This window comes from Aeromonas piscicola (assembly GCF_000820005.1).
Classification (GTDB): domain Bacteria; phylum Pseudomonadota; class Gammaproteobacteria; order Enterobacterales; family Aeromonadaceae; genus Aeromonas; species Aeromonas piscicola.
Genome location: NZ_CDBL01000069.1, coordinates 352 through 55757, shown reverse-complemented (window position 1 = coordinate 55757; position 55406 = coordinate 352). Strand labels below are relative to the sequence as shown.

36 protein-coding genes, 14 tRNA genes, 1 pseudogene and 1 riboswitch are annotated in these 55406 nt (G+C 61.1%); of the genes and pseudogenes, 30 read left to right on the top strand and 21 right to left on the bottom strand.

The window, feature by feature from the left end:
- A partial coding sequence (locus tag BN1128_RS17165) for a type I secretion C-terminal target domain-containing protein (RefSeq protein ID WP_042870961.1) occupies positions 1-4863 on the top strand: 4863 nt, incomplete at its 5' end.
- Between the two features lie 318 nt (positions 4864-5181).
- Entirely contained in the window at positions 5182-6126 is a 945-nt protein-coding gene (locus tag BN1128_RS17160) for a chemotaxis protein CheV (RefSeq protein WP_042870959.1), read from the top strand.
- A gap of 83 nt (positions 6127-6209) precedes the next feature.
- Here BN1128_RS17160 and BN1128_RS17155 read toward each other — a convergent pair whose 3' ends face one another.
- Positions 6210-6809, bottom strand: a complete 600-nt coding sequence (locus BN1128_RS17155; protein WP_042870957.1) for an arylesterase — start codon at positions 6807-6809, stop codon at positions 6210-6212.
- Between the two features lie 163 nt (positions 6810-6972).
- Between BN1128_RS17155 and BN1128_RS17150 the strand changes: the two genes are divergently transcribed.
- Together BN1128_RS17150 and BN1128_RS17145 are read left to right on the top strand one after the other, a co-directional pair.
- A complete protein-coding gene (locus BN1128_RS17150; protein ID WP_042870955.1) occupies positions 6973-7698 on the top strand; it encodes an ABC transporter ATP-binding protein in 726 nt (241 codons plus the stop codon).
- Positions 7695-10142, top strand: coding sequence for an ABC transporter permease (locus BN1128_RS17145; protein ID WP_042870953.1), 2448 nt, complete (start codon positions 7695-7697; stop codon positions 10140-10142). The genes BN1128_RS17150 and BN1128_RS17145 overlap by 4 nt, the downstream gene beginning before the upstream one ends.
- An 85-nt stretch (positions 10143-10227) precedes the next feature.
- Here BN1128_RS17145 and BN1128_RS17140 read toward each other — a convergent pair whose 3' ends face one another.
- A complete protein-coding gene (locus BN1128_RS17140) occupies positions 10228-11133 on the bottom strand; it encodes a TIGR01777 family oxidoreductase (RefSeq protein WP_042870951.1) in 906 nt (301 codons plus the stop codon).
- A 312-nt stretch (positions 11134-11445) separates the two neighbouring features.
- On the opposite strand from BN1128_RS17140, the pseudogene BN1128_RS26525 reads away from it, so the two are divergent.
- Positions 11446-12975, top strand: a pseudogene (locus BN1128_RS26525) (EAL domain-containing protein).
- Positions 12976-13052: 77 nt separating this feature from the next.
- Here BN1128_RS26525 and BN1128_RS17130 read toward each other — a convergent pair.
- Together BN1128_RS17130 and BN1128_RS17125 are read right to left on the bottom strand one after the other, a co-directional pair.
- Entirely contained in the window at positions 13053-14234 is a 1182-nt protein-coding gene (locus BN1128_RS17130) for an aminotransferase-like domain-containing protein (protein WP_042870950.1), read from the bottom strand.
- A gap of 217 nt (positions 14235-14451) precedes the next feature.
- Complete coding sequence (locus BN1128_RS17125; protein ID WP_042870948.1) at positions 14452-15519, bottom strand: M28 family metallopeptidase; 1068 nt, start codon at positions 15517-15519, stop codon at positions 14452-14454.
- 350 nt (positions 15520-15869) lie between these two features.
- Between BN1128_RS17125 and trmB the strand changes: the two genes are divergently transcribed.
- From trmB to BN1128_RS17100, 5 genes are all read left to right on the top strand, one after another.
- The gene (trmB, locus tag BN1128_RS17120; protein WP_042870947.1) at positions 15870-16583 is read left to right on the top strand and encodes a tRNA (guanosine(46)-N7)-methyltransferase TrmB; all 714 of its coding nucleotides are present in this window, start codon (positions 15870-15872) and stop codon (positions 16581-16583) included.
- Positions 16584-16614: 31 nt separating this feature from the next.
- Positions 16615-16947 (top strand): YggL family protein, encoded by a 333-nt coding sequence (locus BN1128_RS17115; RefSeq protein ID WP_042870945.1) that lies wholly within the window; start codon positions 16615-16617, stop codon positions 16945-16947.
- Positions 16948-17064: 117 nt separating this feature from the next.
- The gene (glsB, locus tag BN1128_RS17110; RefSeq protein WP_042870942.1) at positions 17065-17985 is read left to right on the top strand and encodes a glutaminase B; all 921 of its coding nucleotides are present in this window, start codon (positions 17065-17067) and stop codon (positions 17983-17985) included.
- A 29-nt stretch (positions 17986-18014) separates the two neighbouring features.
- Entirely contained in the window at positions 18015-19307 is a 1293-nt protein-coding gene (locus tag BN1128_RS17105) for a sulfurtransferase (protein WP_042870940.1), read from the top strand.
- A 292-nt stretch (positions 19308-19599) separates the two neighbouring features.
- Positions 19600-19809 (top strand): YgdI/YgdR family lipoprotein, encoded by a 210-nt coding sequence (locus tag BN1128_RS17100; RefSeq protein ID WP_042870938.1) that lies wholly within the window; start codon positions 19600-19602, stop codon positions 19807-19809.
- A gap of 53 nt (positions 19810-19862) precedes the next feature.
- Here the strand turns inward: BN1128_RS17100 and BN1128_RS17095 are convergent, their stop codons facing one another.
- Together BN1128_RS17095 and BN1128_RS17090 are read right to left on the bottom strand one after the other, a co-directional pair.
- Positions 19863-23423: an ATP-binding cassette domain-containing protein gene (locus tag BN1128_RS17095; protein ID WP_042870936.1), complete on the bottom strand. Its 3561-nt coding sequence runs from the start codon at positions 23421-23423 to the stop codon at positions 19863-19865.
- Positions 23424-23524: 101 nt separating this feature from the next.
- Positions 23525-24802, bottom strand: a complete 1278-nt coding sequence (locus BN1128_RS17090; RefSeq protein ID WP_042870934.1) for an alpha/beta hydrolase — start codon at positions 24800-24802, stop codon at positions 23525-23527.
- Positions 24803-25590: 788 nt separating this feature from the next.
- Here BN1128_RS17090 and betB point away from each other — a divergent pair.
- From betB to BN1128_RS17070, 3 genes are all read left to right on the top strand, one after another.
- The gene (gene betB, locus BN1128_RS17080) at positions 25591-27054 is read left to right on the top strand and encodes a betaine-aldehyde dehydrogenase (protein ID WP_042870931.1); all 1464 of its coding nucleotides are present in this window, start codon (positions 25591-25593) and stop codon (positions 27052-27054) included.
- Positions 27055-27063: 9 nt separating this feature from the next.
- Positions 27064-28743 (top strand): choline dehydrogenase, encoded by a 1680-nt coding sequence (gene betA, locus BN1128_RS17075; protein ID WP_042870929.1) that lies wholly within the window; start codon positions 27064-27066, stop codon positions 28741-28743.
- 243 nt (positions 28744-28986) lie between these two features.
- On the top strand, positions 28987-30204 hold the full coding sequence (locus BN1128_RS17070; protein ID WP_042870927.1) for a BCCT family transporter: 1218 nt from the start codon (positions 28987-28989) through the stop codon (positions 30202-30204).
- 454 nt (positions 30205-30658) lie between these two features.
- On the opposite strand, the gene BN1128_RS17065 is transcribed toward BN1128_RS17070, so the two are convergent.
- From BN1128_RS17065 to BN1128_RS17055, 3 genes are all read right to left on the bottom strand, one after another.
- Positions 30659-30734, bottom strand: a tRNA-Asn gene (locus BN1128_RS17065).
- 5 nt (positions 30735-30739) lie between these two features.
- Positions 30740-30815: transfer RNA gene (locus BN1128_RS17060), tRNA-Phe, on the bottom strand.
- Positions 30816-31011: 196 nt separating this feature from the next.
- Positions 31012-33288 (bottom strand): immune inhibitor A domain-containing protein, encoded by a 2277-nt coding sequence (locus BN1128_RS17055; RefSeq protein ID WP_042870925.1) that lies wholly within the window; start codon positions 33286-33288, stop codon positions 31012-31014.
- A gap of 422 nt (positions 33289-33710) precedes the next feature.
- Between BN1128_RS17055 and rraB the strand changes: the two genes are divergently transcribed.
- Positions 33711-34058: a ribonuclease E inhibitor RraB gene (rraB, locus tag BN1128_RS17045; protein WP_080741122.1), complete on the top strand. Its 348-nt coding sequence runs from the start codon at positions 33711-33713 to the stop codon at positions 34056-34058.
- A 78-nt stretch (positions 34059-34136) separates the two neighbouring features.
- On the opposite strand, the gene BN1128_RS17040 is transcribed toward rraB, so the two are convergent.
- Positions 34137-36110 carry a sensor domain-containing protein gene (locus BN1128_RS17040; RefSeq protein WP_042870919.1) on the bottom strand — a complete coding sequence of 658 codons (1974 nt, stop codon included), beginning with the start codon at positions 36108-36110 and terminating at the stop codon, positions 34137-34139.
- Positions 36111-36281: 171 nt separating this feature from the next.
- Between BN1128_RS17040 and BN1128_RS17035 the strand changes: the two genes are divergently transcribed.
- The gene (locus tag BN1128_RS17035; protein WP_042870917.1) at positions 36282-36776 is read left to right on the top strand and encodes a hypothetical protein; all 495 of its coding nucleotides are present in this window, start codon (positions 36282-36284) and stop codon (positions 36774-36776) included.
- A 218-nt stretch (positions 36777-36994) separates the two neighbouring features.
- Here the strand turns inward: BN1128_RS17035 and BN1128_RS17030 are convergent, their stop codons facing one another.
- Genes BN1128_RS17030 through rsgA form a run of 5 tightly spaced genes read right to left on the bottom strand, consistent with a single transcriptional unit; the run spans position 36995 to position 39852 of the window.
- Positions 36995-37393 (bottom strand): hypothetical protein, encoded by a 399-nt coding sequence (locus BN1128_RS17030; protein ID WP_042870915.1) that lies wholly within the window; start codon positions 37391-37393, stop codon positions 36995-36997.
- Positions 37394-37395: 2 nt separating this feature from the next.
- A complete protein-coding gene (locus tag BN1128_RS17025; RefSeq protein WP_005317932.1) occupies positions 37396-37659 on the bottom strand; it encodes a DUF2960 domain-containing protein in 264 nt (87 codons plus the stop codon).
- On the bottom strand, positions 37649-37918 hold the full coding sequence (locus BN1128_RS17020; protein ID WP_042870913.1) for a VF530 family protein: 270 nt from the start codon (positions 37916-37918) through the stop codon (positions 37649-37651). Before BN1128_RS17020 ends, BN1128_RS17025 begins: the two co-directional genes overlap by 11 nt.
- Positions 37915-38787, bottom strand: coding sequence for an archaetidylserine decarboxylase (gene asd / locus BN1128_RS17015; RefSeq protein WP_042870966.1), 873 nt, complete (start codon positions 38785-38787; stop codon positions 37915-37917). The genes BN1128_RS17020 and asd overlap by 4 nt, the downstream gene beginning before the upstream one ends.
- Before the next feature lie 30 nt (positions 38788-38817).
- Positions 38818-39852 carry a small ribosomal subunit biogenesis GTPase RsgA gene (rsgA, locus tag BN1128_RS17010; protein ID WP_042870911.1) on the bottom strand — a complete coding sequence of 345 codons (1035 nt, stop codon included), beginning with the start codon at positions 39850-39852 and terminating at the stop codon, positions 38818-38820.
- A 91-nt stretch (positions 39853-39943) separates the two neighbouring features.
- Here rsgA and orn point away from each other — a divergent pair, with 91 nt between their 5' ends.
- The 8 genes from orn (at position 39944) to BN1128_RS16970 (ending at position 41402) form a co-directional block, all read left to right on the top strand.
- On the top strand, positions 39944-40489 hold the full coding sequence (orn, locus tag BN1128_RS17005) for an oligoribonuclease (RefSeq protein WP_042870909.1): 546 nt from the start codon (positions 39944-39946) through the stop codon (positions 40487-40489).
- Positions 40490-40678: 189 nt separating this feature from the next.
- Positions 40679-40754 (top strand) — tRNA-Gly (locus BN1128_RS17000).
- Between the two features lie 36 nt (positions 40755-40790).
- Positions 40791-40866, top strand: a tRNA-Gly gene (locus BN1128_RS16995).
- A 35-nt stretch (positions 40867-40901) separates the two neighbouring features.
- Positions 40902-40977: transfer RNA gene (locus tag BN1128_RS16990), tRNA-Gly, on the top strand.
- A 36-nt stretch (positions 40978-41013) separates the two neighbouring features.
- Positions 41014-41089: transfer RNA gene (locus BN1128_RS16985), tRNA-Gly, on the top strand.
- Between the two features lie 35 nt (positions 41090-41124).
- Positions 41125-41200 (top strand) — tRNA-Gly (locus BN1128_RS16980).
- Between the two features lie 25 nt (positions 41201-41225).
- Positions 41226-41301 (top strand) — tRNA-Gly (locus tag BN1128_RS16975).
- A gap of 25 nt (positions 41302-41326) precedes the next feature.
- Positions 41327-41402: transfer RNA gene (locus tag BN1128_RS16970), tRNA-Gly, on the top strand.
- A gap of 479 nt (positions 41403-41881) precedes the next feature.
- Here BN1128_RS16970 and BN1128_RS16965 read toward each other — a convergent pair.
- The 3 genes from BN1128_RS16965 to BN1128_RS16955 form a co-directional block, all read right to left on the bottom strand.
- Positions 41882-42091 (bottom strand): cold-shock protein, encoded by a 210-nt coding sequence (locus BN1128_RS16965; RefSeq protein ID WP_005317918.1) that lies wholly within the window; start codon positions 42089-42091, stop codon positions 41882-41884.
- A 271-nt stretch (positions 42092-42362) separates the two neighbouring features.
- Entirely contained in the window at positions 42363-43019 is a 657-nt protein-coding gene (locus tag BN1128_RS16960; protein WP_042870907.1) for a LysM-like peptidoglycan-binding domain-containing protein, read from the bottom strand.
- 99 nt (positions 43020-43118) lie between these two features.
- Positions 43119-45221 (bottom strand): methyl-accepting chemotaxis protein, encoded by a 2103-nt coding sequence (locus BN1128_RS16955; RefSeq protein WP_042870906.1) that lies wholly within the window; start codon positions 45219-45221, stop codon positions 43119-43121.
- A gap of 274 nt (positions 45222-45495) precedes the next feature.
- Between BN1128_RS16955 and gltX the strand changes: the two genes are divergently transcribed.
- The 6 genes from gltX to BN1128_RS16925 all read left to right on the top strand — a co-directional run bounded on the left by gltX (position 45496) and on the right by BN1128_RS16925 (position 47716).
- Positions 45496-46911: a glutamate--tRNA ligase gene (gene gltX, locus BN1128_RS16950; RefSeq protein ID WP_042870904.1), complete on the top strand. Its 1416-nt coding sequence runs from the start codon at positions 45496-45498 to the stop codon at positions 46909-46911.
- Between the two features lie 237 nt (positions 46912-47148).
- Positions 47149-47224 (top strand) — tRNA-Ala (locus BN1128_RS16945).
- A 28-nt stretch (positions 47225-47252) separates the two neighbouring features.
- Positions 47253-47328 (top strand) — tRNA-Ala (locus BN1128_RS16940).
- A 64-nt stretch (positions 47329-47392) separates the two neighbouring features.
- Positions 47393-47468 (top strand) — tRNA-Ala (locus BN1128_RS16935).
- Between the two features lie 48 nt (positions 47469-47516).
- A tRNA-Ala gene (locus tag BN1128_RS16930) sits at positions 47517-47592 on the top strand.
- 48 nt (positions 47593-47640) lie between these two features.
- Positions 47641-47716 (top strand) — tRNA-Ala (locus BN1128_RS16925).
- Positions 47717-47854: 138 nt separating this feature from the next.
- Here the strand turns inward: BN1128_RS16925 and BN1128_RS16920 are convergent.
- Positions 47855-49999, bottom strand: a complete 2145-nt coding sequence (locus BN1128_RS16920) for an ExeM/NucH family extracellular endonuclease (RefSeq protein ID WP_042870903.1) — start codon at positions 49997-49999, stop codon at positions 47855-47857.
- 296 nt (positions 50000-50295) lie between these two features.
- Positions 50296-50381, top strand: a riboswitch (cyclic di-GMP riboswitch).
- A gap of 115 nt (positions 50382-50496) precedes the next feature.
- Here BN1128_RS16920 and BN1128_RS16915 point away from each other — a divergent pair.
- Positions 50497-53532 (top strand): glycosyl hydrolase family 18 protein, encoded by a 3036-nt coding sequence (locus BN1128_RS16915; RefSeq protein ID WP_052445532.1) that lies wholly within the window; start codon positions 50497-50499, stop codon positions 53530-53532.
- Between the two features lie 324 nt (positions 53533-53856).
- Here BN1128_RS16915 and BN1128_RS16910 read toward each other — a convergent pair whose 3' ends face one another.
- Together BN1128_RS16910 and BN1128_RS16905 are read right to left on the bottom strand one after the other, a co-directional pair.
- Entirely contained in the window at positions 53857-55092 is a 1236-nt protein-coding gene (locus BN1128_RS16910; protein ID WP_042870901.1) for a tetratricopeptide repeat protein, read from the bottom strand.
- An 11-nt stretch (positions 55093-55103) separates the two neighbouring features.
- Positions 55104-55406 (bottom strand): energy transducer TonB (locus BN1128_RS16905; protein ID WP_042870899.1); only part of this gene is annotated, 303 nt, incomplete at its 5' end.

Genomic DNA, 55406 nt, shown 5'->3' with positions numbered 1-55406 from the left:
GAGAACTTCACCGTGCAGTCAGTGGATGGCACCACGCACACAGTGACAGTGGTGATCAACGGCACCAATGACTTGCCAACCTTGTCTATCTCCAATGGTGCAACTGTTTCCGAAGAGGGCTTGCCCAACGGCATAGTCGATAACAGTGGCAACCCGGATACCACGGATGCCAAGAGCATGTCTGGCACTATCTCCGTCGGTGATGTGGACAGCAGCAGCGTGGCTGTTTCACTGGGTGGACCGGCAGGGCTGACCTCCGGTGGCGCCGAGGTGAAGTGGAGCTGGGATGCCGGCAGCAAGACGCTGGTTGGTTATACCGGCACTCTGGGAAGCGACGGCTACAAGGCGGTGGTCGAGGTCAAACTGACCGCACCGAACGCCAGCGGCAAGGGCGATTGGGCCTATGATCTGACCCTCAAGGCGCCGCTTGACCACCCGGTCAAGGGCCAGGAGGATTCCCTGTCGTTCCAGCTGGACGTCAAGGTCTCCGATAGCAATGGCACGACCACAGGCAAGCTGAATGTCACAGTCGAGGATGATGCGCCTATCGCTGGCGATGCCGCGGCCGTATCCGTCATCAAGACCAATATTCCTGACACCCTGACCGGCCTGTTTGATCTGACCAAGTACAGTGGCAGCAATCAGACGACCCTGAACGTGTCAGGCTTCAGCATCACGGCGCTGGGCTTTGCCTCGTCAACCAGCTCGGCGCTGGTCACGGCCAATGTCAATGGCTCCAGCTCCGGGCTGGGGGTCTCCAGCGTGGGCTCGCCCAATCACAACCTCCCCAACGAAGTTGATTTCCGCCACTTTGCAAATGGCACCTCGGCTTCCGAGCAGCTCACCATCAAGCTGGATGCGGGCAAGGTTGCCTATGGCGCCAATATCAAGTTCAGCCAGATGTTTGGTGGCGAGCTGGAGAGCGGCGTGGTCGAGTTTTATCGCGGTGGCGTGTTGATCGGCACCCAGACCTTCAGCTCCAATGCTGCGGGTGGCGACTATGCGGGCAATTTCCAGGTGCAGCAGGGTGGCTTCGATACCATGGTCATCAAGGCCACCAACAATGGTAACGGTCTGTACGCCGACAACAGCGACTTCACCGTGAAGAGCATCGAGTTCCTCGGTGCCACCACGGCGCCAGCCATCGCTTACGGTTCCGGCTCCGTCACTCCGCAGTGGGGGGCAGATGGCAAGGGCTATATGCAGCTGCTTGGCTCCAACGAGACCGGGCTGACCACTGCCACCGGCAAGCTGATCACCACCACCATGGAGTCGGCCAATACCCTGATAGGTAAGGCCAGCGATGGCACCCTGGTGTTCCGTCTGGAATTTACTCCGGCCACCGGCAAGTGGGAGTTCTTCCAGTACCAGAATATGTCCAGGCCGCTGGGAGACGGCGACATCGACTTCCAGATCAAGGTGGTGGATGCGGATGGCGATTCCAGCCTGGGCTCTTTCGCGACCAAGCCACTATTCACTCCGATAGTGCAGTCGGTGTCCAGTGAGAACACAGTGGAAGGCGGCAATCTGCTGCATACGGTGGCCCTGTCTGACGCGACCCAGGAGGCTACCCAGTATGACTTCGCCATTGGGGGCAGCGGTAGCAACCCGGCTTCCAGCCTTGATTGGGGCACAGCCCAGTTCAGCAATGGGGTGACCTACAACAGCGCCACCGGCAAGATCACTGTGCCGGCCGGGGTATCCGGCTTTACCGTGACCATACCGACTGTGAACGATCGCCTGGTCGAGGCGAACGAGACCCTGACGGTGACCGTGGGTGGCCAGAACGGCACGGGTACCATCATCGACAACGACCGTGCTCCTGTGACCACGGGTGGTCACAGTGCCGGGACGGAAGACACGCCGCTGGTACTGAAGTGGTCCCAGTTTGGTGCCAGCGATGATCAGGCCGCGTCTGATCTGAGCGTGCAGATCAATACCCTGCCGCAAAATGGCAAGCTGGAGTATCTCAATGCGGCCGGTCAGTGGATTGCCGTGAAGGCGGGGGATCTCATCTCCTACGCTGATATCGACAGTGGCCATCTGCGCTTTGTACCCGGTCTCAATGAATCCAGCACCAGTGCCGTCAATGGCAACGGTGCGACCACGGGCAACCAGCAAGGGGACTACGCCAGCCTGGGTTACCAGATCAGCGACGGTGCCAACCTGAGCAACTCAGGCAAGCTGGTGATCGACATCGCTGCCGTGGCTGACAAACCTGTGGTGGATATCAGCCTGACCGGCAATGGCATACCGCTCTATACCCAATACCCGTCGTCCGGTATCTCGACCGGTGCGTTCCAGAGCGGCAACTTCAACAAGGGCAGCTTCGACATCACCAATAGCCTGACCGACAGTACCTCCAGCCCGGATCAGGTGGTGGGCGGCAACGGTAACGACTATATCGTCAGCGTGAAGGGTGGTGGTGATCACTTCATCGGTGGCCTGGGCAATGACGTGCTGGTCGGTGGCAACTCTGTCTCGGGCGATACGCTTGATGGCGGCGTGGGCAACGACATTCTGGTGGCCGGGCTGGGTGGTGACACCCTGTTTGGCGGCGCAGGTACAGACCTGGCCGTACTGATGGGCTCGCGCGCCAACTATGTCATCGAGCGCAGAAGTGATGGCGGCTTCAACTTCCTGGTGAAGGAGAATGGCACCACCATCAGCAAGTCGCTCTACGATATCGAGCTGGTTCAGTTTGATGACGGTATCTACCAGTTTAACCAGACCGATGGCACTTTGACGGCAGTACAGCCCAGCGTGGTGGATTATCCCCTCGAGATCAGTGCCTCCCTTGCCGATCGAGATGGCAGTGAGCAGCTCGACAGCCTGGTGCTGAGCGGAATGCCGAGTGGTGCGACCCTGTATCAGGGCGGCACTGCGCTGGGAACCGTCGGTGCGGATGGCAAGTTGACGCTTACTGGCCTTTGGAACCAGAGTGCGCTGGACGTCAAGCTGACCGGTCTGACCCTGCGGGTGCCGGGCAGCAATGCGGGTCAGTTTGACCTCAAGGTGGAGGCCATCGCCAAGGAGGTGGTGACCGACCAGACCAGCAGCGCATCGGATCAGGATTCGATCCGCATGAGCTACTTCCTCCCCACCGAAGGGGAGCCGGGCGATCAAAACCGCGTCTACGGCAGTGAGCACAATATCGTGGTCGGCGACCTGGACGGCAGCGTTGTGCTGCCAGGCCAGAACTACAACATCGCCTTTATGGTCGACAGCTCGGGCAGTATCGGCACCAGTGCCATGAATACCATCAAGAGCCAGCTGGCTCAGGTATTTGCAACACTCAAGACCAGTGCTGGAACTGAGGGCGCGGGCAAGGTCAACATCTTCCTGGTGGACTTCGACAGTCAGGCCAACAAGTCCATCAGCGTGGATCTGAAGGATCCGAATGTCTTGACCAAGCTGCAGACAGTGATCGACAGCATGGATGGAAGTTATTGGAATGGTGGGGCGACCAACTACGAGGATGCACTCAAGACTACCTCCAACTGGTTCAACAGCGACACAGCCAAGAACAACACCAATTCGAAGAACTTGGCATACTTCATTACCGATGGAGCCCCCAACACCTATTACGACTATGAAGACACCAATCCTATCGTGAATACGAAGACCAACGAGCGTCTCGATTCGTTCGTCAACGTCAACAACTATGTGCCGGGTGAAGTCTTCTACGCCAACATAGGTGGCAGCAACAGGGTTCTGATCGATGCCAATGGTAGGGTTCAGCAGTGGTCGCAGGGCAATAACAACAAGTGGGGCTCGATGCCCATCGGTACTCTGAAGGCGCAAGGGGACGGTACCTTCGAGATTTCGACTTCCTACGACAACAATTATTGGGCGTTGCAAAATGCACTTGCCGTGTTGCCACTCCTGCTCGCCAATGGTGTGACGCTGGAGGCCATCGGGATTGGCAGTAACGTCTCCATCGATACCCTGAAGCTGTTTGACAGTGACCAGATCGTGCAGTCCAACGTGTCTGCCAACGATCTGGCCAACGCTATCTTGGGTACTTCGGTGAACAACTTGCCGGGCAGTGACCGGATCGATGGCGGTGCCGGTGACGATATCCTGTTCGGTGATGCGGTTCACTTCGCCGGTATCAACGGAGAAGGCTACGCGGCCATCAAGCAGTACGTGGCTGGCAAGCTGAGTGCCGGTTCTGTGACCGATGCCCAGGTTCATGACTACATCACGGGCCATGCAGCCGACTTCGATCAGTCCTCCACCAATGACAAGGCGGATGTGCTGATCGGCGGGGATGGTAATGACATTCTGTTCGGTCAGGGTGGCAACGACATTCTGGATGGTGGTGCCGGCAACGACATACTGTTCGGCGGTGCCGGTGACGACATGCTGCTCGGCGGTCTGGGCGATGACCAGCTCTATGGTGGTAGCGGCAACGATACCCTGTATGGTGGCGCTGGCAACGACACCCTGAGCGGCGGTCTGGGCAACGACATTCTGGTCGGTGGTCTGGGCAACGACATCCTCAAGGGGGATGCGGGGGCCGATATATTCACCTGGCAGCAGGGGGATACCACGGCAGGCGCCATCGCCAAGGATTACGTGGTCGACTTCTCCAAGGCTGAGGGTGACAAGCTGGATCTGAGCGATCTGCTGGATCACGATGGTTCCCACAACCAGACTGATCTGAAGAGCCTGCTCTCTGTGTTCCAGGACAGCGAGGGGGTGCACTTGCAGGTCAAGGAGACCAGCACGGCCCCGGTGACTCAGGAGATAGTGCTGATGAACCACACGTTCGACAGCCTCACCGGCAGCGCGGCGTCCACCTCTTCCCAGGTGATCGACTACATGCTGAGCAACAATCTGCTGGATATCGACAAGTAATCCCGTCAGGGCAGCGCAACAAGCGGCAGAGCAATCTGCCGCTTTTTTTATGGCTGGTTATCGGGGGTATGGATGCTGATGGCGGTGCTTTTGCCTCGGATATCAAGGAAGTGCCCCACACAGGCAGCCCTGGGTGCGGTCGAGCGGCCAGTTTGCTATTGATAAGTGTGAAGAGAGTCCGGCCTTGAGCCGAATCTCGCTTTTTTTCATCAAGTTCAGTCATCATCTTGCCGACATAGGATAAGAATACGGGTCGTGTTGGGATTCTGACCCTTCTATACTATGGCGAGACTCGGGAAACGGACGTAAGGGCTTTATATGGCGAGCATATTGGATTCAGTGGATCAACGTACCCAGCTGGTAGGGGAGAACCGTCTGGAGTTGTTGATGTTCCGTTTGGGATCCCGACAGCTGTTTGCTATCAACGTGTTCAAGGTGCGGGAAGTGGTCAAGCTGCCCCATCTCAACAAGATGCCGGGGGCGCACCACAACATCAGCGGGGTGGCCAACATCCGTGGCACCTCGATCCCGGTAATCAACCTGCGTAGCGCCATCGGTATGCGCGCCATGCCCATCGACAGCGAGTCCAACCTCATCATCACAGAGTACAACCGTACCATTCAGGGCTTCCTGGTGGGGCAGGTGGCCCATATCGTCAACATGACCTGGAAGGACATACTGCCGCCGCCGCGCTCCGCCGGGCGGGCGAACTATCTGACCGCCATTACCCGCATTCCCGAGGACGGCGTCGACCAGATCGTCGAGATCATCGACGTGGAGAAGGTGCTGGCCGAGATCATCACCTATGACATCCGCATCTCGGAAGAGGTGCTGGATCGGGAGATACTGCCCGAGATGCATGGTCGCAAGGTGCTCATCGTCGATGACTCCAGCACGGCCCGCAATCTGGTGCGGGAAACCCTGGGTCAGCTGGGTCTGGAAGTGATCGAGTGCCAGGATGGCCTGCAGGCGCTCAATCTGCTCAAGGGGTGGTGCGATGCGGGCAAGAAGGTGACTGACGAGATCCTGCTGATGATCACGGATGCAGAGATGCCGGAGATGGATGGCTACCGGCTGACCCACGAGATCCGCAGCGATGCCCGCATGTCCGATCTCTTCATCACCCTCAATACCTCCCTGAGTGGCAACTTCAACGAAGCCATGGTCAAGAAGGTGGGGTGTGACCGCTTCATCTCCAAATTCCAGCCAGACCTGCTGGTCGGGGTGGCCCAGGAGCGGCTTCGCCAGATACTGGAACGCTGATGCTCATGCAAACAAAGATCCCGCCTCGGCGGGATCTTTGTTTTGGGCCGACAGGGCTCTTTTCTGCGTATGCGATTGGGACGTTACTGGGTCAGCAGGGGCTCGATAAAGCTGGCGACCCGGTCACGGATCTGCGGCTGGGCTGCGGCCGTGGGGTGGATACCATCGTTCATCATAAGTTCAGGGCGCAGCGCAATATCATCCATGAAGAAGGGCATCAGCGGCAGCTGGTTGGCAGCAGCCAGCTCGGGGAAGATCTGCTCGAACTGGCGCAGGTAGCGGGCCCCGTAATTGCGGGGTAGCTGGATCTGGGTCAGCACGGTTTTCACCTGCTGCGCCTTGGTCAAGGCCACCATCTTGGTCAGATTGTCACGGGTGATGGCAGGTGCGAACCCGCGCAGCCCGTCGTTGCCACCCAGTTCGATCAGCACCCAGTCCGGTTGATGCTCCTTGAGCAGGGCGGGCAGGCGGGTCAGGGCACCCTGTGTGGTCTCACCGCTGATGCTGGCGTTGACCAGCTGGTGCTCGCCGCCCTGCTGCTGCCATTTCTGATTGAGCAGGGCAGGCCAGCTCTGCTCCGCCGGCATTTGATAGCCAGCGCTCAGGCTGTCGCCCAGCACCAGCAGGGTCTGGGCCTGTACCGATGAAACCAGGCAACACAAGGCGAAGAGGAAACGTGTCATGCATTCAACTCCCATCATTCATTGTCATCAAGGACCCGGGCAAAGGGGATACGTGTGATGATGCCAACACCCGGCATGCATTGTCATTCACTGCCTGGGTGAGCAGGATAGACATCACGGGTTCACTCCCCACTTTTTGACCCGGGTAAACAGGAAACGCATCATGAGTTCAACTCCCATCATTGTCGTCAAGGGTCTGGGCAAAACCGTTCGCCTGGGCCAGGAAAGCCTCACCATCCTTGAAGGGATCGACCTGCAAGTCAATACCGGCGAGACCCTGGCGCTGGTCGGGGCCTCCGGCTCCGGCAAATCCACCCTGCTGGGGCTGCTGGCCGGGCTGGATCTGCCGAGCCAGGGGGATATAGAGATCCTCGGCCAGTCGCTGGTGCAGCTGGACGAAGAGGGCCGCGCCCGCCTGCGTGCCGAGCAGGTGGGCTTCATCTTTCAGTCCTTCCTGCTGCTGCCCACCCTGAGCGCGCTGGAGAACGTCATGCTGCCCGCCGAGCTGCGTGGCGAGACCCGTTGCGAGCCGAGGGCACGCGAGTTGCTGGCGGCGGTGGGGCTCAGTGAGCGGCTGCACCATCTGCCGCCGCGTCTCTCCGGCGGTGAACAGCAGCGGGTCGCCATCGCGCGTGCCTTCATGACAAGGCCCAGCTTGCTGTTGGCCGATGAGCCGACCGGCAATCTGGACAGCAAGACGGGGGAGACGGTGATCGAACTCTTGTTCCAGCTCAATCGCGAGCACGGCACCACGCTCGTGGTGGTCACCCATGACCACGAGTTGGCCCAGCGTTGCCAGCGGCAACTGGTGATGGCGGCGGGGCGACTGGAGGCCGATGCGCCAGCATCCGGCACCGTCGCGGCCTCCCGAGTCAGGGAGCTGCTATGAGTCGGTGGCGATTGGGTGTAAAGCTGTTGCGGCGGGAAGGCTTCAACGGCGAGCTGCGCTGGTTCGTGCTGGCGCTGGCATTGAGTGTGGCCTGCGTGCTGAGCGTGGCCCTGGTAGCGGACCGGCTGGATGCGGGGCTCAAGGCCTCGGGGCGTGACTTTATCGGCGCCGATCGGGCGCTGCGTTCCGCCACGCCAGCCCCGGCCGCCTGGCTCAAGCAGGCGGAAAAAGCGGGCCTGTCGGTGCAGACCACGGTCAGCTTCAACAGCATGCTGTTTCATGGCGATGCGTTGCAGCTGGCCTCCATCCGGGCCGTGCCGAGCGATTTTCCCTTCTACGGCAAGCTGGAGCTTAGCCCTCAGCGCGCGCCGGCACCCGGCGAGATTTGGCTCTCGGCCCGGGTGATGCAGCTGCTGGAGGCGAAAATTGGCGATGAGCTGGAGGTGGGCAACACCCTCCTCAAGGTGGCGGGTGAACTGGGGCAGGAGCCGGATCAGGGCTTCAGTCCCTTCCTGCTGGCGCCCAGGGCCCTGATCCACAGTGCCGACATAGAGGCGACCGGCGCCCTGCTGCCAGGCAGTCGTCAGCAGTGGCGCTACCTGTTCAAGGGGGCACGCGAGGACGTTGCCAGCTATGAGCGCTGGCTCAGGCCCAAGCTCAAAGCGGGGCAGAAGCTGATCAAGCCGGACGATCAGGGCTCCCAGGTGGGGCGTTCACTGGCCAATGCCGAGCGCTTCTTCCGGCTCGCCTCCCTGGCCGGAGTGCTGCTGGGGGCGCTGGCCATGGGCATAGCGGTGCGCCACTTCGCCGAGCGCCAGACCAACATGGTGGCGCTGCTCAAGACGCTGGGGGCTTCCCGTCGCACGCTCTGGCAACTGATGGGCACCCTGCTGTTCTCCCTGACGTTGGCGGGGGCGTTCATCGGTCTGGTGGCGGGCAGTGCCATGCAGTGGCTGACCCTGCATCTGCTGGGCAACCTGCTGCCGGCCGATCTGCCACCGCCGTCGTGGCGACCCTTTGCCCTCGGTCTGGCGGTTGCCTTCTTCATCACCCTGCTGCTGGCCTTCGTACCCTTCCTGCGTCTGCTCAAGGTGCCACCGCTGCGGGTGCTGCGCCGCGAGCTGGAGGCGGGCATTCCCCCCTGGCTGGCTCTGCCGGTCGCCCTGCTCGGCCTGTTTGGTCTGGTGTGGGGCTTTACCGCCGATGTGACCCTGGCGTTGGGGCTGATCGGCGGCATGGGCCTGCTGATGGGTCTGCTGGCGCTGATCGCTTCCCTGCTGCTGCGGTTTGGTCGCCGGGTCAAGGGCCCCCATGCGCTGCGTCTGGCCATCAGTCACCTCTCCCGCGAGCGCGGCAGCGGCCTGTTCCAGCTGGCGGGCTTCGCGCTGGCGCTCATGCTGTTCGGTCTGCTGTGGGCGGTGCGGGTCGACCTGCTCGACGAGTTTTCCGCCCGCCTGCCGGCGGATGCCCCCAACCGCTTTCTGGTCAACATAGCCGACCACGAGCGGGAGGGGATCTTGGCCGATCTGCACGGTGCTGGCGCCCTGACCTCGGATTTCTATCCCATGGTGCGGGGCAGGCTGGTCAGCATCGCCAGCGAGGCGGTGCGAGACAGCGACGAGGATGGCCGTGAAGGGGTGAACCGCGAGCTCAACTTCACCACCACCACCGGCCTGCCGCCGGATAATACCCTGACCGCGGGGCGCTGGCTGGATGGCCCCGGCCAGGTGTCGGTGGACAAGGATCTGGCCAAGCGGCTCGACATAGCGCTCGGCGATACCCTGGGTTTCACCATAGAGGGGCGCAGCTTCAAGGCGCAGGTGACCAGCCTGCGGGCCATCAAGTGGGACAACATGCGGCCCAACTTCTACATGATCTTCTCGCCGGACGTGCTGGCCCCCTTCTCCCAGACCTGGCTCGGCAGCTATCGGCTGCCGGAGCAGGGGCGGGTGGCGGAGGTGGAGCTGATCCGCAGACACCCCACAGTGAGCCTCATCGATGTGGACGATCTGATCGTGCGGCTGACGGCCGTGTCTGAGCAGGTGAGCCGGGCGTTGGGGCTGATGCTGGGGCTGGTGACGGTGGCGGCGCTGCTGGTGCTGCTGACCCAGACCCAGGCCAGCATGGCCCACCGCCGCCGCGAGCTGTTGCTGATGCGCACCCTGGGGGCCAGCAGCGAGCTGCTCAAGAAGATGCTGCGCTGGGAGCTGGTCGCCAGCGGTCTGCTGGCGGGGCTGTGCGCCGCCATGGTGGTCGAGCTCTGCTCCTTCGGTCTGCAGTGGTGGTGGTTCGAGGGGCAGTGGCAGTTCCACTGGGCCATCTGGGCTGGCCTGCCCTTGCTGGGCGCCCTGCTGGTGACGCTGGCGGGGCAGGGCATGCAGCGCCAGTTGCTGGCGGGCACCCTGAGCGATCGGCTGCGTGGTCTGGGTCAGGGCCTGTTGTAATCACACCATCCTGCGCGGATGCCGCGAGGCGCAATAACGGATCAGCCCGGCCAATGGCCGGGCTGATTGCTATCCGGTTGCCTGGTTAGCGGGGAGAACTCAACAGATTGGCGAGGGCCTGGGGCAGGTCTGGGTAGGTGAAGTGAAAGCCGGCCTCTTGCAGGCGAGCGGGCAGCACCTTCTGGCCGGTGAGCAGCAAGTCGGCCGCCTCGCCCATCAGCAGCTGCAGCAGGGGGACCGGCACGAAGAAGATGTGTGGTCGATGCAGGGCGCTGGCCAGACGCTGGCTGAACTCGCGATTGCTGACCGGCTGTGGCGCCGTGCCGTTGAAGATGCCGTCACACTCGCCGTGCTCCAGCAGGAACAGCATGGCGCGCACCAGATCCTGAATGTGGATCCAGCTCATGATCTGCTGGCCCGATCCCATGGGGCCGCCGAGGCCGAGTCGATAGGGGGTCAGCATCCTGGGCAGGGCGCCGCCATCGGTGCCGAGCACCAGCCCGATGCGCACTATGCAGACCCGGGTGCGGTTGCTGCGGGCCTCGCGGGCCAGGGTTTCCCACTGCTGGCAGAGTTGGTGGGTGAACTCGTCGTGGGGCGTTTGGCACTGCTCGTCCAGCGGGGCATCCCCCTGCCTGCCATACCAGCCGATGGCGGAGGCATTGATCAGCACTCTGGGCGGCGTGCTGGAGAGCTTGATGAGATCGACCAGCTGTTCGGTCAGCAGCCAGCGGCTGTCACACAGCAGCTGCTTGCGTTGCTCGCTCCAGCGTCCGGAGGCGATGGGCTCTCCCGCCAGGTTGATGACGGCATCCACGTCGTTGAGGTCGTCGAGCCGATCCAGATTGTCGAGCAGCTTGACGTCGTGGCCGAGCAGTTCATAGGCGCGGCTCCCTTGACGGGTCAGCACCACCACCTCGTGGTTGACCTTGAGATGGGCCACCAGACGGCGGCCGATAAAACCGGTTCCTCCCGTGATCAGTATTTTCATGTCCAGACTCCCTGACGCTGTTGGCTCTACTCTAGTGGGCTGGCGCAAGATGAACAAGCAACTGTTTTTGCAAAGATTATAATCTTCACAGCGCAGAGGTGAGCCAGGCCTGAACCGTGCCTGGGGGTGAGGGGGCGAGGCAAGGATGTCAGGCTCCAGAGCCGTTGAAGATGTGGCTGCAAGCCCTGTTTCGACGAGGTTCGGTGCCAATCAGGCCAAACTTTCTTGCTGTTGCCTGTATCAGAATGACTTGTCAGGGGGGCGGAGAGTAGTAGACTTGCCCGCTTTTTCGCCGTTGCCGTGAGGATGACCATGCCATTTCGTCGTTTAAGGTTACGCCAGTTCTACACCCGGCTGGGGGCATCCCTGCTGGCGAGTCTGCTTCCCGTGCTGCTGGGGGTGCTGATCATCTCATGGCAGACCTTCTCTGGCATGAAGCAGGATGCCGAGGAGCGGCTGCTGCATGCCAGACGCATGTTTGACCGTACCCTGGACAATGCCCATCAGGCTGCGTCCATGGTTCAGGGCGGTGTGGGGCGACCTTGCGCCGAGGTGGTACAGGGGCTGCGGGATCAGGTGGCGACTGTGCCGGATGTGCGCACCGTCAACCTGGCCAGGGGAGAGACCATCTATTGCTCTTCCCTCTACGGCGCCTATAGCGGCCCCTTTGCGCTGGCCGACTATGCCGGTGGTCAGCTCGACCTGATGCGGGGCAACCCGGTGACGCCGGATCGGCCGCTGGTTGTCTATCGGCAGGCGGTGGGGGATTACAGCGTGCTGGTCGGGGTGGATGGCTACTATCTGCATAATATTCTCGACATGCTGAGCCGCAATTCGCCGCTGGCGCTGGTGGTGGGGTCGCAGGTCATGCTGGCCAGCGGCATAGTGAGCGAGGAGATCCCGCCCAAAACACAAGGCTATCTGGAACAGGTATCGAAGAAGTATCAATACCGGGTGGTCACAGACCTGTCTCACGATGAGTACGGCAGCCACATCTGGCACTACTCCAAGGCCAGCATCATCATCTATCCCCTGCTGGGCATACTGGTGGGGGTTGGCGTATTCTGGCTGACCGGCCGCTCGACGTCCCCCTCGTAAGAGCTGCGGCGGGCGCTGGATCAGCGGGAGTTCATTCCCTATCTGCAACCCGTGGTGACGGGTGACGACGCGCACTGGTGCGGCTGCGAGGTGCTGATGCGCTGGCAGCATCCCCGTCAGGGACTGATCTCGCCGGATCGCTTCATTCCGCTGGCGGAAGACAGCGGCCTGATAGTGCCCATGACCCGGCTACTGATGGAGCAGGTGCGCGATAAGTTTGCCGGTATGGTGCATACCCTGCCCAGGGGATTTCACTTTGGCTTCAACATCAGCGCCAGCCACTGCAAGGATCTGAGCCTGGTGGCGGATTGCCGCGACTTCATCAACGCGTTTCGTGAGAACCCCATCAAGCTGGTGCTGGAGCTGACCGAACGGGAGCTGATAGTGGCGGACGAGGTGACGGACCGGCTCTTTGCCGAGCTGCACCAGCTGGGGGTCTTCATCGCCATCGATGACTTTGGTACCGGCCATTCCAGCCTCACCTATCTGCAGCAGTTCCAGGTCGACTTTCTCAAGATCGATCAGAGCTTCGTCGGCATGATCGGCTCGGACGCGCTCTCCAGCCACATCGTCGAGAACGTCATTGACCTGGCGACCCGGCTCGGTTTGCTGCTGGTTGCCGAAGGGGTGGAGAACGAGGTGCAGGCCGCTTACCTGAGGGCGCGTCAGGTGACCTTCCTGCAGGGCTATCTCTATGGCCGTCCCATGCCGATGAAGGCGTTCGCCAGCGCGCTTGGCGCCTGAGCGCTCCGGCTCCCCGCAGGGCGGGACATAAAAAAACCAGCGACCGAGGTCGCTGGTTTTTTTCATGCCGTGACTCGTCAGAGCATGCGGGCGAGGGCACGGGTCAGTCGCTTGACCCCCTCCTCTATGGTGGCCTCGTCCACGCAGGAGAAGCTCAGCCGCAAGGTGTTCTGGATCTCGGGGCGCACATAGAAGGGCGCGCCGGGCACGAAGGCCACCTTCTCCTTGATTGCCTCGTCAAACAGCGCCATGGCGCTGACGCTGGCGGGCAGGGTCAGCCAGAGGAACATGCCCCCTTCCGGCCTGGTGTAGGTCACGCCGGGCGGGCAGTGACGGGCCAGGGCGGCCTCCATGGCGGCGCGCTGGCGGCCATAGACCTCCTTGATCTTCTCCAGATGGGCATCCAGCGAGTTGTCGATCAGGAAGCGGTGCAGCACCTGCTGGCTGAAGGCGTTGCTGTGCAGGTCGGTAGCCTGCTTGGCGATGGTGACCTTCTTGCGCAGCCAGTCCGGCACCAGCATCCAGCCCAGCCGGAAGGCGGGCACCACTGTCTTGGAGAAGGAACCGAGCAGCACAGTATTGTTCGGCGCCAGCTTGGCGATGGGGGGCAGGTGTTCGCCCTCGAAGCGCAGCTCGCCATAGGGGTCGTCTTCCACCATCAGCAGCTCGTGGCTGACCAGCCGCTCGGCCAGCGCCTCGCGGTTGGCGCGGCTGTAGGAGACGCCGCTCGGGTTCTGGAAGTTGGGCACGCCGTAGAGCAGCTTGGCGTTGGAGCCGCTGGCCAGCAGCGCATCCAGCGCCGCCAGATCCAGTCCCTCTTCCCCCAGCGTGATGGGTTTGAAGGCGGGTTGATAGACGGAGAAGGCCTGGATGGCGCCGAGGTAACCCGGCTCTTCAATGATGAGATCCTGGCCCTCGTCGATCAGCACCTTGCCCAGCAGATCCAGCGCCTGCTGGGATCCGCTGGTGATGAGGATGTTGTCCGGGTTGACGCGCATGCCGTGGCGGGCCAGATAGCGGTCGGCTATGTACTGGCGCAGGGGGGCGAAGCCCTCGGTGGCGGCATACTGCAGGGCGGCGGCCCCTTGCTCGCGCAGCACGTCCTGGCAGGCCTGGTCGATGGCCTTGACCGGGAACAGGTGCGGATTGGGCAGACCACCGGCAAAGGAGATGATCTCCGGATTGGCGGCGACCTTGAGGATCTCGCGAATAAAGGAAGGCTCTACCTTCTCGAAGCGCTGGGCAAAAAACGGCTGCATAGGATTCTCTCTGGCGTGGTGAGCGGTCGCTCCATTCGACCGCCAAGTTATCCGTTTGTATCAGATTTAAAAAATGAGGCAATGGCTGTAACAAAAATCGATAAAAAAGGGCAGGTTTGGCACCTGCCCGAATTTTATCGGCCGGGGGCGGCCGTGGAGCGCAAAAAAGCCCTGAATTGGTGCCGGGCCCGCGCGCGCCATTGACGAGTTGCCGGCGTTACAGACCCGGCTCCTTGAGGAAGCGGATCATCAGATCCGTGTTGGCGCTGAGCTGTTGCTCCACCCGGCCCGGGAACAGCTCGGCCATCTTGTCGAGGCGGTCGTACTGGGTATGCCAGATCTTGCCCCACTGGGTCTCGCTGTCCCGGTCGCAGGCGCTCTTGGTTGCGTCGTCATAGCAGTCCCACAGCGCCGGGTTGGTGGTCTGGGAGTAGCCGTCATAGCCATCCGCCCCGTTGATGGTGAAGTTGGTGGCCTCCACGTAGGCGATGGGCACCCCCAGGCAGGCAAACGGCGCATGATCCGACCAGCTGCCGGTCTCCCCTTCCGGATAGCCTGCGTAGCTGGGGTGGATGGCAAATGGGGTGGCGGTCAGTTTGGAGACGGCCAGCAGGCGATCCCGCACCTTGGGATCGAAGCTGTAGCGGCTCGGATCGGCGCAGTTGTACTCGGCCACGTCGGAGTGGGCCGAGTGGACGTAGACGATGTCGCCCCCGGCTATGGTGTCGTAGTTCACCATGGCCAGCAGGCGGGCAATGGCGGTACTGTCGAGGCTGGCCGCATAGGCCTTGGAGCCGTTGAGGCCGTTCTCCTCCGCGCCGAAGAAGGCGAAGCGTACCGTGTAGGGCAGGGTCTGCCCCTTGAGCGCCTCGGCGACCGCCAGCAGGGCCGCGACGCCGGCGCCGTTGTCGGTCGCCCCTTCAGAACCCTTCTTGTCGCCCGTGCTGTCGTAGTGGGCGCCGATCAGGATCACCTTGTCGCTCTGGCCCTTGAGCTCGGCGATGAGGTTCTGGGAGTTTTTGCTGGCACCGCTTTTGGTGTAGGTGAACGGCTGGTTTTGCACCTCGTAACCCCAGCCGGCCAGATGGTCCTGGATCCAGGCGGCGGCGCGGGTCTCGGCCTCTGAGCCCGTGGGTCTGGCCCCTATCCCCTCGGCAGTCGAGCTCAACTGCACCAGATACTCATAGGCCTGCTCGGCGGCAGTGGGGGCCTGCGAATCATTGGTGGAGGTGTTGCACCCTGCCAGCAGGGCTGTGATGGCAAACGCCAATGCTGTGTGTTTCATACTGCAATCCTTTGTTGTGTATGGTTTTATTTGCGCAGGTCAGCATGCGCCCGGCGCCTGGCAGATTCTGTGAACGGGGTGGCATTTGTCAATCCTTGTGGCGGAATTGGTCAGGGACGGGGGATTTGTTTCGCTAAACACTTGCGCCTTGGGCCTATCTTGGGATAATTCGCTACCCAGTTTCGCGCATTGATGAAATAACGCGCCATTCATCCACGAGATCCGTGACTCAGGGTGATGAAGCAACGAGCAATTCATTCATGTCGTCAGTGACCCTGGGTGATGAAATAACGAACAATTCATTCCTGTCGTCTGTGACCCAGACCGATGCAATAACGAGCAATTTGATTATGCCTGTGACCCAAGATGTATTTAACGAAGACGGCAAGTTCATGCGCAAGATCCGCAGCTTTGTCCGTCGCGAAGGCCGCCTGACCAAAGGGCAGGAGAAGGCTCTGGAAGAGCTCTGGCCGGTCATGGGTATCGATTTCGCGCCAGCGCCCCTCGATCTGGTCGCCCTGTTTGGCCGTGAGGCCCCTGTGGTGCTGGAAATAGGCTTCGGCATGGGTGCCTCCCTGGTGGAGATGGCCAAGAATGCCCCCGAGAAAAATTTCATCGGCATCGAGGTACACTCGCCGGGCGTGGGTGCCTGCCTCGGCACCGCCCAGGAAGCAGGCGTCACCAATCTCAAGGTCATCTGCCACGACGCTGTGGAAGTGCTGGAGCACATGATTCCGAACGGCTCGCTCGCCTGCCTGCAGCTGTTCTTCCCGGATCCCTGGCACAAGAGCCGTCACCACAAGCGCCGCATCGTGCAGCCGGCATTTGCCCAGGATATCCGCCAGAAGCTGGCCATAGGTGGCGTGTTCCACATGGCCACCGACTGGGAAAACTATGCCGAACACATGCTGGAAGTGATGAGCGTCGCCGAGGGTTACGAGAACACCTCCGCCACCGGCAACTGGGTGCCTCGTCCCGACTGGCGTCCGCTGACCAAATTCGAACAACGGGGCCATCGTCTGGGCCACGGGGTTTGGGATCTGATTTTCAAACGCGTTAACTAATTTAACGAGTCAACTAACCTAAGGAGCTATCATGGCCAATCGTAGCCGCCGTCTGCGTAAGAAACTGCGAGTCGATGAATTCCAGGAAATGGGATTCGACATCAGTTTCAACTTCCCGGTCGGCACTGCCGAAGCGACCATCGATACAGTAGTCGATGCGATGATCGATGAGGTTGTTGAACCCCGTAGACTGGCTTTCGCCGGTTCAGGCCACCTGGCCTGGGAAGGGATGATCTGCACTCAGCAACTGGGAAAATGTACCGAAGAAGACCGTGCCGTCGTCAAATCCTGGCTGGAAGGCAAGGGGATGGAAGCCGTAGTGGTCACCGAGCTGTTCGACCTCTGGTACGGTGAACCGGCCTGAGACTCGGTCGCCTGTTGCAGGCGCCTTGTTGTGGGTAGATAGACAAGTCCCGCCGCTGGCGGGATTTTTGTCAGTGGGGATGGGATCCTCACACCCGTTTTAGTCATGGAATCCTTTATGGTGTTGTCATCCGAATTACTGGCCAGCATTCTGGCAGAGGTGCGCCCGCTGCTCGGACAGGGCAAGGTGGCCGACTATATTCCCGCCCTGGCCCGGGTGCCGGCCGACCGGCTCGGCATTGCCGTCTGTACCGTCGAGGGGGAGCTGTTCACCGCAGGTGACGCCTTCGAGCCCTTCTCCATCCAGAGTATCTCCAAAGCCCTGAGCCTGACGCTGGCACTCACCCTCTATCAGGAGGAGGAGATCTGGGCCCGGGTGGGCAAGGAGCCCTCCGGCCAGCCGTTCAACTCGCTGGTGCAGCTGGAGTTCGAGCACGGCATTCCCCGCAATCCCTTTATCAATGCCGGTGCCCTGGTGGTGAGCGATCTGCTGGAGACCCGGCTTACGGCCCCGCGTCAGCGTACCCTGGAGCTGGTGCGCCGCCTCAGCGGCAATCCGGCCATCATGGCGGATCAGGTGGTGGCGCGCTCCGAATATCAGCACTCTGCCCGCAATGCGGCCATCGCTTACTTGATGAAGGCCTATGGCAACTTCGAGAATGAAGTGGACAAGGTGTTGCAGAGCTACTTCAATGCCTGTGCCATTCGCATGAGCTGCGTCGATCTGGCGCGTACTTTCCTTTATCTGGCCAATCGCGGGCTGCCGCTTGGCGAGAGCACGCCGCTGTTGCCGGCCCGCACCACCAAGCAGGTCAATGCGCTGCTCGCCACCTGCGGCCTCTATGACGAGGCCGGTGATTTTGCCTATCGGGTCGGTATGCCGGGCAAATCCGGGGTTGGAGGGGGTATCATGGCGCTGATCCCCGGTGAGCTCTGCATCTGTGTCTGGTCGCCCGAGCTCAACAAGGCGGGCAACTCGCTGGCGGGCACGGCGGCACTGGAGCTGCTGGCCGAGCGTCTGGGCCGTTCCATTTTTTAACCTTGTTCACTATGAATCGAGAAATCACCATGAAACGACATCTTCGCTTCCTGCAGGCCGCGCTCGCGACCTTACTGCTCTGGTGCGCACTGCCCGCCTTTGCCGCCGAATTGCCACCGCTCTCGCTGGCCGACGCCAAGAGCAAGCAGGCGGTCATGCTGGACACCCGTGCCAGCCACTTCTATCAGGGCTGGCCGATGGAAGGCGAGAAACAGGGCGGCCATGTGGCCGGTGCCGAGAACCTCTCCGCCGAGTGGAAATACAGCGATGACGAGTGGCCCAAGGCGCTCGAGATCAAGGGCCTGAAAGCCGATCGTCCGGTCGCCCTCTATGGCGCGCCGCGGGAAGTGGCCGAAGTGGCCCGTATGCTGCGCAAGCAGGGCATCAAGCAGCTGTTCGAGCTGCAAGGCTGGCAAAGTGCGCCGCGCGATCATCTGGTGCGCTGGCAGCAGCTGGTCTATCCGCGCTGGCTGGCGGTTCTGCAGGAAGGCAAGCCGGTTGCGGCTGCGCCAAAAGGGGACTGGAAGCTGTTCGAAGTGGATTGGGGTTCACCCAAGGCTTACCTGCTGAGCCACATCCCGGGGGCCGGCTATATCGATACCAACCGTCTGGAAGAGGAGCCGCTGTGGAACAAGGTTTCTGACGAGGCGCTCAAGAAGCTGCTGCTGGAAAACGGCATCCGTCACGACACCACCGTCATCCTCTATGGTCGCAACACCATGGCTGCCGCCCGTGCCGCTCATCTGATGATGTATGCGGGCGTGGAAGATGTGCGCCTGCTGGATGGTGGCCTGGATGCCTGGTTTATCCAGCACCTGCGCACCGAAACCGGTCTGCCCAACAAATATGAGCCGGTGAAGGAGTTTGGTGTGGCGATCCCCGCTCACCCCGAGTACTACACCACCCTGGATCAGGCCAAGGCGCTGCTCAAGCAGCCCGATGGCGCCCTGGTCAGCGTGCGCACCTGGGACGAGTTCGTCGGCAACACCTCCGGCTACAGCTACATCAAGCCCAAGGGTGACATCCCGGGGGCCAAGTGGGGTCGCGGCGGTGTGGATGCCAACAGCATGAGCGATTTCCACAACCCGGATGGCACCATGAAGCCGGCCGGGGAGATCCTCACCATGTGGGACGAGTGGAATATCGAGCCCGCCCAGCAGGCCGCCTTCTACTGCGGTACCGGCTGGCGCGCCTCCGAGGCCTTCTTCTACGCCTGGCTGATGGACTGGAAGCGGATCAGCGTCTACGACGGCGGCTGGTATGAGTGGAGCTCGGATCCCAAGAATCCGACTGTGACTGGCGAGCGTCAACCCGCCAAGTAATGAGCCAATAGTGATAACGAGGCCGGACAGATGTCCGGCCTTTTTGTATCCGCTCGGGCCTGCGCCAGTGGGACACACCACTTTGCGAGTGACAATCAGGTCGATGCAAGGAGTGACCAATGAGACGGATATGGATAGGCCTGCAGGTGACAGTGGCAAGCCGGGTGGTCGTAAGTAGCTGATTTTTGACATGGATCCCGTTCCGGCAATCCGTTTTCCCGGGGCAATGGGGTTGAGCTAGGCTTCAGTCACCATCCTCGTGGTGAGGGTGAAGAGGGAGACGAGACAGGCGATGAAGCAACTGATGATGATCCTGGTGTGCGCACTGGGACTCGTGGCGTGTAGCTCTCAATACATCATGAGTACCAAGGATGGGAAGATGATCACCACCGACAGCAAGCCCAAGCTGGATGAGAGCACCGGCATGTACCGCTATTACGATACCGAAGGGCGGGAGGTGATGATCAAGAAGGATGATGTCACCCAAATCATGGAGCGTTGAGGCTTCACCAAAGAACAAGGGCTGCCCGTGAGCAGCCCTTGTTCTTTTCGGCCTCAGGTTATCTGGGCCACCTGACGATTGACCTGGCCCACGAACAGCTGATGGAAGCGGGAGTGGGAGTTGGCCAGCAGACTGACCGGCGAGCCCTGTTCCACCACGGTTCCCGCTTCCATCACCACCACCTTGTCCACCGACAGCAGCGGCTCCAGATGGTGGGCGATCACCAGATAACTGGCCTCCGGCCGGTAGCGATAGAGCAGCTCCGCCATCTTGCGCATGCCGCCGTGATCGAGATCAGAGGTAGCCTCGTCCAACACGATGAGCGGGCGACGTGACAGAAGTATGCGGGCGATCACCAGCAGCTGGGTCTCGCCGGCCGAGAGTTGCAGCTTGTCGAGGTCCTCGTCCAGCCGGCCAGCGCAGCGCTCGGCCAGACCGACCCGGGCCAGTGCCAGCTCCAGTGCCTCGTCATCCTGCTCGGTGAGCGGTGCCAGGTTGGCGCGCAGGGTGCCGAAGAAGGTGAGGGGGGTCTGGGAGACGGTGTCGTAGAGATCCCGCACCGCCTCCGGTGCAAGCCGGGACAGCGGCTGATCGCCGTAGTAAATCTCTCCCTGTGAGGCCGGATACATGGCTTGCAGTACACCGAGCAGCGAGCTCTTGCCAGCGCCGGTACGACCGCAGACCCCCACTTTCTCGCCGGGGGCCAGCTCAAAGTTCACCTTGTGCAGGGCCCATTGGCTCGCCTCCGGATAGCGCAATCCCAGGTTGTCGAAGCGCACCCCGGGATGGGCCGTCACCAGCGCTTCCCCATGCTGGCGCTCGCTCTCGATTTCGCTGTATTCGCGCACCCGCTCCACCGCATTCATTACCTGCTCCACTTCGGCGAAGGTGCGAATGAGGGAGTTGAGCATGGCCGAGGCGGTAAAGGCGTAGGTGATGGCGACGGCCCCCAGCAGCGAGCTGTTGCCAAAGGCCACCATCAGCGCCACCGCGCCTACCAGGGCGGCGGAGAGCAGGGTCTGGTGCATGCCGAGCCAGCGGTTGATGGAGGTGGTGGTGTACCAGCTGCGCAGGTTGTTGTCATAGTGCAGCAGTACCTGATCCAGCGCGAAGCGCTCGGCCCCGGCCAGGCGCAGGGCGGGGGCGCCGCGAATGGTCTCGCTGATGCTGATGTAGAGCGGCGAGCGCAGCACGGATGCCTGGCGGCGCAGCTTGAGCTGCACCGCCCGGTAGCGCCGCTGCAGCACGTAGAGTGCCCAGCCCACCAGGGGGGCGATGAGCAGCAGCAGCGGCATGTTGACACCTATCACCACCACCTGCAGCAGCACTGAGATGAGCATGCCGAACAGCCCCATCAGCATGGACAGCAGTATCTCCTGCGCCTCCCCAAGATCCCGATCGAAGCGGTTGAGAATGCGCCCCTGGGGCACCTTGTCGAAGAAGGCCATGGGGGCGCGGCTGATGCGGCTCAGCATGCCGTCGAACAGGGTCCAGGCCAGCTTGAGCCCCAGCTTGTAGTTGATGACCCGCACCACCATGATGCAGGTGAGAGAGCCTGCCCCCAGCAGCACATAGATGCCGAGCAGCTCGCTCACCTCGGTGAGGCCGGCCTTGCCGCCGAGCCAGAGATCCGAGGCGATGCGCAGCCCCTCCTGCCCCAGGGTAAGTAGCAGGGCAATCAGGATGGCGCCGGGGGCGGCGAGACGCTGCCACATGAAGCCGAACAGGCCCCAGTCCACCTTGCCTTCCACCACCTTCTCTTCGTTGAACTGTTCCGCCTCCTGCGGCGCCACCATGGGGGCGGGAAGCGGGTGCTGGATGAGATCCGCCAGCTGGTGGGCATCGAGTTCCACCAGTTGGCCCTGCTCGATGCGGATCACCCGATCGCAGTGGGCCAGCACGTCCGGATCATGGCTCACCAGTAGCCGGGTCGGTCCCGGCTTGAAGGCAAGCCCCTGCTCCAGCACCTGGGCCGAGACGATGGGATCCAGCGCCGAGAGGGGGTTGTCCAGCAGCAGGATATCGGCTTGGGCATAGAGGGCGCGGGCCAGGGCAACCCGCTGCTGCTGGCCGCCAGAGAGGCGGGTGCCCAGCTCCCCCACCAGGGTCTGATCGCCGTGGCTGAGCAGGCTGAGGTCGGCGCTGAGGGCGCAGGCCCCCAGCACCCAGCGGTAGCGTTCGCCGTGCCAGGGCTGGCCGAACAAGATGTTGTTGCGGATGGTGTCGTTCATCAGCCAGGGTTTGTGGCCCAGGTGGGCGACCCGGCCGTGACGGCGGATCTCCCCCTTGAAACTGTCGTCAAAGCCGGCGATGAGGTGCAGCAGGCAGCTCTTGCCGGCCCCGGTCGTGCCCGTGATCCCCACCAGTTCCCCCGGCTCTATGATGAGGCTGGCCCCTTGCAGCACCGGCTTTTGCTGGTGCAGGGCGGTGACGTCCTGGATCCGCAGGCTGCCGACGGGCAGGCTGGCATCGGTGAGATCCCTGTGCTGCTCCGGGCTGTTGAGGAACTCGCACAGCCGGTTGAAACCTGTGTTGAAGTTGATCAGGGTACGAATGAGATAGGGCAGCCGCATCATGGGGATCCGCAGCACGGCGAACAGGGCTATGGTGGTGAACACCTGGGGCAGGGTCAGGCTCTGGCCGGATACCAGATAGGTGGTGAAGGTGGCCAGGGTTACCAGCAGCGGCGTGCTCAGCATCAGGCTGTCGTTGATGGCATCGAGCTTGAGTACCCGACCGAGCACCCCCAGCTCCTGCTGGCGCTTGGCGTTGGCTGCCCGGGTGAAGAAGGCGCCTAGCCCGTTCTGGCGCACCAGTCGCAGCTTCTTGATGTATTCCGCCAGTATGCCGTTGCGCTCGTCCTGCTGGCGCTTGAGCTGCTGCTCCTGCTGGTTCATCCGCCGCACCACCCGGGTGGAGATGAGCAGCAGCAGGGTGAGTACCGCAAAGCCGACCAGGCCGGCGCTGCCCACCTGCCATACCAGCAGGGCTATGGTGCCGAGCAGCTGCAGTGCCATGGTAAGCGGCATGGCGGGGTCGGCCAGGATCCAGGTAATGTCCCACACATCCCGGTTGATGAGGTTCTGCACCCGGCCTCCGGCCCGGTCGTCGAAGCTCTTGCCGCCGAGCTTCATCACCTTGGCGAGCAGGGCTTCGGCCAGCAGTCGGCGAATGGGGACGTGCATCTTGAGCGCCAGCTGCAGCGAGTGCTCCGCCAGCATGCCGGCGGCCAGCACAGAGGCAAACAGGGCGAAGGCCAGCAGCAATTTTTGCCCCGTGGGGGCGCCCGCGCCGAGCTGGGTCATGCTGTGGTTGAGCAACCAGGGGCTGGCCAGGGTCGCCAGCATGCCGAGCAGTTGCAACAGGGTGAGCAGGCCAATCCGCCCCTTGTAATGGCGCCAGATAAAGGCGGTGATGGGCCAAGGGCGCACAGGTGCGCGGGCGGTGAGTCGAAGGAAGGCATCGGCCCTGCCATCGCGTCTGTCTTCCGGCAGCAGGGGATAGAGGTCGTCGAGGCCGACCTGGGGCTCTTTCAGCCCTTTGCGTTGCAGCGGGCCCGTCCAGTGATAGAAGAGGCGGCTCAGCCAGCCGGCCGAGATTTCCGGGTGATCCAATGGGTGTCCTTATTATTGTGCTGCTTCCAGGGGGCGGGGCGACTCATGGGTCGCCCTCGATATTATGGTGTTATGGCAGCGGGCTCGTCGCCCGGCCGGGATCAGCGATCCCGGTTCAAGCGGATGAGGCGGTCCAGGATCTGCTCGCCATCGACCCGCAGGCCGTTGTGCTCGTACTCGTTGGTGATCCAGGCGCGGCTGTTGCCGAGGCCCTTGAGGGTCTCGCGGCTGTAGTCGAACTCGACGTACATGTCTTCGGCATAGACGGCGCAGGCCACAGGCACAGTGTTGCGGGCCAGCTGCGCCGGGTCGTAGAGCTGCCCCCAATCGGCCTTTTTGGCCAGCAGGTGGGCGGCTTCCTTCAAGGGGATCAGTTCGCGGAACTGCTCGAACATCCAGGGGAAGATCATCTCGCCGGTGAAGGCGAAGTCCTTGCCCGGCGCCCAGGACAGTGCCGGGAACTCGCCTTTGACCCGCTCGGCCGCCCAGTTGCTGGCGGCCCCTTCGGCGTAGATGGATTCATGCAGTATGGCGAACACCGGATTGGTGTTGAACGGCTGCATGGCTTGTACCTGATAGAGGAAGGCCGGGTTGAGCCGTTCGCCGATAAAGGCGTCTTCCAGCAGGTAGTAGAGCTCCTCGAAGGCGCCGCTGGCGCCGAGATCCAGCCCCTGCTGCTGCAACTGCTCCACCGTCAGGCGCTGGCCGTTGGGCAGGCGAACCTCGTGGCGGTGCAGGTGATTGGCCAGCCGATTGGCGATGGCCTGGGCATGGGGGAAGCGGGCGAAGAAGGCGCGGTTCTTGTCCGCAACCCTTTGATAGGTCGCGCGGTAGACCTCATCCGCGCTGCGGCCTATGGGGGCCACGCCGCCGGTGAGGTAGACCTCGTGCAGGCTGTCCGGGAACAGGGAGAGATAGGTGAGGCTGCAAAAGCCGCCGAAGCTCTGGCCGAGCAGGCTCCAGGGACGGTCCGGGCTCAAGATTTCGCGAATGTATTCCGCGTCCCGCACTATGCTGTCGGCGCGAAAGTGGCTGAGATAATCCGCCTGCTGCCGGGCCGTGAGCTGGGCCAGCGCATCGGCGCTGATGGGGGCTGAGTGACCGGTGCCGCGCTGATCGAGCAGCAATACCCGAAATTCCTGCAGGGCCCGCTTGAGCCAGCCGCTGTCGGCGGTCGGGCGCGGGGCGCCAAAGCCGGGGCCTCCCTGCAGGAACAGCAACCAGGGCAGCTCATCGTCCAGCCTGTCCTGGCGGCAGAGGGTGCGACCAAACAGGGTGAGCGTCTCCTCGTCGTCCGGCTGCTGGTGGTCGAGGGGCACGGTGAAGAAGTGTGGTTCGCAATGAATGCCGTCCAACACGTAATGCAAGGGGCTGCTCATCTGATGTTCTCCCTGAACGAGGTGATGTTGGGGGGAGTCATATCATAACCATGGCTCCCGGCCCGGTCACGCCGGTTTTTGAAAGGGGTTGCAAGATGGGGGACTCGTCTCGCCCTGGATCCAATGCCCGCAGCCCGCCCCGTTTTCTCGCTCATGACATCCCATCCTCTGTGGGGCGCGCTTGAGGTGTTGGTAGTGACAGGATTCCACCGCTACATGTGGGTTTTGTGGCCTCCGGGGTATCGTTTTCATGACTTGCGGCGGGCTGGTGACTGAAAGGTGGGTGGTTTTTTCGCTCTTGATGTGGCGTTCAAGAAATAAATTAATTCTACATCTAAATTAAATTCATGGCCTTGTGTTGTTTTTATGTAATTGTTTTTTATCAATATATTTTATATTTCTGTATTTTAATGCTGTGTTTTGTTGTTTTTTTTGTGAGGTTGATCATTCGTGCTCTAATCTTTAAGGTTGTTTCTGCCCAAACAATAAATTAACAAAAATATGTTCATAGTCGGAGTCTTTGAAATACGTCATCAGGAACCGATCCAGGCCACCATCTCTTCGGTGGACGAGTTCGGTTTGCAACACACCACCATCCATTACATCTGTGTCAAAGCTGGCTTGTTTTCTGGCCTCAGGCCAGCCACGAACCGGGCCCGTCTGCAGTACAACACATCCCCATGAGCGATGGCTTCTGGCTACGCCGTGCCTTGAACGCGACTTCAGCCGTGCCGATCGGCTTTGCGGACTCTTTATCCAGTAACGACTGACCCCAGCGGAGTGAATTCATGTCTTTGAAGCGTTATCAGAATTTTGTCGACGGCCGTTATCTGGCCAATGCCTCGGGCGAGTATTTCGAGGTCATCAATCCTGCTAGCGGGGCCGTCATCTACGAGGTCGAGGTGGCCGATGAGGTAGTGCAGACTGCGGCTATTGCGAGTGCCCAGAACGGTTTTGCGCTCTGGTCCGCCATGAGCGGGGTCGAGCGTGGCCGGATCCTGTTGCGGGCCGTGGCTTTGCTGCGTGAGCGTAACGATATCCTGGCCGCCATCGAGGTAGCCGACACCGGCAAGCCCTGGCAGGAAGCCTCTGTGGTGGACGTGGTTACTGGCGCTGACAGCATAGAGTTCTTCGCCGGTCTGGCCGCAGCCATCGAGGGCAATCAGCAGCAGCTGGGGGCTGATTTTTACTACAGCCGCCGCGAACCCCTCGGCGTCTGTGCCGGGATCGGCGCCTGGAACTACCCGCTGCAAATTGCCTGCTGGAAGGCGGCCCCTGCGCTGGCCTGCGGCAACAGCATGATCTTCAAACCCTCGGAAGAGACGCCCCTCGGTGCCCTCAAGCTGGCGGAGATCTTCATCGAGGCCGGCATGCCCGCCGGCGTCTTCAATGTGGTGCAGGGGGATGGCCGGGTCGGTGCCTGGCTGAGTCAGGCGCCCGAGGTGGCCAAGATCTCCTTCACCGGCGAGGTGGGCACCGGCAAGAAGGTGATGCGCGCCGCTGCTGAGACCCTCAAGGGAGTGACCATGGAGCTGGGGGGCAAGTCCCCCCTCATTATCTTCGACGATGCAGATCTGGAAGAGGCGGTCAGCGCCGCCATGGTGGCGAACTTCTATACCCAGGGCGAGGTGTGCACCAATGGCACCCGCGTCTATGTGCAACAGGGGATCTACCCCGCCTTCATGGCGCGGCTGCTGGCCCGTACCCGGGACAATATTCGGGTCGGCGACCCCATGGATCCGACCACCAACTTCGGTGCCCTCATCTCCCGCGAGCATCAGCGCAAGGTGCTCGACTATATCCGCATCGGCCAGGAAGAGGGGGCCACCCTGCGCTGTGGCGGGGAGGCGCTGCGGCCGGCCATGGCACCGGATGGCTTCTTCGTCGCCCCCACCATCTTCAGCGAGTGCCGGGACGAGATGCGGATCTGCCGCGAAGAGATCTTCGGCCCCGTGATGTCGGTGCTCAGCTTCGAGCAGGAAGAGGAGGTGGTGCGACGAGCCAATGACACTGCCCTCGGGCTGGCGGCCGGGGTGTTCACCCGGGATATTCGCCGCGCCCATCGGGTGGTGCACCAGTTGCAGGCGGGGATCTGCTGGATCAACAGCTATGGCGCCTCCCCGGCCGAGATGCCGGTGGGCGGCTTCAAGCAGTCCGGCATCGGGCGGGAGAACGGCTTGGCAACCCTGCAACACTACACCCAGCTCAAGTCTGTCTATGTCGGCATGCAAGCGATCCAGAGCCCGTTTTAAGGAGGCACCATGACGCAATTCGATTACATCATAGTGGGGGCGGGCAGCGCTGGCTGCGTGCTGGCCAACCGCCTGAGCGAGGATGGTCAGCACAGGGTGCTGCTGCTGGAGACGGGGGGCAGCGACAAGAGCATCTTCATCCAGATGCCGACCGCCCTCTCCATCCCCATGAACACCAAAAAGTATGCCTGGCAGTTCGAGACCGAGCCCGAGCCCCATCTGGACGGGCGGCGCATGCACTGCCCACGGGGCAAGGTACTGGGAGGCTCTTCCTCCATCAACGGCATGGTCTATGTGCGCGGCCACGCCGGTGACTTTGACGAGTGGCAGCAGGCCGGAGCGCAGGGGTGGGATTACGCCCACTGCCTGCCCTACTTCAAACGGGCCGAGCAGTGGGCCTTCGGTGGGGATGAGTATCGCGGCACTGAAGGGCCGATTGGAGTCAACAACGGCAACCAGATGCAAAACCCCCTCTATCAGGCTTTCGTCGATGCCGGTGTGGAAGCGGGCTACGACGGGACTGTGGATTACAACGGCCGCCAGCAGGAAGGGTTCGGCCCCATGCACATGACGGTCAAGCAAGGGGTTCGCAGCTCCAGTGCCAATGCCTATCTCAGACCCGCCATGGGGCGGGCCAACCTCACTGTGCTGACCGGTGCCCAGGTCCACAAGGTGTTGCTCGAGGGCAAACAGGCGGTCGGGGTGCGCTTCGAACGCAAGGGCAAGACGGAGGAGGTGAAGGCCGGCAAGGAGGTGATCCTGAGTGCTGGCCCTATCGGCTCCCCTCATCTGCTGCAACTCTCCGGCATCGGCGATCCCGATACCCTGAGGGCGGCAGGGATAGGGGTACTGCACCCTCTGCCCGGGGTGGGCGAAAACCTGCAGGATCATCTGGAGTTCTACTTCCAGTTTCGCTGTCAGCAACCCATCACCCTCAATGGCAAACTGGGTCTGTGGGACAAATTCCTCATCGGCAGCCGCTGGCTGCTGCGCAAGGACGGTCTGGGGGCGACCAATCACTTCGAGTCTTGTGGCTTCATTCGCTCCAAAGCCGGAGTTCCCTGGCCGGATCTGCAATACCACTTCCTGCCTGCCGCCATGCGTTATGACGGCAAGGAGGCATTCGCGGGGCACGGTTTCCAGGTGCACATAGGTCATAACAAACCCCGCAGCCGTGGTCAGGTGCAGGTGCGCTCGGCCGACCCCCGTCAGGCCCCCGCCATCCGCTTCAATTACCTCTCCCATCCGGATGATGTCGAAGGATTTCGCGCCTGCGTGCGACTGACCCGGGAGATCATCGGTCAACCGGCCCTGGATGCCTATCGGGGAGAGGAGATACAGCCAGGGGTGTCGGTACAAAGCGATGAGCAGATAGATGCCTTCGTGCGCAGCGCAGTGGAGAGCGCCTACCACCCCTCCTGTTCCTGCAAGATGGGGACGGATCCCATGGCGGTAGTGGATCCCGAGACCCGGGTTCATGGTCTGCAGGGGCTGCGGGTGGTGGATTCCTCCATCTTCCCGACCATTCCCAACGGCAACCTCAATGCCCCCTCCCTGATGGTGGCCGAGCGCGCCGCCGACCTGATCCTGGGCAAGGTGCCACTGATGGCGCACCCGGTCGAGGTGGGGCTGGCCGAGCACTGGCAGGAGAAGCAGCGTCCGCGAGAGCCAGTGCGTACCCTGGCTTGAGCCTGTGGGTTGAATAAAATGAGATGCCACTACCCGGATGGCAGTTCGTCAGACCTTAGCTATCGCCTTGTCCGTTCAGATAACGGCGATAGCTAAGCCCTGATCCCGTGTCCATTTCCCCTCGCCACAGCGGGGTTGGGGGAGTCATGTCCGCAGGAAGCCGAACTGCCTCTTGAACACCACTATGCAATGACAAGGAGCACTTATGTTTGGTCACGAAAGGGGCATCGAAGGAGGTCAGTCATGACAGTCTGGCTCAGTGCAGGAATACTGTTTACCTTTGCCTCCATCGCCTTTGTGCTCTATCGCTGGGGCAATATTCGTTGTATCGGTACCACGCCGGTGCACACCTTTACCTTCGTCGCCATCCTGTTCACGTCCGGGCTGGATGTGGGACTCATCATGTTTCCGCTCACCGAGTTTGCCGGTTATGCCGATCTGCAGGCGAGCCCGGAATATGGCTTCACCAATCCGCTTGCCATTGAATTTGGTTACTGGGGATTTCTTATCTGGGGTTTCTACTTTCTGACCTGTTTCTATTTTTGCGTGATAGAACCCAGAGTGAAGTTCTTTGAGCTGGCGCCGGTGAAGTTCCTCAACAACCTGGTGATCATAGGCACCTGTGCCTTCACCGCTTATCTGCTGCTGAGCAACCTGCCCTGGTATCTGCCCCAGATCGGGGATGGCGAGAGCCTGGTGGCGAGTTTTTACCTGATAGTGCTGCTGGTGATTGCGCTCTCCATCTATTCGAGCACCAGCCTGAAGTTCGTCAGGATCCTGAGTCTGGGCACGACGACCTGCTTCATCGCCCTGATCGCCCTGATGTGGGGCGCCGCCTTTCTCACGCCGGCGGGATCCCTGGCCGACTTTGCCGCGACGCTGGCGCTGGTGGGAGGATACTTTGGTCACATAGAGCGCTTCGTGCTGCCCCTCAATGATTACCACGCCTTTTACCTCTATTGGTGGTTCTCCTGGAGCATCATGATCGGTCAGTTCACCGCCCGCTTCATCGGTGGCCTGCGCACCTGGCAACTGCTGGGGGCCATGCTGGTGTTCCCTTCTCTGGCCATCGCCGCCTGGTTCGCCGTGCTCTACTACTACCATGAGCAGGGGCTCTCGACCGCCGGTTTCTTCAACTGGGCCATGGTCGCCGTGGGGATCACCATGGTGATCAACTCCCTCGACTCTTTGATCCGCCTCTATACCGACAACCTGGGATTGACGACCCAGCGGCTCGGCCAGTGGCGTTACTTCGGGCTCAACCTGTTGATGCTGGCCGGCTTGACCCTGCTGTTCAAGCTCGACTTCCTGCAGATCCAGTGGGTCGGTGCCCTGGTGATCGGCCTCTTCTTTGCCTGTTTCGGCTACATCATCAGGTACAAGCTGAGGGCGGTGAGCCACATAGAGGGCGCGCCAAAGGAGAATCGCCTCGACTACGGCAAGATAGAACTGGCCGGATGAGAAGGAACGGTGAAGGCCTGAGAACCCGAAGCTTGTTGCTACTGACAAAGGGGAGGGCACACGGCGGCACTCTTCCCCTGATGCCCCTAGCTGGTGAGCGGGTGTGGGGATGCCTACCAGTCAACATCGTCAGCATTGTCACGAGTCGGGACGCGAGTGGGTGGCTGATGAATTTATTGTCGAGAAGGGAGTTGACGCTGGCTGGTGGTTACACAAAGATGGCTCGCCTGCCGAGCTGGGCAGGGGATACGCGCGCAACAGGTTGAGGTGGGCTCGATGAAGCCTAAGTGGATACGATTCAGGAAAAGAGAGAAAGAGGTGGATCCGGAGGGGGTGTTGCAAACGGGCCTGTGGCTGTTTAGCGCCACCTGTGGGGCAACGCTGCTATTGGCGGCCTGCAACGGCAGCTGACCTGAATGAAAAAAGCCCGCTCGGTGAGCGGGCTTTTCAAATTTGGCTCCTCCTGCTGGACTTGAACCAGCGACATACGGATTAACAGTCCGCCGTTCTACCGACTGAACTAAGGAGGAATTATTGGTGCCCAGAGACGGAATCGAACCGCCGACACGGGGATTTTCAATCCCCTGCTCTACCGACTGAGCTATCTGGGCAACGGCGCGCATTAAACCCTTTCTGCGTTCGGGTGTCAACCGCAGGGCGCAGATTGCTGCACTGTTCGCTCGATAACTGAACAATCTTCCCGCTTGTCATCCGTTTTCGCCCTCATTCGTGCCCTGTTGTGCTGTCTTGCCCGCTTGCAGCCATGAAAAAGGGGGCCTGAGGCCCCCTGAACGCCAGTGTCATGACTCAATGACGGCTGACGATGATCCTTCCTGTGCTCATGTCACGAGCCTGGCCGGTGACGCTGATCTTGAGGCCATATTCGGGCAGCAGACGACCGGCATCCGGGATCTCCTTGCTCTGGTAGCTGCGGGAATCCTTGAACACCCGGTTCGGGGTGATCCAGAAGTCGCGCAGCAAGGAGCCGCTCGGGTGCTTGAGGTTGAGTGGTTGCTGGAAGCCCAGACTGAAGGTGGCATCGTGGATCTGGTAGCGAGTACCGGCCACGGCGCCGTCACTCCACTTCAGAGTGCGTTGGTCTGCATCAACGACGCCGAGGAAGCCCTCACCCGGGTGGACGCCTACCCAGTTGTTGTCCTGGCTGTTGTCCACGTACCAGAGCAACATGCCCGGCTCGTAGCGCATCAGCTGGTCAGACACATTGATGTGGGCCAGCCCCTTGTCGACCCCTGCGTGGTTACGCCACTCGGCCAGGTAGTAGTGATCCTTTGCCTCGTTGCCGTTGCTCTTCACGAAGCCTGCCAGGGTAAAGGCAGAACTGCCCTCGGCCCCATCGCTCAGCAGTACCTCGCCGTCGGCGGCCACCTGGAGTTCATCCACGAACAGGCCGTTCTCGGCCACGCCGCCATCGCTCTGGTATTGCAGGGTCAGAGTGATCTGCTGCCCGGCCCAGGGGGTCAGGTCGAACTCTGCATCGGTCCAGCCATTGGAGTTGCCCGTGATGCCGACCCCGAAGCCGACCCCATTGGGATCGTCGCTGGTGGTCAGGTTGCCCGCGATGGGCTGGCCGTTGACCAGTACCCTGGCGTAGTCATATCCCTCTTCAATCTGATACCAGGCCTTGAACGCCAGGCTGGCGCTCTGCTTGCCGCCCAGATCCAGCTTGAGGTTCATGCGGTTGTCCAGATTGTTGGCCTTGCCACCGTGATACTGGTACTGGCCGGCGTAGGGCGGGTTGAGCGGGATCTGCTTGGCAGGCAGGTTGATGCGCACCACGTCGTCGTTGCGACCCTTGTCATTGGCCTGATCCAGCATGTAGACGTTGCCGCGGGGGCTGAGGTCGGCGAGCTGCACATTGCTGCCATGCAGCCAGTTGCCGCCGAGGGAGGCCTGCAGAAACTCCTTGGCCCAGGCGGAGAAACCGGTCGGCTCGGTGCCGCCAATCACCCCGGCCCAGGAGCCGGATGACATGATGGACCAGGTGGCCACCGGTTCCCCCTTGCCGGTGTACTTGGTGTCGTACTCGTCCGGCAGTCCCAGATCGTGGCCATATTCGTGGGCACAGACCCCGGCTGCCGCGTCAATGGGCTGGATGGTGTAGTCGTAGGCGGCAAACTGGCCGCCGAAGCTGCCGTGTGGGCTGCTGGTGCCCGGGATGGGGTAGGGGGTGCCCAGGTTCCAGCGGTGTGCCCAGATGGCATCCTCGCCGAGATCGCCGCCGCCAGCCTCTTCACCGACGCTGGAGTGGAAGATCATCAGGTGGTCGATGAGGCCGTCCGGCTCGTCCCGGTTGCCGTTGCCGTTCAGATCGTAGCGATCCTCCTGATCAAACTGGGCCAGGTCGATGGCGGGGTCGTTGGCTATCTGGATCAGTGCCTCCTTCACCAGGTCCCTTATGGTGTTCGGGGTGGCGTTGGCACCGTAGTAGGCGGCATTCTTGCTGGCGGTATACCAGCCCGCCACCTGACCGCGCACGCTGTAGCTCTTGCCGGATTGCTGCTCGTAGAACTGGCGCATGGAGATGAACTTCTCACCGTTCGGGCCGGCATAGCCCTTGTCGGAGAACAGCAGGTCGTTGTAGTGCGCCTGAGTGTAATCCGGGTAGTACATCTTGGTGAGTTCGGGGCTGACGCTGTTCTTCGGGTAGTCGGGGAAGTCCACCAGGATGGCGAGGATCTTGTCCTTGCGCATCTTGCCCTGGTAGTGCTCCTTCTCGATGGCCTTGAGCAGCAGGGTGGGCACCCGATCGCCGGGACGGGCCGTGCCGTTGAAGCGGATCTTCTTGAGGATGGTCTCCCGCACCTTGCCCTCTTTCACCGCCAGGGCGCCACTGCTGCCGTTGTAGGCCCGTGACTTTTCGCGGTAGAAGCTGGCCAGGGCGGCCTGTTCCATCTCGGGAGAGGCCAGGGTCGGGATGCGGCCGCTCTTTTTGAGCATCTCCAGCACCTTTACCTCGTCTGCCAGAGGGGCATCGAACGGGCCATGCACCGGGGCGGCCATGGCGTGGTTTCCAATCATAAGGGTTGAGCCGATGATCAGGCTCATTATTGTTTTTTTAGGCATTATCTATGTGCTCCTTCACATGATAAAAAGGGAGCCCTGCTGGCTCCTCTTTCCGTACGGGTAGTGCTTCACCCGCGTCCCTTGATACACCCCGGGCCTGGCCTTGTCACCGTGTTCAGGCTGGTTGATAGTGCTGATGTTAAAGTGTTTTTCGATTGAGTTATGTCGCAGCCGATCTCTCTGGTGGAGTTCCGTATGGGGCATTTTGTGGGTGACAGCAGATTACACTTTATTAACCTTTTGTGATGGCACCCCATTTGGGGTGGCCGTGGAGGACCCGCTATCTTAGTTTGCCGCATTGAGCCGGATGCGCTCTGCGGGTATGCTTTGCCGCAACTATGCCGCCCGGGGTGCAGCGAGTCTGAACAGGCGCCCTGTGGCTGACGGCATTTGACACCAACCAAGTACCATTTGGGGTTAATATGAGTCTTGATATGCAAGAGTGGCGTGCAGAGACCACCGCCATCGTCAACGAGTTGCTGGCCGATGGCAGCAACCCGGATCTGGAATACGAGATTGAGCATCACTTCGCCTGCCAGGATTTCGATCAGCTGGAGAAGGCCGCCGTCGACCTGTTCAAGGCCGGTTTTGAAGTGACCGATGCCGAAGAGATGGAGCTGGATGACGGCGCCCCCATCTTCTGCTTCGACGCCACCGTCGAGTGCAAGCTGGAGATCGAGACCATAGTGGCCGACATCGAAAAAATGCTGCCTATCCTTCAGAAATACGGCGTGGATTATGACGGCTGGGGCACCTACTTTCAGGAGTAAGCGGGCTTGAAGCACTGCTGACTGTCTGCCTGACAAGCAAAAGGCCACCCTCTGGGTGGCCTTTTTGTTGGCTGGCGGTCAGGCGCCGGGCAGCTGGTAGCTGCGGGCAAACTCGTCGGGGGGCAGGGGGCGGCTGAACAGGTAGCCCTGCAGCCTATCGCAACCGGCCTGCACCAGCCAGGCCTGCTGCTCTGGGGTTTCGACCCCTTCGGCTGTGATCCTGATCCCCAGTTCGTGACCCAGACCGATGACGGAGCGCACTATGGCGGTGGTGGCCTGATTGGTGGCCAGCCCCTGGGTGAAGCTGCGGTCCAGCTTGAGGGTGGCTACCTGCAGTCTCGGCAGGTAGGCGAGCGAGCAGTAACCCGTGCCGAAATCATCGATGGCGAGCTGGAATCCCGCCTCGATCAGGTTGGCCAGGTTGCTCTCGATCTCGTCGGCATTCTCCATCAACACGCCTTCGGTGATCTCCAGCTCCAGCTGCCAGGGGGCCAAGCCGTGGCGCTCGATGCAGGCGAAGATCTGCGGGCAGAGCTCGGGGTCGCGAAATTGCAGCGGTGACAGGTTGATGGAGAGCACCAGATCCGGCGCCGCCGCCTGCCAGCGGGCCAGCTGGGCACAGCCCTGCTCCAGCATGCGCTGGCCGAGCTGGCCGATGAGCCCCAGCTCCTCCGCCAGCGGGATGAATTCATCCGGCGAGATCATGCCTAGCTCGGGATGAGGCCAGCGGCAGAGCAGCTCGGCCCCGTGCAGCTGATTGTTGCGGGTGCTGATGATGGGCTGATAGACGGCGGTAAGCTGACCCGACTTGATGGCCAGCGGCAGCTGGGCCGCGATCAACTGACGGCGCTTGAGTTTGGCGTTGAGTTCGGGATCGAACAGGGTGCAGTGCTGTTGCTGACGCTTGCCCTGGGCCAGTGCGGCTTCGGCATGGCTCAGCAGCCGCTCCGCATCGTTGGCCTTGCCGTGGGCTATGCCGAGGAACACCGGGATCTGGATCCTGTGCTCCTCGACCTGATAGGGCACCATCAGCTCCCCTTGCAGGCGGCGGCTCCAGTCGGCCAGCGGCTCGGTCAGCTCGGGCAGCAGCATGGCGAAGTCGTCTGCGGCGACCCGGCACACCAGCGACTGGGGCGGGGCAAGCTGTTGCAGGCGGCGGGCCACCTGACTCAACAGGCGATCAGCCACCCGGATGCCGAAGCGGTCGTTTATCTCGCGAAAGTGTTGCAGATCGACCAGCAGCAGGCTGGCCTTGCGGGCGCCGAGATGGCGGCTGGTCTGCAGAAAATGGGAGAGTTTGAGCAGGCCGGTCAGGCTGTCGTAGTGCTGTTCTTGCTGCAGCTGGGCCTGGGTGGTGCGCAGCCCGGTGATGTCACGGCTCAAGGTCAGGATGCCAAGGGAGTTGCCCTCGTCGTCCGGCACATCGACCCGGGTGACCTCCAGGTGGCGGCCCTGACCGCTGGCATCCACCAGACAGTACTCACCGCGCCCCATCGGCAGTTCGGTGGAGAGGCGGTGAGCCACCCGCTGGCCGAGCGCCTCGCTTGCCACCATGCCCATGAAGTCGAGAAAAGCCTGATTGCAGTCGATGAGCAGGCCTTGATGGTCCTCCAGCCGGATGGGATCCGGGATGGCGTCCAGCAGGCGGCGCTGCAGCAGCTGTTGCTGGCGGAAGGTCTGCTCCAGCTCCTTGCGCTGATCAATCTCGTTGACCATGCCAAACAGGGCCACCGGCTTGCCCTGCTCGTCATAGAGCGGGATCTTGTGGATCTCCATCCAGCTGGTGGCATCGCCGCTGTGGCAGTGCAACTGCTGATAGAGCAGGGGTTTGCCATCTATCAGCAGTTGCTGATCCTCTTCCCGAAAGATGTCGCCCCACGGCATGTCCGCGTCCGTCTTGCCGATGAGATCTGCCGGTTGCAACAGGCCTGCCTGCTCCGTAAAGACCCGGTTGGCAAACAGGTAGCGTCCGGCCGTATCCCGGCAGAAGATATTCATGGGTAACTGATCGATGATCTGCTGCAGCAGAGTCAGGGTGAGCAAGGAATTCACGCAGGCACTCACGGGGGAAATTTCGAGCAAATCTATGATAGCAGGCTGGTTTTGTAAAGCTTGGGTTAATGCTGAGGCATTTCTGCCGATCTCTGCTGACAGTCTGTGTCGTCAACGCCATAATAGCCGCCGGTTGGCCTATGGCCGGATAATATGGATGAGAGAAGCAGCATGAAAAAGATAATGGGGGTAGCCCTGGCCCTGTTGATGGCCGGTTGTGCCAGCGATAACAATGGCGGCGAGCAATACCGCTATAATCCGCCGGTTGCCAAGGCGACCAACAACACCCAGGAGATGCAGATCCCGGTGGATCTGGTGTGGGCCCGCGCCGAGAAGTGGTTTGGCGATCATGGCCTCAACATCGAGAACAGCCAGCGCGGCTCAGGTCTGATGACGGCCAATGTCGAGAACTCGGCCGATGGCCTGGAGTGGCTGGATTGCGGCACCATGGGTTCCAAAGTGGCGCTGGGCAACCCCAATCTGCAGATCAACCTGATCATCACCCAGAGCGGCAACAACAGCGTGGCGACCATCAACGTCAAGGGCAATACCCAGCTCTACTTCGTTGAATCCTCCGGCGAGCGCGTGCTGGCACCCTCCATCACCCCGGTCTGCGTCTCTCGCGGCAGCCTGGAACAGAGCCTGTTCTCTACCCTGGGCAACTGATCCGCCTCTGTCAGCCGCCCGCTTGCCTGGCGGCCTGCAATAAACACCCCGTTGCCTGCAACGGGGTGTTTGTTTTTTTGGGGGAGGCCGTGTGCCGCGAGGTGTGGAATACGGCCATCTGCTCATTCAGGCTGCTACGCCCGCGTGCCAGCATGGTGCGGCAGCCATAAAAAAACGCCCCGGCAGGAACCGGGGCGCTTGATGGCATGAGCTGGCAATCAGAGGGCGCTGTCGCCGTGAAACAGTGCCTGCTCGCCAGATTTGAGCACATAGCCCTTCCAGGGGAAGAGCTGATAGGCGCCGCCCTGCCAGGACCAGTTGCCCTCGTCCCCTTGCCGGGTCAGGCGGGTTTGCTGACCGCTTGGCAGGGTCAGTTCGGCCTGGCTCTGGTCGGCATTGAACAGCACGAAGGCGCTGCCAGTCTCATTCGCATCGAGCGATTGCAGCCGCACCGCCTGTTCGAACAGGCGTACGCACTGGTTGGTCAACGCGGACCATTGATAACCGGCGCTGGCACGACAGCCGTGGATATCCTGATCATTGCCGACCATATGCTGGGTCGGGGTACTGCAAGCCGCCAGCAGCAGGGAGGCGGCCATCAGAGTCAGAGTGCGCATGCTTACTCCTGCTTGTCTTCGAGATTGTCCCGTTCGATCACGATGTTGGAGAAACCCAGCTCCTTGAAGTAGTTCTCCTGGTAATCCTTCACGCTCTTCTTGTCGCGGCGGCAGACCTGCGCCAGCTGGGCCTCCATGGCGTGGAAGCTGGAGAGGTCCAGCCCTTCGGCGGCGGCAATGGCGTCGTAGATGCTGCGGAACTTGTCGTTCGCATAGCCGAGTTCTTTGGTCTGTTTCTTGTAGGTGTAGGTAATCTTAAACGCCATCTGGCCCTTCCTTCTTCGATTTGGCTTGCTTGCGCTGGACATAGAGATAAAGGCTTTCGACCTTCTCCCGGGCCCAGGGAGTCTTGCGCAAGAACTTCAGACTGGACTTGATGCTGGGAGCTTCGGTGAAGCAGCGGATATTGATCTGCTGCCCCAGCTCTTCCCAGCCGTAGTGCTCGACCAGGGCGGTGACGATCGCCTCCAGGGTCAGGCCGTGCAGCGGGTTTTTTGGTTGCGAGGCGCCTGGCTGGTCACTCATGCCTTGGCCGCCAATGTGGCAAAGGGTTGACCCATGCGGGTGGTGACGCCATTGGCCAGATGCGGCTCGAAGCCGGCCAGCATGCCAGGTCCGAACAGGCAGACCACGGTACTGCCCAGCTTGAACAGGCCCATCTCGGCCCCTTTTTGCAGTGTGATGGCTTCATCGCCGCTGTAATCCCAGCGCACCACTTCCTTCTGCTTGGTCGGTGCAATATTGCCGGCCCAGATGGTCTCGATACTCGCGACGATCGTGGCGCCAACCAGCACCAGCGCCATGGGGCCATGGGGAGTGCGGAAGGTGGCGACCACCCGTTCGTTGCGGGCAAACAGGTTGGGCACGTTCTCGGCGGTGAGCGGGTTGACGGAGAAGAGATCTCCCGGTACGAACACCATGCTCTCCAGCACGCCGTCCAGCGGCATGTGGATGCGGTGGTAATCCTTGGGCGCCAGATAGATGGTGGCAAAGTCGCCATCCTTGAACGGCGCCACCAGATCCTCATAGCCACCCAGCAGTTCACGGGCGCTGTAGTCGTGGCCCTTGGCCTGGATGATGCGACCCTGATGGATGGGGCCGAGCTGGCTGACGGTGCCGTCCACCGGCAGGGCTAGAGTCATTGCATCCTCTACCAGCGGACGTATCCCCGGCTTGAGCTCACGGGTGAAGAACTGGTTGAAGCTCTTGTAGTGGGCCGGACTCTCGTGCAGCGCCTCGCTCATGTCGACGCCGTACTGCTTGATAAACGCCTCTATCACCTTGGTGGTGAGGTTGCCGGCTTCGGCAGCCGCCAGCTTGCCCACCAGACGGGAGAGGGCGTGTTTGGGCAGGCAGTATTGACCGGCAATTTTCAGGTTGTCAGTGATGCTCATGATCTTCATCGAAATAATAAGTTGAATGGGTCACAGTCGGGCCTGTTGCCGACCGTGGCGGGCTTCCTGCATGGTTTCCAGGATGCGGTGATAGTTGTGGAAGCGATCGGCGCTGATGTCGCCACGGTCGACCGCCGCACGCAAGGCACAGCCGGGATCGTCCTTGTGGGTGCAGTCGCGGAATCGGCAACCACCCAGGTAGTCACGAAACTCGATGAAGCACCAAGTGATGCGATCGGCTTCCAGATGCCAGAGAGCGAACTCGCGGATCCCGGGGGAATCGATGAGATCGCCGCCGCTCGGGAAGTGATAGAGCCGCGCCGTGGTAGTGGTATGCGTACCGAGTCCCGAGTTTTCGGAGATCTCGCCGGTCAGCACATCCAGCCCCGGCATCAGGGCATTGGTGAGCGACGATTTTCCCACCCCGGACTGGCCGACGAAAATGCTGATCTTGCCTTCGAACTGGGCCTTGAGTTCATCCAGCCCTTCGCCGCTCTCGCAACTGACCAGGATCACCTGGTAGCCCAGCTTGCGATAGGGGTCGAGTTGACTATCGATGCGGGCACGGGCCGCTGCATCGAGCATGTCGACCTTGTTCAGCACTATGAGCGGCTGTATCTCCACATCCTCGGCGGCCACCAGATAGCGGTCGACGATATTGGTGGAGAACTCGGGCATCACCGCCGAGACGATGATGATCTGGTCTATGTTGGCGGCGATGGGTTTGACCCCGTCGTAGAAGTCCGGCCGGGTCAGCACAGAGTGGCGCGGATGTACCGCCTCTATGACCCCTGCGGTCGCGGCATTGAGGCCCGGACGCCAGACCACCTTGTCGCCGCACACCAGACTGCTGATGCTGCTGCGACGCAGGTTGCTGCGGTGTATGGTGCCATCGACGGCTTCCACGTCCGCATGCTGACCGAAGCGGCTTATCACCACCCCTTCGATAGCCGGGCCAAACAGGGTGTCATCCACCACTGTGGTGTGATCTTTTTGCAGCCGCCGCTCGCGGTTGGCCTGGACGCGCCTTTGTTGACCCAGATTGAGTTTTGCTTTCTTTGCCACTCGATTCGCCAGTTTATGAACAGATCCAAAGCCAGTATGATACATGCAAATTGGCAAAATTCCGCCATTCCTCCCAATAGAGAGAGCAATCATGACAGTCAGCGCGCAGAACCTGGTATGGATCGACATGGAGATGACGGGTCTGGACCCCGAAGAGAACGTGGTACTGGAGATCGCCACCATAGTCACCGACAAGGATCTGAACGTGTTGGCACAAGGGCCCGTTATCGCCATCCACCAGAGCGATGAAGAGCTGGCCAAGATGGACGACTGGAACGTCAACACCCATACCAAGAGCGGGCTGGTGGCCAGGGTCAAGGCGAGTCAGCACGACGAAGCCAGGGCCGTGGCCGAGACGCTTGAGTTTATCCGCCAATGGGTACCGGAGCGCACCAGCCCGCTGTGCGGCAACAGCATAGGCCAGGATCGCCGCTTCATGGTCAAGCACATGGGTGAGCTGGAAGCCTTCTTCCATTACCGCAATGTCGACGTCAGCACCATCAAGGAGCTGGTACGTCGCTGGCAGCCCGAACTGCTGGATCAGTTCAGCAAGAGCGGCTCCCATCAGGCGCTGGACGACATCCGCGAATCCATCGCCGAGCTGCGCTTCTATCGCAGCCATGTCTTCAAGATCTGAGTGCCAGGCAAGGAGTTGCCATCGATTGGTTGCTAAAATCGACAGTTCGGCCAGCTTTTGAGCGAACGCGCGCAACCAGACGAAAAAGCCCTTGCAATTGGAAAGACTGCTCTTATAATTCGGCTCCCGTGCAGTAGCGCAAGCAACCAAATGCTGCACGATTTGTTTTGATGCCATTTTATGGTGTGTGCGGGAATAGCTCAGTTGGTAGAGCACGACCTTGCCAAGGTCGGGGTCGCGAGTTCGAGTCTCGTTTCCCGCTCCAAATTGTGATGATGAAACTGGTTCAATCCAGCCCGATGCGGGAATAGCTCAGTTGGTAGAGCACGACCTTGCCAAGGTCGGGGTCGCGAGTTCGAGTCTCGTTTCCCGCTCCAATCATCCTCACAGGCCACAAAATGACAACGCTGTTGCGGGAATAGCTCAGTTGGTAGAGCACGACCTTGCCAAGGTCGGGGTCGCGAGTTCGAGTCTCGTTTCCCGCTCCAAATTGTGATGATGAAACTGGTTCAATCCAGCCCGATGCGGGAATAGCTCAGTTGGTAGAGCACGACCTTGCCAAGGTCGGGGTCGCGAGTTCGAGTCTCGTTTCCCGCTCCAATCATCTTCACCAGCGCAAAACGACCATTTATGTTGCGGGAATAGCTCAGTTGGTAGAGCACGACCTTGCCAAGGTCGGGGTCGCGAGTTCGAGTCTCGTTTCCCGCTCCAAACATTTGCAATGTGACATCCTGTTGCGGGAATAGCTCAGTTGGTAGAGCACGACCTTGCCAAGGTCGGGGTCGCGAGTTCGAGTCTCGTTTCCCGCTCCAACACATTTGCAAGTGACATCCTGTTGCGGGAATAGCTCAGTTGGTAGAGCACGACCTTGCCAAGGTCGGGGTCGCGAGTTCGAGTCTCGTTTCCCGCTCCAATTTCTTCTCATAATACCCTTCTTGCACGTCACCAAATACTGAACCAACCGCAGTTGGTAGAGCATGATCCACGCTTGCCAAGGTCGGGGTCGCGAGTTCGAGTCTCGTTTCCCGCTCCAATCTTTCTTCTTTTTTGTCTCATCAGTTTTCTTCCTGTCACCCGTATCGCGCTGCGATGCATTCGCATATCCGCTGTTTGGCGCGTTTTTCTTGGTCCGCCCGGCGTCCAGGGTCTCGGGCCAGCTCACATATCATCATGCTCACATGCCTCACCACCTTGCCTGTGGTGGCATCTGCAGTCATGCGCTTGCGATACCGAGGCGTCAGCCGTGGTGGATGAGCAGCAGCAAAGGAGAGGCGAAACAAGGCGCTCAGACAGGGCAGGAGAGGCTTGATAACCGGTGGCGTTGTGGGGCAGGGAATAGCGGGCAAAAAAATAGGAGGAGCAAGTCTCCTCCTACAGGCTCACTGGCGTGGCTTAGAGCAGGGTAACGTTCTCAGCCTGAGGGCCTTTTTGGCCCTGAGTCACAGTGAACTGGACTTTTTGACCTTCGGCCAGGGTTTTGAAGCCCGTGCTCTGGATGGAGGAGAAGTGAACGAACACGTCCGGTCCCTGGGATTGCTCGATAAAGCCAAAACCCTTGGTCTCATTGAACCATTTTACTTGGCCGGTGCGAATGTCAGACATGTGGTAAGTCCTATCTATAACAAAATGAAACTAAGCCTTGTTGGGCAGCATTTGCCTAGAAATCAGGGGTTGCAGCATGACTGACCACGTCAATTTGTCCCAGTAGCATGTAGAACAATCCCTGTCTAAAGCACAAACGATTGTACGTGAGCGCGATCCCTTGTCAATTTGGCGCTTTTCATTTTTTGAGCAAGCTAAAAATATTGTGAAGTCAGCGGCTTATTTAATGGCGTCAGGTCAAAAAAACGGGAGGCCATGGCCTCCCGTTTCATTACTCCTTGAGGGCGAACCCTTCGCCCTGTCGGTCATAGCGATAGATGGCCTGACCGTAGGAGCGGATCTCGACCCGCTGGATGCGGCGGTTGTCATCGATCAGGATGAACACCGACTTGCCCGATTGCAGCCGGGTCAGTGGTCGATCAGGCCCTTCGATGGCGATCAGCCGGCTGAGCTCGGCCCCCGGCAGCTCGAACTTGCGCCAGATGGAGTAGAGGGTCTCGCCGGCCTGCACGTCGTGCTGCAGCCAGGTGCCGTTGACTTTCTCTTCGACCGGCTTGGCGGCGGCCGAGCTGCCATTGCCGGCCGTCAGGGCCTGGGCAGGCACGGCGAGGGGGACCTCGAGCGAGCCGGACGGGGCGACTTTCGGGGCGGCAGGCGCGGGTTCCCAGGCCAGCAACAGCAGCCAGATGGGCACCAGGACCAGCAGGCCTATGGTGTGTTTGCGGGGCAGCGGGCTGGTCAGCTTGAATTTGCCTGCTTTGGCCTCCTGGCCGCGCTGGCCAAGGCCACGCATCCCCTGGCCTATGCGTTGACGCAGGGGCAGGGTAGCGGCATTGATACGATGGAGCAGGGATCCTTGTGATTCGTCTTGTCGACGCTGCTGGGCTCGTCTGTTATGGCCACGTGGGCGACGGTCCGGGGTGGGCACGGCATTTACCTCTCACTACATTGCCTGCCATCAGGCAAATTCCTTGCCTATGGTAAACGGACTCGTCCCCGAGGGGGAGAGTCCTGATACGGAAAATTATCAGCTGAGACGAAATTGTCCCAGTAATTGCTGTAAACGCTCGGCCGCCTGACGCAATGCCTGGCTGGCTTTGGCCGTTTCGGTCGCATCCTGAGCGATGTCGTTGGCCAGTGCATTGGTTTTTGACAGATTGCCGGACACTGTCTCGGAGACCGAGCTCTGTTCCTCGGCGGCGGAGGCGATCTGATAGGTCATGTCGTTGATGGTGGAGATGGCCTTGTAGATGCTGTCCAGCGCCTCTTCCGCCAGATCCGCCTCGCCCACCGCCTGGTGGGTCAGCTGCTGGCTCTGCTGGATGGCGTTGACCGCATTGGTCGAGCTGTGACGGATCTTCTCGATCAGCTCCTGGGTGTTCTGCACCGCCTGCTGGGTGTTGCCCGCCAGCTTGCGCACCTCGTCGGCCACCACCGCAAAGCCGCGGCCCTGCTCACCGGCGCGGGCGGCCTCGATGGCGGCATTGAGCGCCAGCAGGTTGGTCTGATCGGCAATGCCCTGGATCACCGTCAGTATGCTGGTGATCTGCTCGCTGTCATGTGCCAGCCCTTCGACCACTTCAGCCCCCTTGCCGGCCTCGGCCGCCACCTTATGCATCGACTGGATCACTTGCTGGAAGCGAACCTTGCCCTGATCCGCCGCGCCCTGGGCCTGCTTGGCCGAGTCGGCGGTGTTGTTGGCATGGGTGGCCACCTCCTGGCTGACATAGGACATCTCCTGCACCGCGGTCAGCATCTGCTCCATCTCTGCCTGGTGATGCTGCAGGTTGGTGTCGGTCTGGCCGGCGATGCGGTCGGTATCGCCGGCGTGGCGGTTCACCTCGCTGGCGGTTTTCAGCACATCCCCCAGCAGCACCTGCAGCTTGTCGATGAAGCGGTTGATGCCCTTGGCGAGATCCCCCAGCTCGTCGACTGATCGAGTGGTGAGGCGCTTGGTGAGATCCCCCTCGCCATCGGCGATGTCATCCACCAGGCTGACCATCTGGCGGATGGGGCCCGTGATGCTGCGGGCTATCACCAGCATGGTGGCCAGTGCCAGCACCAGCACTATGAGAGCGCCCACCAGTTGCTGGGTCATGGCGGCCCGGTTCATGTCGCTCAGCTGGCTCTCCAGCTGGTCGGCGCCCGCCAGCACCACCTTGTAGGGCAGGGTGACTATGATGGCCCAGTTGCGGCTCATGCCCGGCACCATGATGGGCACAGAGATACGAAACGACTCGTCCAGCTCCTGACGTTGCACTTCCGGTTTAAGATACTGCTGCCACTGGTTGCCGAGCAGCTTGTCGGCCCGGCTGCCCAGCAGGCTGGCGTCGCCGCTGGTACCCGTGATGACGCCGGCGGCGCTGACGATCAGGGTCTCGCCCTTGCCATCATAGATGTTGCTGTTGAGGGACTGGGCCTGCCGGCTGATGGAGTCTACCGCCAGATCCAGCGCGGCGACGCCCTTGAATTGACCCGCCACCATGATGGGGGTGGTAATGGTACTCACAAGCACCTGCTGGCCGTTGATGTCCACCTTGAAGGGATCGATGAGACAGGAGCGCCCCTCCCGTTTCGGGCAGGCGTAGTAGTCGTTGGCCGGGTTGCCAAACTCGTCGGCATCGCTCTTCTCGATGGAGAGCAGCAGGTCTGTGCCTATCTGCTCCTTGTCACGGTAGAAGTAGGGGACGAAGCGGCCCTGGCTGTCACTGCCCAGCGCCGTTTGACCGGCGAAGGCGGCGTCCTGGCCGTCGAAGCCGTTCGGCTCGAAGCCGGCGAAGGCACCATACAGTTGCGGTTCCAGGTTGAGCTGTGCCTTGAGCAGATCCGTGGCTTGCTGGCGATCCAGCGGCAGCTTGCCCTCCTGTTGCAGGGCGAGGGCACTGGCCATCTGCTGGGTATAGGAGAGCCCCTTTTGCAGCAACTGGGTGATGGTGGCGGCCTCGGCGCGGGCGTTGGCACTGACCTTCTGCCAGGCCTCCTGTTGCAGGGCGGCACGGCTGGAACTGATGGTCAGTTGCTGGGTCTGTTGACCGGAATACTGGTTGAGCAGGATCAATATGACCAGGGCTGTGGTCATGGCGATCCCGGCCATCACCAGAATGCGATTCTGGATAGAACGGAACTGCATCGTCTCTTCCTTGTTTCGTGAGAAGTAGTGTGAGAGTTATTTGAATATCGGCCGGAGGAGGCAGCTCTCCAACACTCCCCATAGCAAATCGGAAATGGCGCTTTTGTTTTGCGATCCCCCTCAAATATCAGGTGCCAAGCGGTCGCCCGGCCAATTTAACCCCCTACTTTAGCGCGCCGCAGCCTCATGGTTTTCCCATCCGGGATTCTGAGTGCTAAAATGCGACGGTTTTTTCTAACGAATTGGCCCAAGGCCCTCTACACAAGGCTTAAAGATGAAAGTCAAAACCCGTTTTGCTCCCAGCCCGACCGGCTTTTTGCATGTCGGCGGTGCCCGTACCGCACTCTATTCCTGGTTGTTTGCAAAGAGCCAGGGCGGTGAGTTCGTGCTGCGTATTGAGGATACCGACCTGGAACGTTCCACTCAGGAGGCGATCGACGCCATCATTGAGGGCATGGAATGGCTGGAGCTGAACTGGGATGAGGGCCCCTACTATCAGACCAAGCGTTTCGACCGCTACAACGGCATCATCGACGAAATGCTGGCAGATGGCCGTGCCTACAAGTGCTACTGCTCCCGTGAGCGACTGGACGCGCTGCGCGAAGGCCAGATGGCCAGCGGCGAGAAGCCCCGCTATGACGGCAAGTGCCGTGATGCGGCCCACGATCATCCGGCCGATGCGCCGCACGTCATTCGCTTCCGTAACCCGACCGAAGGCTCCGTGGTGTTCGACGACCACGTGCGTGGCCGCATCGAGTTTGCCAACACAGAGCTGGACGATCTCATCATCCGTCGCACCGATGGCGCGCCCACCTACAACTTCTGTGTGGTGGTCGATGACTGGGACATGGAGATCACCCACGTGGTGCGTGGCGAAGACCACATCAACAACACCCCGCGCCAGATCAACATCTACAAGGCCCTGAACGCGCCGGTGCCGGAGTTTGCCCACGTCTCCATGATCCTGGGCGACGACGGCGCCAAGCTCTCCAAGCGCCACGGCGCCGTCTCCGTGATGCAGTACCGCGATGATGGCTACCTGCCGGAAGCCCTGCTGAACTATCTGGTGCGTCTGGGCTGGTCCCACGGCGATCAGGAGATCTTCACGCTGGACGAGATGATCAAGCTGTTCAGCCTGGATGCCATCTCCAAGTCGGCGTCCGCCTTCAACACCGACAAGCTGCTGTGGCTGAACAACCACTACATGCGCAGCCTGGATCCGACCTATGTTGCCAAGCACCTGGCCTGGCACATGGCAAACCAGCAGATCGACACCAGCAAGGGCCCGGCCCTGGCCGAGGTCGTGACCCTGCTGGCCGAGCGCTGCAATACCCTGGTGGAGATGGCCGCCCAGAGCCGTTATCTGTTCGAAGAGTACGAAGCCATCGACGAAGCTGCCGCCAAGAAGCACCTGCGCGGTGTGGCTGCCGAGCCGCTGACCCTGGCCAGGGCCAAGCTGGCGGCGCTGGATAGCTGGACCACCGAAGCGCTGCACGAGCTGATTGAAGCCACTGCCGCCGAGCTGGGTCAGGGCATGGGCAAGGTTGGCATGCCGCTGCGCGTTGCCGTGACCGGTTTGGGTCAGTCCCCGGGTATCGACGCCGTGATGGCGCTGGTGGGCAAGGAGCGGGTACTCGCCCGCATCGATCGTGCCCTGGCGTATATCGAAGCGCGTATGGCTGCTGAATAAGTGCCTGTGATGGCATGCAAAAGGGCTCCCGCGAGGGGGCCCTTTGTTTTTGTTGGCTAACCAGATTTGTGACATAAAACAGCGAGATAGCGGCAAGGTTGCCGGTAAAAACAGCTAACTGATTGAATTTTGACTAAACGATCCAGTCGGCGTTATTTTTGGGTTGACAGCAAAGCGGGTGATGCCTATCATGCGCCTCCGTTGCCGGAGATAACTTTGGCAGCGCCGAGGTGAGTTGGGGTTATAGCTCAGCTGGGAGAGCGCTTGCATGGCATGCAAGAGGTCCGCGGTTCGATCCCGCGTAGCTCCACCAAATTCTCCTCGAACAATCTGGAATCCAAGGGGTTATAGCTCAGCTGGGAGAGCGCTTGCATGGCATGCAAGAGGTCCGCGGTTCGATCCCGCGTAGCTCCACCAGATTCCTGATTGAAGATGAAGTACCCAGGGCAGTGCGGTGTGTATCACCCAAGCCGACCTTTGTGGGGTTATAGCTCAGCTGGGAGAGCGCTTGCATGGCATGCAAGAGGTCCGCGGTTCGATCCCGCGTAACTCCACCACTATTTGCGACAGATGGCCGCCAGAACCATTTGTTGAGTACGAAATTTGGGGTTATAGCTCAGCTGGGAGAGCGCTTGCATGGCATGCAAGAGGTCCGCGGTTCGATCCCGCGTAGCTCCACCACTATTTACGACAGATGGCCGCCAGAACCATTTGTCGAGTACAAAATTTGGGGTTATAGCTCAGCTGGGAGAGCGCTTGCATGGCATGCAAGAGGTCCGCGGTTCGATCCCGCGTAGCTCCACCAAATTCTTGTTACAAGAAGCCGAAAGGCCACCGTTATCGCGGTGGCCCTTTTGTTTTGGCTCATTTTGCGTCCAGCCCGTCTCTTGCCCGTAAAAAAGCCCGCATCGCAGCGGGCTTTGGGCGTGATGGCAAGGCCGCATCAGCCGCGACGACGACGCCAGGCCAGCGGCAGCAGGGCCAGCAGCAGGGCGCCCATGGCTCCGCCACCGCCGTTGCTCTCTTCCTTCAGCTTGAGATCGACGATGATGGGATCATGGTCGGAGGCGCTGAACGGGTTGCCGGACTTGATCATGTCGCCGCTGAAGTCACGGCCGTACTCGAACAGGCTGCTCTCGAACGAGTTGATGTGCCAGTCGGCGACCGCCACGACCTTGCTGGCCAGCGCCGGGTTGGCGAGGGCATAGTCCAGGGTGCCGAGCTCGGCCTCGTAGCTGTAGGAGATGGCCTTCTCCTTGTTGAACTTGACGTTCATGTCTACCAGGCCGTAGCTCTTGCTCACCTCGCTGGCGGTCTGCTCATAGACCTGAGCGCCGAGGAAGGTCTGGGAGGCGGAGACTATCTTGCGCTGACCCTCGGTCGGCACATAGTCGGTCAGTACCCGGATAGCATCTTCCCGGGCGTAGGAGTTGAAATCCCCCACCAGCAGCACCTGGCCGGGCAGCTTGCTCACTTCCTCGCCCAGCACCTTGGCGGCGCTGACCCGGAACTCGGTGCACTTGCCTTGCAGATCGGCCGGTTCCTTGCCGTCCAGGTTCTCCAGGCAGCCGGATCCCTTGGATTTCAGGTGGTTGACCACCAGGGTCAGCGGCTCCTTGTTGCCATCAACGGTGAAGCTTTGCACCAGAGAGTCACGCTGGGAGGCCTGTTTCTCGACCCCTTTCGCATCCAGGTATTTCTGCACCGGCAGCGTGATGACGCCGGCATCCCCCTGTGGCGTCAGCTTGGCGGGTCGGTAGATCATGGCCACCATGATGGCGTCGCCACCGAAGAAGCGCTCGTTGCCAAGCAGCGCCTTGGGCAGGGCCACGAAGGCGTACTGCTTGCTGGCGTCCTTCTGCTGGGCGTTGAGGCTTTGCACCAAATCACTGATGGCGGAGTGGCTGTCAAAGCCATTGTTCTCCATCTCCATCAGGCCGAGCAGGTCGGCATCCATCTCCGTGATGGCATTGACTATCTTGGTGCGCTGCAGCTGGAAGTCTTCCAGGTTCTTGGCGCCGCGGTTGCAGCCCTTGGCGCTGTCCGCATCAGCCTGATCCTTGCACAGCACATTGAGTGCTCCGCCCACGCTGGAGTGGCTGGTGAAGTAGTTGAGCACGTTGAAGCTGCCGATGCGCAAGTCGGTACCATCGGCGCGGGCCGGGGCGTTCTGGCGATCGTTGTCGCTGGTGCGCAGCAGATCGCCGGCGGTGATCACCTGATCCTGCGGCACTATCAGCCGGTATTCGTTGTAGCTGTAACCCACCAGTGCATCCAGATTGACCGGGGCATCGCCGATGCGCAGGTAACCCTGCTCCGGCTCCCAGCCCGGCAGCCAGGGCAGTTTGCCGTCGGCGGCCTTGAAGTCGGATTCGAGGAACACCCGGTTGTTGGCGTTGTCCTTGGCCAGTGCCTTGGCGGCCTTGCTGTCTGCATCGTGCAGCTGGGTCGGCTTCATCAGCGGCGCCTGGTGGGAGAGCACCAGATTGTTGCGTTTGGCGGCGTAGTCATAGCTGAAGTTGCGGCTTATCTTGAGCGCGCTGTCGGCATCGAGGCGTACCCGCATCCCTTCGTGACGCTCCAGCGCCCGGGCCAGGGTCTCGTTTTCCAGTACCCGCAGCGGCACGGCGGCAGGGGCCGTTCCTTGGGCAAGAACTTGCAGGCGCGGGGTACCGCTGTCAGCGACCGGCTTGAGCTGGGTATGGTTGTAGTACTCCTCGACCTTGGCCTCCAGGCAGACTTCGGCGCCCGGCTTGATGTCCGGGTACTTGCTGGCGAAGTTCTTGTCGTTGAGGTAGACGAAGATGCCGTCGGAGGTCTGGGGGTTGCCATCGCCCTGTACATCCTGCAGGTAGAAGCCCTTGTTGAGGCTCTCGCCAAGTGCGGAGACCACCGCCTTGACCATGACGCTCTGGGGACTCTCGAACTTGTCGCTGGGAATGAGCGGACTCTTGTCGCCGCTACCCTGAATGACGGGGATGGGGGTGAGGGCACTGTCAGCCGGGCAGCTGAAGCCAGCGGCATGGAGGGACGGGGACGCGAGCGCAAGCCCCACGGCCAGCGACAGCAGGGTACGTGTTCCTTTCATAACGGTTCCTTTTTTATTTTTTGCCAGTGTTTCCATAGCCTTGGCTCATCGGCCAAGGGCGCGCATTGTCACATTTCTGGCATGTCATACCAGTGAGCCAACGCACATTACGGGGATGCAAATGAGGGCAATCTCGGTTTTTTTGACTTGGCTAACAGTATGAAATTAATGACAAAATCATTAATTCAACCAGAGCGGGAAACTGTGATCTGGCTGGCATCCACATATTTTTCTTCGAGAATGAAGATTGAGACTCGGCTGCTTGATTCCTATACTCGGCTTGTTCCTCACGGAACCCAGGTAAAGGGCAAACCGGCCGAGATGCCGGGACGCAATGCCTCCGGTCTCAAGATCAGTCGATCCAGATAGCGGGGCTTCCCGGGGTGATGGTGGAGTCTGTGGCAGGTCCATTGCCAGTTGTCTGCCCCCATCACGCAGGTTGCGATTGTTCTTTGTCCTGGTGACCAATGCCAAGACAAAACAAGGAAGATAACAATATGCAACAGACCTTTAGGCCCAGCAGGCTTGCCATGCTGGTGGCCCTGGCTGCCATGCCCGCCTGGGCACAAGCCGCGTCTTATCCCGCCTATCAGGCTGGCACCGCCTACAAGGCTGGCGATGTCGTCAGCAACGCAGGCGCCCTCTACGAATGCAAAGAATTTCCCTACTCTGGCTGGTGCGGGGCCTCGCCCTATCACTATGCCCCCGGGGTGGGGGTGGTCTGGGCCGATGCCTGGAAGCTCTATGGCGGCGAGGTGCCACCACCGGCGCTCGGACTGGCAATCAGTTCGCCCGCCTCTGGTAGCGCTTTCAACGAGGGCGCCCCCGTGGCGTTGGCGGTGACCCTGAGCGGCAACAGTAGTGCCTTGGTCAAGGTCGAGTATCTGGTCGATGGCAAGCAGGTCGCATTGAGCAGTGCATCCCCCTGGTCGGCCAGCTGGGTTGCCACCGGTGTCGGCCCCCATCAACTCAAATCACGTGGGCTGGACAAGGATGGCAAGCTGCTGAGCGAGGCGGATGCCAGCTTCAGCGTCAACGCCGTGGTCGCGCCAGAGGCGCCCAGGGTGAGCATCAGCAGCCCGACCAGCGGCGCCAAGGTGACCCTGGGTCGCAGCGTGGCGGTCAGTGGCAACGTAACCGATGCCAACAATGACGTGGCCAGGGTCGAGCTCTACGTGGATGGCAAGAAGGTGGGCGAAGACACCAGCGCCCCCTGGCAGGTGAGCTGGACGCCCCAGAGCAAGGGTGCTGCCGGCCTCAAACTGGTGGCGACCGACAAGGAAAATCTGGTGGGCGAGTCGGCCCAGGTCGATGTGCAGGTGGAAGAGGCGGCCCTGCCGCCCACAGGTGGCAACCTCTCCTGCGACGTCCGCCAGATCTATCGCCCGGACGGTTACGAGTGCATGGGGGATGACCACGCCCGTCGGGTCATCGGCTACTTCACCTCCTGGCGTACCGGCAAGAACGGTCTGCCCTCCTACCTGGTGAGCGACATCCCCTGGGACAAGATCACCCACATCAACTATGCCTTTGCGGCTGTGGATGAGCAGAGTCACCTGATCAAGGTGGACGACGCCGCCACCAAGATGACCTGGAACGGGGTGCCGGGTGCCGAAATGGATCCGGAATTCGCCTATCAGGGCCACTTCAACCTGCTGTCGAAGTACAAGAAGCAGTATCCGGACGTGAAGACCCTGATCTCGGTGGGTGGCTGGGCCGATACCCGCGGCTTCTACACCGCCACCACCAAGGGCGACTGTTCGGTCAATACCGCCGGCATCAGCGCCTTTGCCGACTCGGCTGTGAGCTTCATTCGCCAGTACGGTTTCGATGGGGTGGACGTGGACTACGAGTACCCCACTTCCATGAAGGATGCGGGCAACCCCAACGACTTCCCGCTCTCCAACCAGTGCCGGGCCAAGCTGTTTGCCAACTACGAGGTGCTGATGAAGACCCTGCGGGCACGGCTCGACAATGCCGGCACCGAAGACGGTCGCAAGTACATGCTGACCATCGCCTCGCCGGCGTCGGCCTACCTGCTGCGCGGCATGGAGAACTTCCAGGTCACCCAGTACCTCGACTACGTCAACCTGATGACCTATGACTTCCACGGTGCCTGGAACCACTTCGTCGGCCACAACGCAGCCCTGTTCGATAACAATGCCGATCCCGAGCTCTCCCACTGGGGCGTCTACACCCAGACCCAGTTTGGTGGCATCGGCTACCTGAATGCGGCCTGGTCGGCCCACTACTTCCGTGGCGCCCTGGCAGCCGGCAAGATCAACGTGGGTGTGCCCTACTACACCCGCGGCTGGCAAGGGGTGAGCGGCGGCAGCAACGGGCTGGGCGGCAAGGCAGCCCTGCCGAGCCAGAGCGATTGTCAGCCCGGTACGGGTGGCAGCACAATTCCGTGCGGCAACGGGGCGGTCGGCATCGACAACATCTGGCACGATCTGGACAAGAACGGCAAGGAGATAGGCGGTGGCGCCGTGCCCATGTGGCATGCCAAGAACCTGGAGAACGCGGCCAGCCTGGGCATCACGACCCTGCCCAGCTACGGCACGGCCTGGGGTCTGGATCCCAACAATCCGGCCCACGTGATGCAGGGAAAGTACGTGCGTTACTACGATGACAAGGCGCAGGCGCCCTGGCTGTGGAACGCCGAGAAGAAGGTGTTCCTCTCCACCGAAGATGAAGAGTCCATGGGTCACAAGCTGGACTACATCATCAAGCGGGGTCTGGGCGGCGTCATGTTCTGGGAGATGGCAGGCGACTACGCCTTCGATCCGGCCAAGAACGAGTACGGCATGGGCAGCACTCTGACTACTCTTGCCTACGAGAAGTTTGCCAAGGCCAGCCCGTACAACGCCAAGCAGAACGATCTGGCCGCACCGAGCGCTCAGCTCGACATAGCGGTGAGCCTCTCCGGCTTCAAGGAAGGGGACTCCAACTACCCGATCAACCCGAAACTCAAGCTGGTCAACAAGTCGACCCAGACCCTCCCGGGCGGTGCCCGCATCGAGTTCCTGGTACCCACCTCCACCTCTGACACCATCACGGATCAGAGTGGCATGGGACTGAAAGTGGTGGAGAGCGGTGGCAACGACAACTCGGAAGGCATTGCCAACGAGAAGGACTTCCACAAGGTCGCCATGACCTTGCCGAGCTGGCAGACTCTGGCACCGGGTGCCGAAGTCGAAGTCGCCATGACCTACTACCTGCCCGCCGCCGGCGTGCCGAGCGGCATGCGCATCATCAGCGGCAGCCAGACCATAGGGCTCAAGGCCGAGTTCCCGACCCTGCCAGAGGCCGTACTGGGCTCGGGCGGCGGCGAGAATCCGGGCGGCGCCACCTGCAGCAGCCAGAACGTCAACCCGGCGGCCTACAAGGCCTATCCGAGCTGGCCGCAAGGGGATCACGCCAACGGCGGTGACCGGATGACCAACAACAAGGTGGTATGGCAGGCGAACTGGTGGACCAGCAGCGAACCCAAGGCCACCGATGGTAGCTGGAAGCTGGTATGTAGTTACTGATAACCCATGCATGGGGTCTGGGCTGCCGATGCCATTCGTGGCAAGGCAGCACCAGCAAGCAGCATGACCAATCCGGAGCCCAGGCTCCGGATTTTTTTATGGCGGATTATATAAAGAGGGGAATAAAAAAGACCGCTCCGAAGAGCGGCCAATTGCCACCAGGCAACCTGCGGGGCGAACCCCTTGTTATCTGCGACGGGCGGGGAGGGTGCCTGCCCTGCCGGGGGCAATGACGTGACGGCCGAGGCCGGGTGGCCGGGCCGTCACGCGGTTCGCGCCTGTAGGGGGACTGCGCCACCCTGCTGCGCGAGGCCGGGGCCTTGTTTATTGAGTGACGGAGCCGCCCCCTTGCTCCTTGAGGAAGTTGATCCAGGGGGCTGCGCGGCCGCTGACGTTGCCATTCTGGGCAGCCTGGGTGAAGGCGCTGAGCGCCTCCTTCGGCTTCTGTTGCTCAAAATAGGCGACCCCGGTCAGGAACTTGAGATCGGCGCGCTGTTCACCATTGGCATTGGCCGCAGGCTTGGCGGCCAGGGCCACCAGATCCTGATAACGTTTGCTCTGGATCATCATGCGCGCCATCTTCAGTTGCAGCTCGGCGTCCGGAGCTAACTTGTAGGATCTCGCCAGGGTATCGATGGCGGGATCCAGCTCCTTGGCCTGATGCCAGTAGTTGGCCAGCGCCTTGTAGTTGGCCGCACTGCTCTCTATGGTGCCCTCCTTCATCGCCTTCTCCATCACGCGAGCGGCGCGGTGGGGAATGCCGGCGAAAGCCAGGTAGTTGGCGAGGCGCTGCAATTCGGCCGGCTCGGTCAGCATGCCGAGGTTGTAGGCGGCTTCCAGCGCAGCCAGCGCCTTGGCATCGTTGCCCGCCTGCATGTGCATGGCCGAGAGCTGGGTCCAGTACTTCTTCTTGGCCGGGTACCTGTCGACCAGAGCAGTCAGCACCTCGGTGGCCGGTTTGTACTGTTTCAGCTCGTAGTGGGCCGCCATTTTGAGCAGATACCAGGATTCCGGTGCCTTGCCTGCGGAGAGCTTGATCGCACTGTCCACCGCCGGTATGGCTTCCCGATACTGCTTGAGCTGCACATGGGCGTTGGCCAGCGTGATGTAGGCGTGCGGGGTCGGCTTCTCATCCTTGCCCAGGCTCGCAAACCACTGGTTCATGGTGCTGATGGAGGCGTTGAAGTTGCCCTCCGCCATGTAGAGCTGTGCCAGGTTGTAGCGCACCTGCTGGGCCACGGGCTGCGGCAGGCCGCCGGTGGCGATGGCATCGGCAAAGTATCTGGTCGCCTGACCGTACTCCTCCTGCTGCGCCGCCACGAAGCCGAGGGTCTGCAGTATCACCCCCTTGTCGTAGACCCGCTCGCCGGCGCCGGACAGCGCCTCCTGAAGCTTGGCATTGGCCTCGCCGTATTTCTTCTCGGTGATCAATGCCTGTGCCTTGTTGACCGCGCGGTAGGCGCGGTCAGAGAGGGCAGGCTGCTCGGCGGCCCAGCTGGCGGTGCAAAGCAGCACCGCCATGGCGACCGGGGCGAGGATCAGGGTATGTAACTTTTTCATCGCCACCTTCCTTAGTTGACCGCAAACTCGATTTCTTGCTGCATGCGGGTAGCCTGCGCCTTGCCATCGACCATGGCCGGTTTGAACGTCCATTTGGCGATGGTCTTGCGTGCCTCCTTGCCGAGGTCATAGCTGCGCGGCTCTTCTTTCACGATCCGCACGTTGCTGACGGTGCCGCGTTCGGTCACGGTGAACTCCACCAGCACCTTGCCGGAGGCGAGGCCCGCCAGCGCCGCCTTGCGGGGCATCATGGGTTCGAAGGTCGCCAGCGGAATGGCGCCGTTGTTGCCACCCATGCCGCCACCACCCCCGCC

What these genes read in the sequence shown, in the direction of transcription:
- BN1128_RS16965 (WP_005317918.1), bottom strand. Translation starts at nt 42,091, where the DNA reads ATGTCTGACATTCGCACCGGCCAAGTAAAATGGTTCAATGAGACCAAG.
- BN1128_RS16910 (WP_042870901.1), bottom strand. Translation starts at nt 55,092, where the DNA reads ATGAAAAAGTTACATACCCTGATCCTCGCCCCGGTCGCCATGGCGGTG.
- BN1128_RS17020 (WP_042870913.1), bottom strand. Translation starts at nt 37,918, where the DNA reads ATGAGTGACCAGCCAGGCGCCTCGCAACCAAAAAACCCGCTGCACGGC.
- gltX (WP_042870904.1), top strand. Translation starts at nt 45,496, where the DNA reads ATGAAAGTCAAAACCCGTTTTGCTCCCAGCCCGACCGGCTTTTTGCAT.
- rraB (WP_080741122.1), top strand. Translation starts at nt 33,711, where the DNA reads ATGAGTCTTGATATGCAAGAGTGGCGTGCAGAGACCACCGCCATCGTC.
- BN1128_RS17105 (WP_042870940.1), top strand. Translation starts at nt 18,015, where the DNA reads ATGAAACGACATCTTCGCTTCCTGCAGGCCGCGCTCGCGACCTTACTG.
- BN1128_RS17030 (WP_042870915.1), bottom strand. Translation starts at nt 37,393, where the DNA reads ATGCGCACTCTGACTCTGATGGCCGCCTCCCTGCTGCTGGCGGCTTGC.
- BN1128_RS17035 (WP_042870917.1), top strand. Translation starts at nt 36,282, where the DNA reads ATGAAAAAGATAATGGGGGTAGCCCTGGCCCTGTTGATGGCCGGTTGT.
- trmB (WP_042870947.1), top strand. Translation starts at nt 15,870, where the DNA reads ATGCCTGTGACCCAAGATGTATTTAACGAAGACGGCAAGTTCATGCGC.
- BN1128_RS17155 (WP_042870957.1), bottom strand. Translation starts at nt 6,809, where the DNA reads ATGACACGTTTCCTCTTCGCCTTGTGTTGCCTGGTTTCATCGGTACAG.
- asd (WP_042870966.1), bottom strand. Translation starts at nt 38,787, where the DNA reads ATGAGCATCACTGACAACCTGAAAATTGCCGGTCAATACTGCCTGCCC.
- betA (WP_042870929.1), top strand. Translation starts at nt 27,064, where the DNA reads ATGACGCAATTCGATTACATCATAGTGGGGGCGGGCAGCGCTGGCTGC.
- betB (WP_042870931.1), top strand. Translation starts at nt 25,591, where the DNA reads ATGTCTTTGAAGCGTTATCAGAATTTTGTCGACGGCCGTTATCTGGCC.
- BN1128_RS17070 (WP_042870927.1), top strand. Translation starts at nt 28,987, where the DNA reads ATGACAGTCTGGCTCAGTGCAGGAATACTGTTTACCTTTGCCTCCATC.
- BN1128_RS17025 (WP_005317932.1), bottom strand. Translation starts at nt 37,659, where the DNA reads ATGGCGTTTAAGATTACCTACACCTACAAGAAACAGACCAAAGAACTC.
- BN1128_RS17130 (WP_042870950.1), bottom strand. Translation starts at nt 14,234, where the DNA reads ATGCAGCCGTTTTTTGCCCAGCGCTTCGAGAAGGTAGAGCCTTCCTTT.
- BN1128_RS17160 (WP_042870959.1), top strand. Translation starts at nt 5,182, where the DNA reads ATGGCGAGCATATTGGATTCAGTGGATCAACGTACCCAGCTGGTAGGG.
- BN1128_RS17090 (WP_042870934.1), bottom strand. Translation starts at nt 24,802, where the DNA reads ATGAGCAGCCCCTTGCATTACGTGTTGGACGGCATTCATTGCGAACCA.
- BN1128_RS17100 (WP_042870938.1), top strand. Translation starts at nt 19,600, where the DNA reads ATGAAGCAACTGATGATGATCCTGGTGTGCGCACTGGGACTCGTGGCG.
- BN1128_RS17115 (WP_042870945.1), top strand. Translation starts at nt 16,615, where the DNA reads ATGGCCAATCGTAGCCGCCGTCTGCGTAAGAAACTGCGAGTCGATGAA.
- BN1128_RS17140 (WP_042870951.1), bottom strand. Translation starts at nt 11,133, where the DNA reads ATGAAAATACTGATCACGGGAGGAACCGGTTTTATCGGCCGCCGTCTG.
- BN1128_RS16955 (WP_042870906.1), bottom strand. Translation starts at nt 45,221, where the DNA reads ATGCAGTTCCGTTCTATCCAGAATCGCATTCTGGTGATGGCCGGGATC.
- BN1128_RS17145 (WP_042870953.1), top strand. Translation starts at nt 7,695, where the DNA reads ATGAGTCGGTGGCGATTGGGTGTAAAGCTGTTGCGGCGGGAAGGCTTC.
- BN1128_RS17125 (WP_042870948.1), bottom strand. Translation starts at nt 15,519, where the DNA reads ATGAAACACACAGCATTGGCGTTTGCCATCACAGCCCTGCTGGCAGGG.
- BN1128_RS17150 (WP_042870955.1), top strand. Translation starts at nt 6,973, where the DNA reads ATGAGTTCAACTCCCATCATTGTCGTCAAGGGTCTGGGCAAAACCGTT.
- BN1128_RS16915 (WP_052445532.1), top strand. Translation starts at nt 50,497, where the DNA reads ATGCAACAGACCTTTAGGCCCAGCAGGCTTGCCATGCTGGTGGCCCTG.
- glsB (WP_042870942.1), top strand. Translation starts at nt 17,065, where the DNA reads ATGGTGTTGTCATCCGAATTACTGGCCAGCATTCTGGCAGAGGTGCGC.
- orn (WP_042870909.1), top strand. Translation starts at nt 39,944, where the DNA reads ATGACAGTCAGCGCGCAGAACCTGGTATGGATCGACATGGAGATGACG.
- BN1128_RS16920 (WP_042870903.1), bottom strand. Translation starts at nt 49,999, where the DNA reads ATGAAAGGAACACGTACCCTGCTGTCGCTGGCCGTGGGGCTTGCGCTC.
- BN1128_RS17055 (WP_042870925.1), bottom strand. Translation starts at nt 33,288, where the DNA reads ATGCCTAAAAAAACAATAATGAGCCTGATCATCGGCTCAACCCTTATG.